45 protein-coding genes and 1 other RNA gene are annotated in these 55,727 nt (G+C 60.1%); 19 read left to right on the top strand and 27 right to left on the bottom strand.

The genetic code is table 11. From position 1 onward, the window contains the following. Positions 1–147 (top strand): sigma factor-like helix-turn-helix DNA-binding protein (locus D8U18_RS19320; protein ID WP_277752481.1); only part of this gene is annotated, 147 nt, incomplete at its 5' end. Positions 148–254: 107 nt separating this feature from the next. Continuing rightward, positions 255–1,289, top strand: coding sequence for an OmpA family protein (locus D8U18_RS19315; protein WP_056856964.1), 1,035 nt, complete (start codon positions 255–257; stop codon positions 1,287–1,289). Positions 1,290–1,374: 85 nt separating this feature from the next. On the opposite strand, the gene cobA is transcribed toward D8U18_RS19315, so the two are convergent. The 5 genes from cobA to D8U18_RS19290 all read right to left on the bottom strand — a co-directional run bounded on the left by cobA (position 1,375) and on the right by D8U18_RS19290 (position 7,157). Then, on the bottom strand, positions 1,375–2,130 hold the full coding sequence (gene cobA, locus D8U18_RS19310; RefSeq protein ID WP_130906142.1) for a uroporphyrinogen-III C-methyltransferase: 756 nt from the start codon (positions 2,128–2,130) through the stop codon (positions 1,375–1,377). A 20-nt stretch (positions 2,131–2,150) separates the two neighbouring features. Next, entirely contained in the window at positions 2,151–3,821 is a 1,671-nt protein-coding gene (locus tag D8U18_RS19305) for a bifunctional protein-serine/threonine kinase/phosphatase (protein ID WP_131108184.1), read from the bottom strand. A gap of 8 nt (positions 3,822–3,829) precedes the next feature. Continuing rightward, complete coding sequence (locus tag D8U18_RS19300; RefSeq protein WP_131108183.1) at positions 3,830–5,041, bottom strand: nitrate/nitrite transporter; 1,212 nt, start codon at positions 5,039–5,041, stop codon at positions 3,830–3,832. Between the two features lie 313 nt (positions 5,042–5,354). Beyond that, the gene (locus D8U18_RS19295; RefSeq protein WP_056856968.1) at positions 5,355–5,930 is read right to left on the bottom strand and encodes an ANTAR domain-containing response regulator; all 576 of its coding nucleotides are present in this window, start codon (positions 5,928–5,930) and stop codon (positions 5,355–5,357) included. 15 nt (positions 5,931–5,945) lie between these two features. Continuing rightward, positions 5,946–7,157, bottom strand: coding sequence for a CmpA/NrtA family ABC transporter substrate-binding protein (locus tag D8U18_RS19290; RefSeq protein WP_131108182.1), 1,212 nt, complete (start codon positions 7,155–7,157; stop codon positions 5,946–5,948). 226 nt (positions 7,158–7,383) lie between these two features. Here D8U18_RS19290 and D8U18_RS19285 point away from each other — a divergent pair, with 226 nt between their 5' ends. Beyond that, complete coding sequence (locus D8U18_RS19285) at positions 7,384–8,403, top strand: quinone-dependent dihydroorotate dehydrogenase (RefSeq protein ID WP_131108181.1); 1,020 nt, start codon at positions 7,384–7,386, stop codon at positions 8,401–8,403. Positions 8,404–8,669: 266 nt separating this feature from the next. On the opposite strand, the gene D8U18_RS19280 is transcribed toward D8U18_RS19285, so the two are convergent. Next, entirely contained in the window at positions 8,670–8,885 is a 216-nt protein-coding gene (locus D8U18_RS19280; protein ID WP_003223300.1) for a ribosome modulation factor, read from the bottom strand. Between the two features lie 529 nt (positions 8,886–9,414). Between D8U18_RS19280 and rlmKL the strand changes: the two genes are divergently transcribed. Together rlmKL and D8U18_RS19270 are read left to right on the top strand one after the other, a co-directional pair. Then, entirely contained in the window at positions 9,415–11,685 is a 2,271-nt protein-coding gene (gene rlmKL, locus D8U18_RS19275) for a bifunctional 23S rRNA (guanine(2069)-N(7))-methyltransferase RlmK/23S rRNA (guanine(2445)-N(2))-methyltransferase RlmL (protein WP_130907838.1), read from the top strand. Positions 11,686–11,828: 143 nt separating this feature from the next. After that, positions 11,829–14,222, top strand: coding sequence for a GGDEF domain-containing protein (locus D8U18_RS19270; RefSeq protein ID WP_130906147.1), 2,394 nt, complete (start codon positions 11,829–11,831; stop codon positions 14,220–14,222). A 138-nt stretch (positions 14,223–14,360) separates the two neighbouring features. Here D8U18_RS19270 and dacB read toward each other — a convergent pair whose 3' ends face one another. Continuing rightward, complete coding sequence (gene dacB, locus D8U18_RS19265) at positions 14,361–15,821, bottom strand: D-alanyl-D-alanine carboxypeptidase/D-alanyl-D-alanine-endopeptidase (RefSeq protein ID WP_056856972.1); 1,461 nt, start codon at positions 15,819–15,821, stop codon at positions 14,361–14,363. Between the two features lie 234 nt (positions 15,822–16,055). Here dacB and D8U18_RS19260 point away from each other — a divergent pair, with 234 nt between their 5' ends. Further along, on the top strand, positions 16,056–16,400 hold the full coding sequence (locus D8U18_RS19260; protein WP_007971486.1) for a YggL family protein: 345 nt from the start codon (positions 16,056–16,058) through the stop codon (positions 16,398–16,400). A 123-nt stretch (positions 16,401–16,523) separates the two neighbouring features. Here the strand turns inward: D8U18_RS19260 and D8U18_RS19255 are convergent, their stop codons facing one another. Continuing rightward, positions 16,524–17,714 carry a benzoate/H(+) symporter BenE family transporter gene (locus D8U18_RS19255; protein WP_130906148.1) on the bottom strand — a complete coding sequence of 397 codons (1,191 nt, stop codon included), beginning with the start codon at positions 17,712–17,714 and terminating at the stop codon, positions 16,524–16,526. Between the two features lie 357 nt (positions 17,715–18,071). Here D8U18_RS19255 and D8U18_RS19250 point away from each other — a divergent pair, with 357 nt between their 5' ends. Further along, positions 18,072–18,836, top strand: coding sequence for a GntR family transcriptional regulator (locus D8U18_RS19250; RefSeq protein ID WP_056856974.1), 765 nt, complete (start codon positions 18,072–18,074; stop codon positions 18,834–18,836). Between the two features lie 218 nt (positions 18,837–19,054). Here D8U18_RS19250 and guaD read toward each other — a convergent pair whose 3' ends face one another. The 4 genes from guaD to xdhA form a co-directional block, all read right to left on the bottom strand. After that, a complete protein-coding gene (guaD, locus tag D8U18_RS19245) occupies positions 19,055–20,359 on the bottom strand; it encodes a guanine deaminase (RefSeq protein ID WP_056856975.1) in 1,305 nt (434 codons plus the stop codon). An 8-nt stretch (positions 20,360–20,367) separates the two neighbouring features. Further along, entirely contained in the window at positions 20,368–21,210 is an 843-nt protein-coding gene (gene xdhC / locus D8U18_RS19240; protein ID WP_056856976.1) for a xanthine dehydrogenase accessory protein XdhC, read from the bottom strand. Positions 21,211–21,349: 139 nt separating this feature from the next. Next, positions 21,350–23,749, bottom strand: coding sequence for a xanthine dehydrogenase molybdopterin binding subunit (gene xdhB / locus D8U18_RS19235; RefSeq protein WP_131108180.1), 2,400 nt, complete (start codon positions 23,747–23,749; stop codon positions 21,350–21,352). After that, positions 23,742–25,196: a xanthine dehydrogenase small subunit gene (xdhA, locus tag D8U18_RS19230; protein WP_056856978.1), complete on the bottom strand. Its 1,455-nt coding sequence runs from the start codon at positions 25,194–25,196 to the stop codon at positions 23,742–23,744. The genes xdhB and xdhA overlap by 8 nt, the downstream gene beginning before the upstream one ends. Before the next feature lie 263 nt (positions 25,197–25,459). Between xdhA and D8U18_RS19225 the strand changes: the two genes are divergently transcribed. The 7 genes from D8U18_RS19225 (at position 25,460) to D8U18_RS19195 (ending at position 36,931) form a co-directional block, all read left to right on the top strand. Continuing rightward, positions 25,460–26,119 (top strand): GntR family transcriptional regulator, encoded by a 660-nt coding sequence (locus D8U18_RS19225; RefSeq protein WP_056856979.1) that lies wholly within the window; start codon positions 25,460–25,462, stop codon positions 26,117–26,119. Positions 26,120–26,121: 2 nt separating this feature from the next. After that, the gene (gene smc / locus D8U18_RS19220; protein WP_131108179.1) at positions 26,122–29,610 is read left to right on the top strand and encodes a chromosome segregation protein SMC; all 3,489 of its coding nucleotides are present in this window, start codon (positions 26,122–26,124) and stop codon (positions 29,608–29,610) included. A gap of 257 nt (positions 29,611–29,867) precedes the next feature. Next, on the top strand, positions 29,868–30,722 hold the full coding sequence (zipA, locus tag D8U18_RS19215) for a cell division protein ZipA (protein ID WP_056856981.1): 855 nt from the start codon (positions 29,868–29,870) through the stop codon (positions 30,720–30,722). A gap of 149 nt (positions 30,723–30,871) precedes the next feature. Next, the gene (gene ligA / locus D8U18_RS19210; protein WP_131108178.1) at positions 30,872–33,229 is read left to right on the top strand and encodes an NAD-dependent DNA ligase LigA; all 2,358 of its coding nucleotides are present in this window, start codon (positions 30,872–30,874) and stop codon (positions 33,227–33,229) included. Between the two features lie 205 nt (positions 33,230–33,434). Then, positions 33,435–34,601: a putative zinc-binding metallopeptidase gene (locus tag D8U18_RS19205; protein WP_131108177.1), complete on the top strand. Its 1,167-nt coding sequence runs from the start codon at positions 33,435–33,437 to the stop codon at positions 34,599–34,601. Between the two features lie 155 nt (positions 34,602–34,756). Beyond that, positions 34,757–34,853: signal recognition particle sRNA small type (gene ffs, locus D8U18_RS19200), an RNA gene on the top strand. A gap of 377 nt (positions 34,854–35,230) precedes the next feature. Then, a complete protein-coding gene (locus tag D8U18_RS19195) occupies positions 35,231–36,931 on the top strand; it encodes a GGDEF and EAL domain-containing protein (protein WP_130908420.1) in 1,701 nt (566 codons plus the stop codon). On the opposite strand, the gene D8U18_RS19190 is transcribed toward D8U18_RS19195, so the two are convergent. Then, on the bottom strand, positions 36,928–37,668 hold the full coding sequence (locus D8U18_RS19190) for a transporter substrate-binding domain-containing protein (protein ID WP_130931686.1): 741 nt from the start codon (positions 37,666–37,668) through the stop codon (positions 36,928–36,930). The genes D8U18_RS19195 and D8U18_RS19190 overlap by 4 nt on opposite strands. A gap of 122 nt (positions 37,669–37,790) precedes the next feature. Between D8U18_RS19190 and dnaX the strand changes: the two genes are divergently transcribed. The 5 genes from dnaX (at position 37,791) to D8U18_RS19165 (ending at position 43,523) form a co-directional block, all read left to right on the top strand. Next, on the top strand, positions 37,791–39,893 hold the full coding sequence (gene dnaX / locus D8U18_RS19185) for a DNA polymerase III subunit gamma/tau (RefSeq protein WP_131108176.1): 2,103 nt from the start codon (positions 37,791–37,793) through the stop codon (positions 39,891–39,893). A gap of 67 nt (positions 39,894–39,960) precedes the next feature. Further along, complete coding sequence (locus D8U18_RS19180) at positions 39,961–40,299, top strand: YbaB/EbfC family nucleoid-associated protein (RefSeq protein ID WP_056856987.1); 339 nt, start codon at positions 39,961–39,963, stop codon at positions 40,297–40,299. Between the two features lie 190 nt (positions 40,300–40,489). After that, the gene (locus D8U18_RS19175) at positions 40,490–41,527 is read left to right on the top strand and encodes an NADP-dependent oxidoreductase (RefSeq protein WP_130906158.1); all 1,038 of its coding nucleotides are present in this window, start codon (positions 40,490–40,492) and stop codon (positions 41,525–41,527) included. Between the two features lie 75 nt (positions 41,528–41,602). Continuing rightward, on the top strand, positions 41,603–42,205 hold the full coding sequence (recR, locus tag D8U18_RS19170; RefSeq protein ID WP_130906159.1) for a recombination mediator RecR: 603 nt from the start codon (positions 41,603–41,605) through the stop codon (positions 42,203–42,205). Between the two features lie 169 nt (positions 42,206–42,374). After that, positions 42,375–43,523 carry an acyl-CoA dehydrogenase family protein gene (locus D8U18_RS19165; RefSeq protein ID WP_131108175.1) on the top strand — a complete coding sequence of 383 codons (1,149 nt, stop codon included), beginning with the start codon at positions 42,375–42,377 and terminating at the stop codon, positions 43,521–43,523. A gap of 134 nt (positions 43,524–43,657) precedes the next feature. On the opposite strand, the gene D8U18_RS19160 is transcribed toward D8U18_RS19165, so the two are convergent. From D8U18_RS19160 to D8U18_RS19085, 14 genes are all read right to left on the bottom strand, one after another. Next, the gene (locus D8U18_RS19160) at positions 43,658–44,206 is read right to left on the bottom strand and encodes an adenine phosphoribosyltransferase (protein WP_056856991.1); all 549 of its coding nucleotides are present in this window, start codon (positions 44,204–44,206) and stop codon (positions 43,658–43,660) included. Between the two features lie 78 nt (positions 44,207–44,284). After that, positions 44,285–45,019, bottom strand: coding sequence for a fumarate/nitrate reduction transcriptional regulator Fnr (fnr, locus tag D8U18_RS19155; protein WP_056856992.1), 735 nt, complete (start codon positions 45,017–45,019; stop codon positions 44,285–44,287). A 92-nt stretch (positions 45,020–45,111) separates the two neighbouring features. Further along, positions 45,112–46,494, bottom strand: coding sequence for an oxygen-independent coproporphyrinogen III oxidase (gene hemN, locus D8U18_RS19150; protein WP_056857097.1), 1,383 nt, complete (start codon positions 46,492–46,494; stop codon positions 45,112–45,114). 198 nt (positions 46,495–46,692) lie between these two features. Then, positions 46,693–47,376 (bottom strand): sulfite exporter TauE/SafE family protein, encoded by a 684-nt coding sequence (locus D8U18_RS19140; protein ID WP_056856993.1) that lies wholly within the window; start codon positions 47,374–47,376, stop codon positions 46,693–46,695. Next, positions 47,369–47,587, bottom strand: a complete 219-nt coding sequence (gene ccoS, locus D8U18_RS19135) for a cbb3-type cytochrome oxidase assembly protein CcoS (RefSeq protein ID WP_047531427.1) — start codon at positions 47,585–47,587, stop codon at positions 47,369–47,371. Before ccoS ends, D8U18_RS19140 begins: the two co-directional genes overlap by 8 nt. Positions 47,588–47,609: 22 nt before the next feature. Continuing rightward, complete coding sequence (locus D8U18_RS19130) at positions 47,610–50,060, bottom strand: heavy metal translocating P-type ATPase (protein WP_131108173.1); 2,451 nt, start codon at positions 50,058–50,060, stop codon at positions 47,610–47,612. Positions 50,061–50,234: 174 nt separating this feature from the next. Beyond that, a complete protein-coding gene (locus D8U18_RS19120) occupies positions 50,235–50,774 on the bottom strand; it encodes a FixH family protein (RefSeq protein WP_130906163.1) in 540 nt (179 codons plus the stop codon). 11 nt (positions 50,775–50,785) lie between these two features. Continuing rightward, positions 50,786–52,201 carry a cytochrome c oxidase accessory protein CcoG gene (gene ccoG, locus D8U18_RS19115; RefSeq protein ID WP_056856996.1) on the bottom strand — a complete coding sequence of 472 codons (1,416 nt, stop codon included), beginning with the start codon at positions 52,199–52,201 and terminating at the stop codon, positions 50,786–50,788. A gap of 205 nt (positions 52,202–52,406) precedes the next feature. Then, entirely contained in the window at positions 52,407–52,817 is a 411-nt protein-coding gene (locus D8U18_RS19110) for a type II toxin-antitoxin system VapC family toxin (protein WP_130906165.1), read from the bottom strand. Further along, complete coding sequence (locus D8U18_RS19105) at positions 52,817–53,071, bottom strand: type II toxin-antitoxin system Phd/YefM family antitoxin (protein ID WP_056857098.1); 255 nt, start codon at positions 53,069–53,071, stop codon at positions 52,817–52,819. Before D8U18_RS19105 ends, D8U18_RS19110 begins: the two co-directional genes overlap by 1 nt. 146 nt (positions 53,072–53,217) lie before the next feature. Beyond that, a complete protein-coding gene (ccoP, locus tag D8U18_RS19100; RefSeq protein WP_056856998.1) occupies positions 53,218–54,201 on the bottom strand; it encodes a cytochrome-c oxidase, cbb3-type subunit III in 984 nt (327 codons plus the stop codon). Then, entirely contained in the window at positions 54,198–54,383 is a 186-nt protein-coding gene (locus tag D8U18_RS19095; RefSeq protein WP_003175465.1) for a CcoQ/FixQ family Cbb3-type cytochrome c oxidase assembly chaperone, read from the bottom strand. Before D8U18_RS19095 ends, ccoP begins: the two co-directional genes overlap by 4 nt. Before the next feature lie 5 nt (positions 54,384–54,388). Then, the gene (gene ccoO / locus D8U18_RS19090; RefSeq protein ID WP_010456412.1) at positions 54,389–54,997 is read right to left on the bottom strand and encodes a cytochrome-c oxidase, cbb3-type subunit II; all 609 of its coding nucleotides are present in this window, start codon (positions 54,995–54,997) and stop codon (positions 54,389–54,391) included. Next, positions 54,997–55,727 (bottom strand): cbb3-type cytochrome c oxidase subunit I (locus D8U18_RS19085; protein WP_177435039.1); only part of this gene is annotated, 731 nt, incomplete at its 5' end. The genes D8U18_RS19085 and ccoO, both read right to left, overlap by 1 nt.

The raw sequence follows: 55,727 nt of genomic DNA, 5'->3' as shown, positions 1-55,727 counted from the left end.
GAAATTCTGGTGCTACGATTTGTCGCAGAGCTGGAGTTTCAGGAGATCGCAGACATCATGCATATGGGCTTGAGTGCAACAAAAATGCGGTACAAACGCGCTCTAGATAAATTGCGTGAGAAATTTGCAGGCATTGCTGAAACTTAGTTCGGCGCAAATATCTCTTACGTGTAGGCAAGTTCTGATAGACTTGCCGCCGAGTTGTCCCCCGGTTTGCGGGACTGCTTCACAATCACCAGATGGGGATTTAACGGATGAAACTGAAAAACACCTTGGGCTTGGCCATTGGTTCTCTTATTGCCGCCACTTCGTTCGGCGCTCTGGCACAGGGCCAAGGCGCAGTTGAAATCGAAGGCTTCGCAAAGAAAGAGTACTTTGACAGCACTCGCAACTTCAAAAACGACGGCAACCTGTTCGGTGGTTCGGTTGGTTACTTCCTGACCGACGACGTTGAACTGCGTCTGGCCTACGACGAAGTGCATAACGTACGTGCCGACGACGGCAAGAACGTGAAGGGCGCTAACACCGCTCTGGACGCTCTGTACCACTTCAACAACCCAGGCGACATGCTGCGTCCTTACGTCTCGGCCGGTTTCTCCGACCAGAGCATCGACCAGAACGGTTCGAACGGTCGTGACCGTTCCACCTTCGCCAACGTTGGTGGCGGCGCCAAGCTGTACTTCACCGACAACTTCTACGCCCGTGCCGGCGTTGAAGCTCAGTACAACATCGACCAGGGCAACACCGAGTGGGCTCCTAGCGTCGGTATCGGTGTGAACTTCGGTGGCGGCTCCAAGCCTGCTGCTGCTCCAGTTCCAGCACCAGCTGAAGTTTGCTCCGACAGCGACAACGATGGCGTTTGCGACAACGTTGACAAGTGCCCTGACACCCCAGCCAACGTAACTGTTGACGCTGATGGCTGCCCAGCAGTTGCTGAAGTTGTACGTGTTGAGCTGGACGTGAAATTCGACTTCGACAAGTCGGTAGTCAAGCCAAACAGCTACGGCGACATCAAGAACCTGGCTGACTTCATGAAGCAGTACCCATCCACCACCACTACTGTTGAAGGTCACACTGACTCCGTCGGTCCTGACGCTTACAACCAGAAACTGTCCGAGCGTCGTGCAAACGCCGTTAAGCAAGTTCTGACCAACCAGTACGGTGTTGAATCGTCCCGCGTTCAGTCTGTTGGCTACGGCGAATCCCGCCCAGTTGCTGACAACAAGACTGAAGATGGTCGCGCTGTAAACCGTCGCGTAGAAGCGCAGGTTGAAGCTCAAGCTAAGTAATTAGCCCGCAGCTGCGAGAAAAGCCCGGCTCAGGCCGGGCTTTTCTTTGTCTGCGATTTGGTCGGAGCGGAGTAAGTCGGGGGATTCAGGCCAGTCCATCGGCTGTGATCGCGGGGAAATCGCAGTCTTGCACGGCACGGGCCGCCACGCTGCCGATCACCAGGATCGCCGGGCTCTTCAGTTCGAAACGACGGGCATCTTCCTCCATTGCTGCCAGATCACTGCGACATTCGCGCTGATGGGGCAACGAGGCGTTTTCAATCATTGCCACTGGCGTGTTTACCGCCATGCCTCCGGCCAGCAGTTGCTGGCGAATTTCACTGAGCTTGGCCACACCCATGTAAATCACCAGCGTCGTACCGCCCTGGGCCAGTGCCTGCCAGTTCAGGCTGCTGCCGTCTTGCGTGTGCGCGGTGACCAGTGTCACCCCGCGCGCTACACCGCGTAGCGTCAACGGGATATCGCATTGCGTGGCGCCAGCGAGCCCGGCCGTGATGCCGTTGACCAGTTCCACCTCAACCCCGCGCTCACGCAGCCACTGCGCTTCTTCACCGCCGCGTCCGAAAATGCACGGATCACCCCCCTTGAGTCGCACCACGCATTTACCCTGACGCGCGTAACGCAGCATCAAGCGATGAATGAACGCTTGCGGCGTGGACCGGCATCCGCCGCGTTTACCCACGGGAATGATTCGCGCCTGCTGGCAATGTTCGAGGACCGCGGCATTCACCAGGTCATCGATCAGCACCACATCCGCTTCCCTCAGTGCCCTTGCAGCCTTGAGAGTCAACAGTTCCGGATCACCCGGGCCCGCGCCCACCAGCCAGACTTTTGCGCTCATCGTGTGTTCCTCAGTTGAAATCAGCCATGAAATACCGCAAACAACAGCACCAGATTCGCCAGCAGCGACATCAGCGCCAACGACCGCCACACCTTCAGCGGTTCGCGTTCCAGCAGCGGGCGAGGGCGCACATTCAAGCTGTGCCGCTCGCCTTGTTCGATCAGCAGCAGCCATTCCTCCGCCGTTTCAAAACGTTGACCAGGATCGGCGGCAACCGCGCGTTCCAGGCTTTGTGTCATCCATTCCGGCAGATCGGGGCGATAGCGGCTGGCGCTGACTGGCCTGCCGAACCGTGGTCGTTGGAACGCTTCGATTTCGCCATAGGGAAAATGCCCGGTCAGCAGATAAAACAACGTCACGCCGACCGCATACAGGTCCTGTTGCGGTGTCGGCGGTTCGCCGCGAAATGCTTCCGGCGCAATGAAACTGGGCGTTCCGGGAAGAGCAGCGGGCTGGTCTTCAGACAGGCCGGGACAGAAGGCGAGGCCGAAGTCCAGCAAGCGCAGTTCGCCGTCGTCACTGAGCAGCAGGTTTTCCGGTTTGATATCGCGGTGGAAAATCTGCCGTCGGTGCAACATTCCGAGCGCTTTGAGCAGGCGTTCAGCCAGGTCCTGCCACTGAGCCAGCGGCAGTGGTCCGGTCTGCGAATGCAGTTGCGCCAGGGTCGTCCCGGAGTATTCGCGCATCACGTAGTACAAATGCTGACGCTGGCTGGCGGCATGCACCTCAGGAAAATGCCGACCGGCCACGCGTTTGAGAAACCATTCCTCCGACAGCAAGGCTTGCCCGGCCTGGTGATCGTCGTGCAGATGGCCGGGCAAGGTTTTCAACAGCCACGGTTGTTGCTGGCTGTCACGCACGCGATAAAGCAACGACTGCTGGCTCTGGCCCAGTATCCCTTCCACTTGCCAGCCTTCGAACGGCTGTCCAGGCTTCAGCGGTGGCGGCAGGGGCCATTGCTGCAGGTGAATCAAGGCATCACCGATACTGCTTTCACCGAGGCCATCGACCCGCACCAGCAGGGCACTGGCGTTGTCTTGGCTGCCGGCCAGATGCGCTGCATGAACCAGCGTCTGCGCGGCGCTATCGAGGTCCGGCTGATCACGCAGGATCGCAGCAATGGCGGTGTCGCCCAGGACCGCCCAGATCCCGTCGCTGAGCAGCACGAAGCTCTCATCAAGGCGCAATTCACCGTCGAGGAAATCCAGCACCAGGTGTTGATCCAGTCCAAGTGCCCGCTTGAGCACATGCTGCATGCCCGGCTGATCCCAGACGTGATCCTCGCTGATGCGCTGCAATTGATCGGCGTGCCAGCGATACACCCGGCAATCACCGACGTGAGCCAGGGTAAATCGCCTGCCACGCAGCACCAGGGCGCTCACAGTGGTCAATAGCGGTTGTCCGCCACCGTTGGCCTGCAGCCAGCGGTTTTGCGCCAGCAGCAGGCGATCAAGGGCTTGTGCGACGCCCCAGGTTTCCGGGGTGGCGTAGTAGTCCAGCGCCAGCGCCTGCAATGTCGAACGGGCGGCCAGGCCACCATCGGCGCACTGGCTGACGCCGTCGGCGATGGCGAACAGGTAGCCCTTGCTCGCCGCCAGTGCCGGGGCGGGCGTCACCAGACGCAAGGCGTCCTGATTCTCTTCGCGAGGGCCGGTGGCGCTGGCTTCAGCGAAGCTCAATTGCAGGCTCATTTAAGGCCTCAAACCCGCGCAGCGGTCACGGCTGCCGAACCCCAGGTGGTTCTCCAGCGACGTTTCACGCCGTGCAGGCCAAACCACGCGAGCACCGCCAGGCTGGCGAACAGCCACAATGCCAGCTGGTAACTGCCGGTGCTTTGTTTGATTGCGCCCATGCCTGCTGCCAAGGCAAAACCACCGATGCCGCCAGCCATGCCGATCAGACCGGTCATAACCCCGATTTCGCGGCGAAAACGCTGAGGGACCAACTGGAAAACCGCACCGTTGCCTGCACCCAGGCCAAGCATGGTGCAGACGAAAAGCGCCAGGGCGGCATAGGAGCTTGGCAAATTGAAGCCGACGGCCGCAATGCAGATCGCCGCCACGGTGTACATCCCCAGCAAGGTGCGGATGCCACCGAAGCGATCCGCCAGAGCACCGCCCAGCGGACGCATCAGACTGCCACCGAATACGCAGGCGGCGGTGTAGTAACCCGCGGTGACCGGGTTCAGGCCGTATTGGTCGTTGAAGTAGCCGGGCAGTGCGCTGGCCAGGCCGATGAAACCGCCGAAGGTCACGCTGTAGAAGAACATGAACCACCAGCTGTCGCGGTCGCCCAGGGCCTTGAAGTAATCGGCCATTGACTTGGCTTTGGGCCGTTCAGGGGCATTCTTGGCCAGCCAGGCGAAGACGATCAGTGTCAGGATCAACGGGATCAGGGCGAAGCCGAACACGTTGCTCCAGCCAAACGCCGCTGCCAGCACCGGCGCAATCAGCGCGGCAAGGACGGTGCCCGAGTTGCCCGCACCCGCGATGCCCATGGCTTTGCCCTGGTGCTGCGGCGGGTACCATTGCGACGCCAGAGGCAGGGCCACGGCGAAGGACGCGCCGGCCATGCCGAGGAACAGTCCCAGCAGCAGCGCTTGCTCGTAACTGTGGATGCCGAGTTTCCAGGCACCGAACAGGGCGCAGATGACGATCACCTGCCCGATCAGGCCAGCGGTTTTGGGTGACAGGCGATCAGCCAGCATGCCCATCGCAAATCGCAGCACGGCACCGGCCAGAATAGGCGTAGCCACGACCAGACCGCGTTGTTGGGTGGTCAGGTGCAAGTCACCGGCGATCTGCACTGCCAGGGGGCCGAGCAGGTACCAGACCATGAAACTCAGGTCGAAGTAGAGGAACGCCGCGAACAGGGTTGGGGTATGGCCGGATTTCCAGAAGCTTGAATTCATCGCGCACCTCAGCTGATAGGAGTCTCGAACGGGAGCCAAAACAAAAAAACGCCGCCACCTGATTCGCCGGGAGGCAAATACGGTGAGCGACGTCTTTGTCGTAGATTGGGCAACCGCCGTTGGTTACCTGTGGGATTTACTTAGCGAGATCTGTGCCAACAAGTCGTTTTTGTGGCGAGGGAGCTTGCTCCCGCTCGGTGTTGAAGCCGTCTTGAATCCTGTGACCGAGTTGTGCCTGATTCACTGAAATCGCAGGTTTTGGGGACCGCTACGCAGCCCAGCGGGAGCAAGCTCCCTCGCCACGGTGATCGTGTCAGCCGAGCAGTTCACTCATCGCGATAATCTGCTCCGCCACCTGAATCAGCTTCTGCTGGCGGCTCATGGCCTGGCGGCGCATCAGGGTGTAGGCCTCTTCCTCGTTGCAGTCCTTCATTTTCATCAGCAGCCCTTTGGCCAGTTCGATGCGCTTGCGCTCGGCCAGTTGCTGATCGCGGGCGTGCAGTTGGGCGCGCAGGGCCTGGTCACTTTCGAAGCGGGCCATGGCCACATCCAGAATCGGCTGCAAGCGTTGGGCATGGATGCCCTCGACGATGTAGGCGCTGACCCCGGACTTGATCGCCTGGCGCATCACGCCGGGGTCGTGCTCGTCGGTAAACATCACGATGGGGCGTGGCTGGTCCCGGCTGACGAGCACCACTTGTTCCATGACATCGCGGCTCGGTGACTCGGTATCGATCAGAATCACGTCCGGACGCACCGTTTCGACGCGTTCGGGCAGGTCGATGGTCAGGCCTGACTCGTCGATGACCTCGAAGCCGGCTTCGGTGAGGGCCGCTTTCAGGCGTCCGACTTTTTTCGCGGTATCGTTGATCAGCAGGATACGCAACATGTTCGCAGTCTCCTGTCAGCAGTTGGCGAGTCGGGGCGAGTTGTCGCTCATGGCGTGCAGTTTGAAGCTGCGCGCATAGCCGGCGGGGTCCGAACCGTTCCAGACCTTGCCATCGATCAACTGGCTGCTACGCATCTCTTTGCCCAGCGATGCGACACCGACGGCGCTGGCGGCCTCACGGTACAAGTCCAGTTGCTGAACCTGACGGGCTATCGCGAGGTAATCCGGGTCATCGCGCAACAGCCCCCAGCGACGGAACTGGGTCATGAACCACATGCCATCGGACAGATACGGCAAGTTCACTTCACCGTCACCATGAAAGCGCATGGCGTGCGGGTCGTGCCAGCGATTGCCCAGGCCGTCGTCATAGTCGCCCAGCAGACGCGGTTCGATGCATGCCAGTGGGGCGTCGAGGTACTGTGGCGCGCTGAGCAATTGCGCAGTGCTGCGGCGGTTTTCGAGACTGTCTTCGATAAAACGACTGGCTTCCAGGATGGCCATCACCAGTGCCCGGGCGGTGTTGGGGTATTGCTCGACGAAGGCGCGGGTGCAGCCTAGGACTTTTTCCGGATGATCGGGCCAGATCGTCTGGGTGGTCGCCAGGGTAAAACCGAGGTCCTGTTGCACGGCGCTGGCGGACCAGGGCTCGCCGACGCAGAAACCGTCGATGCGTCCCGCCTGCAGGTGCGCGACCATTTGCGGCGGTGGTACCACCACACTGTCGACCTCCAGCAACGGATGAATGCCCTGGCTGGCGAGCCAGTAATACAGCCACATGGCATGGGTGCCAGTGGGAAAGGTCTGGGCGAACGTCAATTTTGGGCGAGTTTGGTGCACGTGCCGGTGAAGTGCCTCAGGACCGGTCACGCCAAGGCCCTGCAAGCCATGGGAGAGGTTGATGCTCTGGCCGTTCTGGTTCAGGCCCATGAGCACGGCCATGTCGGTCGCTGCCACGCCGCCTATACCCAGGTGCACGGCGTAGATCAGACCGTACAGGCTGTGGGCGGCATCGAGTTCACCGCTCACCAGTTTGTCCCGCAGGTTGGCCCACGACGACTGGCGCTTGAGGTTCAGGGTCAAGCCGTAAGGTTGGGCGAAGCCCTGAGTCGCGGCGACAACCACCGAGGCGCAGTCGCTCAAGGCCATGAAGCCGAGGTTGATTTCGGTCTTTTCCGGGGCATCGCTGCCATTGACCCAGGCCAGAGGGCCGGCTGATGGTTCGTTCATCGATTTCGCACCTTCAAAAAAAACGTCGTCCCAGACCTGGTACCCGCAAGGCCGCGTGACGACGTCGTTGTCCTTGCACGCATTCCGCCGTTGGCCTGCGTGCTGATGCTTCGATGGGTGCAAGGCATATGCCATCCCGGGATTCACGGCAAAGAGATCGCCCGCCAACCTCAACCCCGGCTATAATCGCCGCCTCATTTCGCCGCCAATCGAGTCAAATCCGCCCATGTACACCCTGGCCCGTCAGCTGTTGTTCAAACTTTCCCCGGAAACCTCCCACGATCTGTCCCTGGACCTGATCGGCGCGGGCGGACGTTTGGGCCTTAACGGCTTGCTGTGCAAGGCACCGGCGAAGATGCCGGTCAACGTCATGGGCCTGGATTTTCCGAATCCGGTGGGGCTGGCCGCCGGCCTGGACAAAAACGGCGCGGCCATTGACGGTTTCGCCCAATTGGGTTTCGGTTTTGTCGAAATAGGCACCATAACCCCGCGTCCGCAACCGGGTAATCCGAAACCACGGATTTTCCGATTGCCGGAAGCCGAGGCCATCATCAACCGCATGGGCTTCAACAACCTTGGCGTCGATCACCTGTTGGCCCGTGTGACAGCCGCCAAGTACAAGGGCGTGCTGGGCATCAACATCGGCAAGAACTTCGATACCCCGGTCGAGCGCGCGGTTGACGATTATCTGATTTGCCTGGACAAGGTCTATGCCCACGCCAGCTACGTGACGGTCAACGTCAGCTCGCCGAACACACCGGGCCTGCGCAGCCTGCAATTCGGCGATTCGCTCAAGCAACTGTTGGCCGACCTTGCCACGCGTCGCGCTGAACTGGCGCTGCGTCACGGCAAACACGTGCCGCTGGCCATCAAGATCGCCCCGGACATGACTGACGAAGAAACTGCGCAGGTTGCGCAAGCGTTGATCGAAACCGGAATGGACGCGGTCATCGCCACCAATACCACCTTGAGCCGTGTCGGCGTCGAGGGCATGGAGCATGGTGACGAGGCGGGCGGCCTGTCCGGTGCACCGGTTCGCGACAAGAGCACCCACACCGTGAAGGTGTTGGCGGCGGAGTTGGGCGGCCGCCTGCCGATCATTGCTGCCGGTGGCATCACTGAAGGCAAACATGCGGCAGAGAAGATCACTGCCGGTGCGAGCCTGGTGCAGATCTACTCCGGCTTCATCTATAAAGGCCCGGCGCTGATTCGTGAATCCGTAGACGCAATCGCTGCCCTGCGCTGAAGGCTCAAGGGAGCTTTTGTGGCGAGGGAGCTTGCTCCCGCTGCGAAGCAGTCAAATTGATTGAGAACACCGGGTTTACGATTGCTTCGCAACCGGGCGGGAGCAAGCTCCCTCGCCAAAAAAACAGGTTTTCCTTGCTTTGGAGCAAGCATAAAAAAGGGCCCCTTCAAAGGAGCCCCTGGGCCGCAGCCCGCCGTCCGGATGGGACGTGCGTGGTTAATTCAGTACAAAATCAGATTGTCGTGTCGGAGTGTTGTGCCCTGTAATTAGCCGACGGCGTGAAGTTCGTTGAGTCTGTGGATTCCCGCAGTGCCGGTCATACCGTCCCAGTTGTCGCCGCGTCCTTCTCGCCAGCCGTTAATCCAGGCTTGACGTACCGACGGTAGAGTAAATGGGCAAAGCTCACGGGATTTGCCACCAACGCCATATTGATATCCGCGCAAAAATGCTCTTTCCAACGGATCACGCTTAAGTCTTCTCATAGGGTGTTGCCCTCACTTGTTGACTGTATTTATCGCGTCGACCTCAATTGAGGTCTGGCAGAAAAACTCTGCCGTTGGGGGCTCGTTGCCGGCGTGACGAGCCAAGGTGTTGGCGCCATTGCGGTGCCAACCTGAGTTGAGTTCTAACCAATGCGTCACATCGAGGGAATGATCGTTTTGTCATAAGGACGTAACTGTTCATGTGCTAAGGCCATAAGTAACCGCATGTTAGCTGGGTATTTTTCAGGTAAACCCCGGTATGATCGGCCCCGCACAGCATGATCAGGTTAATCCTTTGGTGAGAATGCCTCCCGTTGCCGGGAAGCACTATTCGACGAAGGGTCGACTTATGTCATTTTGTTGCATCAACTTTTTTATCTGTCCTTGCATCTAAGCTCATTTAACCCGGGCAGCAGGGGTGGAACGGCACACCTTCGTGCCACGCGGGCGCTCTTCGAGAAAAGCGCCTGATTGAAAACCGGTCCGGCAATGCGTTGTCGGGCCACTCAGCCAAAGGCTCCGAATTCTCATGTCCGATCGTTTCGAACTCTTCCTCACTTGCCCAAAAGGCCTTGAAGGCCTGCTCATCGAGGAAGCCGTCGGGCTTGGCCTTGAGGAAGCACGTGAGCACACCTCTGCCGTGCGCGGCATGGCCACCATGGAAACCGCTTATCGCCTGTGCCTGTGGTCGCGCCTGGCCAACCGGGTATTGCTGGTGCTCAAGCGTTTCCCGATGAAAGACGCCGAGGACCTCTACCACGGCGTGCTCGACATCGAGTGGCAAGACCACATGCTCAATGACGGCACCCTGGCCGTCGAATTCAGTGGTCACGGCTCGGGCATCGACAACACCCACTTCGGTGCCTTGAAGGTCAAGGATGCCATCGTCGACAAACTGCGCACCCCGCAGGGCGACCGTCCATCCATCGACAAACTCAACCCGGACCTGCGCATTCACCTGCGCCTGGATCGCGGCGAAGCGATCCTTTCCCTCGACCTCTCCGGCCACAGCCTGCACCAGCGCGGCTATCGCCTGCAGCAAGGCGCGGCGCCGCTGAAGGAAAACCTCGCGGCCGCCATCCTGATCCGTTCCGGCTGGCCACGTATCGCAGCGCAAGGTGGCGCACTGGCTGACCCGATGTGCGGTGTCGGTACCTTTCTGGTGGAAGCGGCGATGATCGCTGCTGACATCGCGCCGAACCTGCGTCGCGAGCAGTGGGGATTCACCGCCTGGCTGGGTCACGTACCGGCGCTGTGGAAAAAGCTCCATGAAGAGGCGTCCGAACGCGCCGCTGCCGGTCTGGCCAAGCCGCCGTTGTGGATTCGCGGTTACGAAGCCGACCCGCGCCTGATTCAGCCGGGCCGCAACAACGTCGAGCGTGCCGGCCTCAGCGAGTGGATCAAGATCTATCAGGGCGAAGTCGCGACTTTCGAGCCGCGTCCGGATCAAAACCAGAAAGGCCTGGTGATCTGCAACCCTCCATACGGCGAGCGACTGGGCGACGAGGCGAGCCTGCTCTACCTTTACCAGAACCTCGGCGAGCGTCTGCGTCAGGCCTGCCTGAACTGGGAAGCCGCCGTCTTTACCGGCGCGCCGGATCTGGGCAAGCGCATGGGCATCCGCAGCCACAAGCAGTATTCGTTCTGGAACGGCGCCTTGCCGTGCAAGCTGCTGTTGATCAAGGTGCTGCCCGACCAGTTCGTCACAGGCGAGCGTCGTACCCCGGAACAGCGTCAGGCCGAACGGGAGCAAGCGGCCTATGACGAGGCGCCGAGCGAGCCGCAAGAGCGCAAGTACAACAAAAACGGCAACCCGATCAAACCCGTGCCGGCGCCGGCCCCGGTGGTCGAGCAGCCGCGCCTGAGCGAAGGCGGGCAGATGTTTGCCAATCGCCTGCAAAAAAACCTCAAGGCCTTGGGCAAGTGGGTCAAGCGCGAAGGCATCGACTGCTATCGCGTGTACGATGCCGACATGCCGGAATATTCCATGGCCATCGACCTGTATCACGATTGGGTCCACGTCCAGGAATACGCCGCGCCGAAATCCATCGATCCGGAAAAAGCCTCGGCGCGGATGTTCGATGCCCTGGCCGCCATTCCGCAGGCTTTGAACATCGACAAGAGCCGCGTGGTGGTCAAACGCCGCGAGCGTCAGAGTGGCACCAAGCAATATGAACGCCAGGCGGCTCAGGGCAAGTTCGTCGAGGTCAACGAAGGTGGCGTGAAGCTGTTGGTCAACCTCACCGATTACCTGGATACCGGCCTGTTCCTCGACCACCGTCCTATGCGCATGCGCATTCAGAAAGAGGCGGCCGGCAAGCGCTTCCTCAATCTGTTCTGCTACACCGCCACGGCCAGCGTGCACGCGGCCAAGGGCGGTGCACGCAGCACCACCAGCGTCGACCTGTCGAAAACCTATCTTGACTGGGCGCGTCGCAATCTGTCGCTGAACGGTTTTTCCGACAAGAACCGCCTGGAGCAGGGCGATGTGATGGCCTGGCTGGACGCCAGTCGTGACGAATACGATCTGATCTTCATTGACCCGCCGACATTCTCCAACTCCAAGCGCATGGAAGGGATTTTCGACGTGCAACGCGATCAGGTGCAGTTGATCGATCTGGCGATGGCTCGGCTGGCGCCGGGCGGGGTGTTGTACTTCTCCAACAACTTCCGCAAGTTCGAGCTGGAGCCCAACCTCAGCGAGCGCTACGCGGTCGAAGAGATTACCGCCCAGACCATCGATCCGGATTTTTCCCGCAACGCCAAGATTCACCGCGCCTGGAAAATCACGGCCCGTTGATATCTGAAGGGGTTGGATCCACAGAGCCTTGATTTTAAAAGGCTCTGTGGATTCTTTCTGTACTGGTCAAATTAGTGGCTAATAGCTATAACTCAACTCAGGGCCAAAGGGCTTTCCCGCACCTGGCGTTTTGAGTTGCGTTTATGTCGTTGCACGCCGTGCGCCCAAAAATCCTGGGTTTTATCAGCGAAGATGTCTCGGCCTGGCTGGTCGCGCTTCTGGTTTTGCTTGTCGGCGGGATTCTCACGGGCTTGCTGGCATGGTCGACCCTCAATCTGTTTCACCAGCAATTGCGGCAACGCTTCCAACTGCTGGCCAGTGAGCGTTATAGCCGTATCGAAGAACGCTTCCAAGATCAGGAGCAGCGCCTCGACGGCCTGCGCCGGTTCTTTGCCAACTCCGATTCGGTCTCCCGAGAGGAGTTCAATGGCTATACCCAACCGTTATTGCACCGGACCCAGGCGTACTCGTTTGCGCAACGGGTGAGCCGTGACGAACGTGCAGCGTTCGAACGCCGTGTTCGTGATGAAGGCTTGAGCAGTTTTGCTTTTCGCGAGCTCAACGCCGACGGCCAGTTGCAACTGGCTGGCGAGCGGGACGAGTACGTGGTGGTGCTGTTCAGCCAGACGCAAAGCAAACTCGGTGCGCCGCTCGGTTACGATTTGCTGGCCCAGCCGTTGCGTCGTGCCACATTGCAGCGAGCGGACCAGAGTGGCCAGATGGCCGTCTCGCAACCGATGCATCTGGTGAGTATCGAGCCGGCGTATGCGCGGGGCGTGCTGCTGGTCGCTCCGGTCATGTCGGGCAACAGTCCGACGACGACCAAACCATTCGGTTATGTCATGGCCGTGATCAGCATGCGCCAATTGCTGGCGGACGGCTTGCCGGAAGCGGGGCGTGACTATCTGTCAGTGCGTATTCTCGATCTGTCCATCGATGATCAGCATGAAGTGCTGTATGAATCGCCAAACACAGCGGCCGTCAGCGAGTTGTCGGCGACCCGGCTGTTGCGAATGGCCGATCATGATTACCAGGTCGACATCCAGCCCAGCGAAGCGTTTCTCAAGGCCAACCACTCATCGGTGACCACGCTGGTGGTGCTCGGTGGTTCGCTCAGCATGCTGCTCAGTGCCTTGCTATACGTACTGGTCAGCCAGCGGCAGCGAGCGCTGAAGATGGTTGAGCAAAGGACCGAAGAGTTGCGCGCTCGGGAGCAGGAACTGCGTGGCACCCACGGCCAGTTGCGCGGCGTGCTGAACGCGGCGACCCAGGTGGCGATCATCGCCACGGATTTGCGGGGCGTGATCAGCACCTTTAACGCCGGAGCCGAACAGATGCTCGGCTACACCGCCGCCGAAGTGGTTGGGCACATGACCCTGGAAAACCTGCACTTGCCCCGGGAACTGGCGGCACGCTCGGCAGAACTTAGCGCACGTTTCGGCAAACCGGTCCCGACCTGCCATGCAATGTTGGTCGAGGGCGGCGAAGGCACCGGGCACGAGGCGCGGGAATGGACGCTGGTGCGGGGGGACGGCAGCCATTTGATCGTCAACATGCTGGCGACTCCGGTGCTTGATGAGCAAGGGCTGTGGGTCGGCCATCTGGCGGTGTGCATCGATATCACCGAACGCAAACGCGTGCATGAAGCCCTCGCAGCGCGGGACTTGTTATTGAAGAAACTCAGTGCCCATGTGCCCGGCGGCATCTATCAATTCAAGATGGAATTCGACGGACGCTTCAGCGTCATCTATGCCAGCGATGGCATTCGTGAAATCTACGAGCTCGAACCGGACGTTTTGCTACTCAATGCCGAAGCGATCTTCACGCGCATCCATCCCCAGGACACCACCCGTGTGCGCGCCTCCATTCGCGCTTCGGCGGACACCCTCAGCCCTTGGCGCGAGGAGTATCGCGTGCAGCTGCCACAGCGCGGTTTGCGTTGGGTACGCGGCGAGGCGACGCCGGAAGAGCTGCCCGGCGGCGGCGTGCTCTGGCATGGCTACATCTCGGATATTTCCGACATGAAGCGGGTGGAAGAAGAGCTGCGGGCGCTGTCGATCACCGACTCCCTCACCGGTATTCACAACCGGCGCTATTTCCAGGAGCGTCTGACCACCGAAATGGCCCGGGTCGAGCGTGGTAGCGGCGAACTGTCGGTGATCATGCTCGACATTGACCACTTCAAGCGCATCAATGACCAGCATGGGCATGCCGTGGGTGATCGGGTGTTGCAGATCGTCTGCGAGCGCATTGGCAATCGGCTGCGCCGCACGGATGTATTTTGTCGATTGGGTGGCGAAGAGTTCATGGTGCTGTGCCCGGGCATTAACGGTGAGCACGCGCATGTACTGGCCCTGGAGCTGTGGCAAGGCTTGCGCAGTTCGCCGATCGACGAGGTCGGGATCGTCACTGCGAGTTTCGGGATTGCCAGTTGGCGAGTCGGCGAGGGCGCGGACGCGCTGCTGTTAAGGGCGGACTCGGGGGTGTATGCGGCGAAGCAGGCGGGCAGGGACCGGGTGCAGGGCGAGACGAATTGATATGCGCTGTACGCATACCCTGTAGGAGCCAAGCTTGCTCGCGATGGCGGTCTGTCAGTCACATTTATGTTGAATGTGCTGCCGCTATCGCGAGCAGGTTTTGCTCCTACAGGGAATCTCTGCAGCCTCTGCAGCCGATTAGAGCGCCGAAGCGGTCTGCGCCAGTTTCGGCTGGCGATACAAGTCCAGCAGCACTTGGTCGAGCACCGATGATGCACCGAATGGCGCCTTGTCGTTGAGGATCGCCACGACGGCCCAGGTGTTGCCGTTGACGTCTCGGCTGAAACCGGCGATGGCGCGCACGGTGTTCAGGGTGCCGGTTTTGACGTGGGCTTCGCCGCGCATCGCGGTGGTCTTCAGGCGCTTGCGCATGGTGCCGTCGGTGCCGGCAATCGGCATCGAGCTGATGTACTCGGCGGCGTAAGGGCTGCGCCAGGCGGCCTGCAGCATCGAAGCCATTTCCCGGGCGCTGACGCGTTCGAAACGGGACAGGCCGGAGCCGTTCTCCATCACCAGGTGCGGCGCGGTAATGCCTTTCTTCGCCAGCCACTGGCGTACGACCCGCTGTGCCGCCTTGGCATCGTCACCGTCGGCATCGGTACGGTATTTCTGCCCCAGGCTCAGGAACAGCTGCTGGGCCATGGTGTTGTTACTGTATTTGTTGATATCGCGGATGATTTCCGCCAGATCCGGCGAAAATGCCCGCGCCAGCACTTTGGCGTCTTTCGGCGTTGGCGCCAGCACATCCTTGCCCTGGATGCTGCCGCCCAGTTCTTTCCAGATCGCTCGCACGGCACCGGCCGTGTACGTCGCGTGATCAAGCAGCGACAAGTAAGTCTGTGAACTGCAACCTTCACCCAACTGGCCGCCGACGGTCACCGTCACACTGCCATCGGCCTGGGGCACCGGGTTGTAGCGCACACCGCCGGTACATTGCTTGGAGTTGAGAGCCTTGACCTGATTGTCGATGCGAATGCTGGCAATGGGTGGTTCCACCGAAACCAGCACCTTGCCCGAGTCATTGCGCGCGACAAAGCGCAAGGCCTTCAGGTTGACCAGCAACGCATCGGGTTTGACCAGGAACGGTTTGTTCTCGTCATTGCCGTCGTCATTGAATTCGGGCAATTGCGGTTGCACGAAGAAATTCTTGTCCAGCACCAGATCGCCGGTGACCTGAGTCACGCCGTTGGCGCGCAGGTCACGCATCAACAGCCAGAGTTTTTCCATGTTCAGCTTCGGATCACCACCACCCTTGAGGTAGAGATTGCCATTGAGGATACCGCCGCTGAGGGTGCCGTCGGTGTAGAACTCGGTTTTCCACTGATGGTTCGGGCCGAGCATTTCCAGGGCCGCGTAAGTGGTCACCAGCTTCATGGTCGACGCCGGGTTGACCGATACGTCGGCGTTGAAAATAGTCGGAGTGCCCGGGCCGTTGAGCGGAATCATCACCAGCGACAGGGCGTTGTCCTGCAGCTTGCTGGCCTTGAGGGCTTTTTGGACGTTGGGAGACAAAGAGGTGTTGATCGGGTCAGCGCAAACAGGAAGGGCCAGGGGAAGCAACAGGCCGGCCAGCAATAAAGGACGTAACGATTTGATCATGTGAAATAGAACCCTGCAGCCGAGGGGAAAAAAAACGAGGGCATGAAGATAAATTCCCCCAGTGGTCATGAAAGTGTCGGCATTATGCCCCAAGGCGTCACGGCTTGTGCCGTGCCTTGACCATCCAATCGGCTATTTTTTTACCGGCGGTAGCCCTTGCGGCCCACTGAGTCGGGCAATCGGCGGCTTAAACTGCTAAAGTGCCGGCCGTTATTACTTAAGAGGATTGTTCCAATGGCGACTAACCGTTCCCAGCGTCTGCGCAAAAAACTGTGCGTCGATGAATTTCAAGAGCTGGGTTTCGAACTGAACCTGGATTTCAAAGAAGATTTGGCTGATGAAGCCATTGATGCTTTCCTCGACGCGTTCCTCAAAGAAGCCATGGAAGCCAACGGTCTGGGCTATGTTGGCGGCGACGACTACGGTCTGGTTTGCCTGCAGAAGCGTGGCTCGGTCAGCGCTGAACAGCGCGCCGCCGTTGAAGCCTGGCTCAAAGGTCGCACCGAGCTGACCAGCGTTGAAGTCAGCCCGCTGCTGGACGTCTGGTATCCGGAAAAGCCGATCAATCCGGTAGCTTGATGTTCTGAAAACGGCGACCCGAGGGTCGCCGTTTTTTTATACCTGTTTTTTGTGCGCACATGGCTTGATGAACCGTTCGCGGGCAAGCCTCGCTCCTACAAGAATATGCCCGCGAAAGCGCCCTCAAACCTTGCGCCAGTTCAGAATCAGCAGCGTCACGACCCCCGCCACAATCCCCCAGAATGCCGAACCAATGGAAAACAGCGTCAACCCCGACGCCGTCACCATGAAGGTGATCAGCGCCGCCTCACGTTCCTTCACTTCGCTCATGGCAATGCTCAAGCCATTGATGATCGAGCCGAACAACGCCAGCGCGGCTATCGACAACACCAGTTCCTTTGGCAGCGCCGCAAACAGCGCTGCCAGTGTCGCGCCGAATACCCCGGCAATCCCGTAGAAAATCCCGCACCAGACAGCGGCGGTGTAGCGCTTGTTGCGATCCTCGTGGGCATGCGGCCCGGTGCAGATGGCCGCGCTGATCGCCGCCAGGTTAATGCCGTGGGAGCCGAACGGCGCCAGCAGCAGCGAAGCGATACCGGTGGTGGTAATCAGCGGCGAGGCCGGTACGTTGTAGCCGTCGGCGCGTAGTACGGCGATACCGGGCATGTTTTGCGAGGTCATCGCCACCACGAACAGCGGAATGCCGATGCTGATCGTTGCGGCCAGGGAGAAGTGCGGGGTGGTCCAGACCGGCGTGGCCACTTCCAGGTGGAAACCGCTGAAATCCAGCAGCCCCATGAACCCGGACAACGCTGTACCGATCAACAGCGCGGCCAGCACCGCGTAACGCGGTGACAGGCGCTTGACCAGCAGATAAGTGACAAACATGCCCAGGACCAGCGCCGTGCGATGCTGGGCGGCGACGAAGATCTCGCTGCCGATCTTGAACAGGATGCCCGCCAGCAGCGCGGCCGCCAAAGAAGCCGGAATCTTTTTGACCAGGCGTTCGAAGCTGCCGGTGAGACCGCAAATCGTCACCAGCACGGCACAGGTTATATAGGCGCCGATGGCTTCGCCGTAGGACACGCCGCCCAGGCTGGTGATCAGCAGGGCGGCGCCCGGGGTCGACCAGGCAATCGTGATGGGCGTGCGATAGCGCAAGGACAGGCCGATCGAGCACACTGCCATGCCAATCGAGATCGCCCAGATCCACGATGAAATCTGCCCGCTGGTCAGGCCGGCCGCTTGCCCGGCCTGGAACATCAGCACCAGTGAACTGGTGTAGCCAGTCATCATCGCGATGAACCCGGCGACGATGGCCGATGGTGACGTATCGGCCAAGGGGCGTAGCTGAGTGTGCGTGGCGTCGGTCATGACGATGGTGTTCCTTGGTTCAGAGAACTATGTCCGAGGCCACCCGGTCCCTGTAGGAGCCGAGCTTGCTCGCGATGACGGCGTGTCAGTCGACAGTGTTTTCGAAAATGAAATCGCTATCGCGAGCAAGCTTTGCTCCTACGGGGGCGTGTGCGGGCTGCGGATTCTGTGATCAAGCCTAAACTCAAACGTAATGGATCGTTGCGATACAGCGGATGTGACAAACAGCCGTACAGTCGTGTTGCCACCATCCATTGTGTACAATCGCAGTGTTTTTTACGCGATACTTGCCAGCGACCCACTGTGCCGTATTACAGTCACGGTCTATTCGCCGCAGTTTTCCCGACTCGAGTGCCCATGAACGAACAGTTGCAACCCCTCAAGAAACAACCGCGAGCAGGCAAAGCCGGCCGCAGCGGAACCCAGGACGATATTGTCTACGCGCATATCTTCGAGGCCATCCTCGAACAGCGTCTGGCGCCCGGCACCAAGTTGAGCGAAGAAGCGCTGGGGGAAATTTTCGGGGTCAGCCGCACCATCATTCGCCGCGCCTTGTCGCGCCTGGCCCATGAAAGCGTGGTGCTGTTGCGTCCGAACCGCGGTGCCGTGGTCGCCAGCCCGAGTGTCGAAGAGGCTCGGCAGGTGTTCATGGCCCGCCGTCTGGTGGAGCGAGCGATTACGGAATTGGCGGTCCAGCACGCCACCGCCGAGCAGATCGCCGAGTTGCGCCAAATGGTCAACGACGAACGCGACAGTTTTTCCCGTGGCGATCGTGGTGCCGGTATCCGTCTGTCGGGTGAGTTCCACCTGAAACTGGCCGAAGCGGCGAAAAACGCGCCGTTGATCAGTTTCCAGCGCAGCCTCGTGTCGCAGACCTCGCTGATCATTGCCCAGTATGAAAGCGGCAACCGTTCCCACTGCTCTTATGACGAGCACACCCAGTTGATCGACGCCATCGAAGCGCGCAATGGTGAACTGGCGGTAGACCTGATGATGCATCACATGGATCACATCGACAGCAAGCTCAACCTTGATGAGGAAAGTGCTTCGGATGACCTGCATGCGGTGTTCTCGCACTTGTTGCAGACCAAGAAGCCAGGGCGATCGACTGCCAAGCTCTGACTTCCTGATACTGATCGTTCCCACGCTCTGCGTGGGAATGCCTCAATGGACGCTTCGCGTCCGCTTCGGCAGGAACGCGGAGCGTCCCGGGCTGCATTCCCACGCGGAGCGTGGGAACGATCAAATCGCTGGCAAGCCAGCTCCCACAGGGACCGAGCTGAATTGGATCGTTGGATCGTTCCCACGCAGAGCGTGGGAACGATCATGCACGCAATGCCTTAGCGCTGATGCACCAGATTCCCCGCCGCATAGGTCTGCAACACCGTCCGGTCATCCCCCAGCGTCATCAACACAAACAACGTTTCGGCGATGTTATTGGCCTGCTTCAGGCGATAGCCCAGCAGCGGCGTGGCGTTGTAGTCGAGCACCAGGAAGTCGGCGTCGGTACCCGGTTGCAGATTGCCGATCTTGTCTTCCAGGCGCAATGCGCGGGCACCGCCGAGGGTGGCCAGGTACAGCGACTTGAACGGGCTCAGGCGCGCACCTTGCAGTTGCATGACCTTGTAGGCCTCGTTGAGGGTTTGCAGCAGCGAGAAACTGGTGCCGCCGCCGACATCGGTGCCGATGCCGACATTGAGTTTGTGCTTCTCGGCCATCGGCAGATTGAACAGGCCGCTACCGAGGAAGAAGTTCGAAGTCGGGCAGAACGAGATGGCCGAACCGGTTTCCGCCAGGCGCGCGCACTCTTCATCGCACAGGTGCACGCCGTGGGCGAACACCGAGCGTTCACCGAGCAATTGGTAGTGATCGTAGACGTCCAGGTAGCCCTTGCGCTCCGGGAACAGCGCCTTGACCCACTCGATTTCCTTGAGGTTTTCGCTGATGTGGGTCTGCATGTACAGATCCGGGTATTCGCTCAGCAACTGGCCGGCCAGGGTCAGTTGTTCCGGGGTGCTGGTCGGGGCGAAGCGTGGAGTCACGGCGTAGTGCAGGCGACCCTTGCCGTGCCAGCGCTCGATCAACGCTTTGCTTTCGAGGTAGCTCGATTCAGCGGTATCGGTCAGGTAGTCCGGGGCGTTGCGGTCCATCATCACCTTGCCGGCGATCATCCGCAGGTCGAGCTGCTCGGCCGCTTCAAAGAACGAGTTCACCGATTGCGGATGTACGCTGCCGAAAACCAGTGCCGTCGTGGTGCCGTTGCGCAGCAATTCCTTGATGAAAATGTCCGCGACTTCGTCGGCATGGGCCTTGTCGGCGAACTGGCTTTCGCACGGGAAGGTGTAAGTGTTGAGCCAGTCCAGCAATTGTTCACCGTAGGCACCGACCATGCCGGTTTGTGGCAGGTGGATGTGGGTGTCGATAAAGCCGGGGGTAATCAACGCGTCCTGATAATGGGTGATTTCGATGTCTGCCGGCAGCGTCGGCAGCAAATCACTGGCGTGGCCAAGTGCGCTGATTTTGCCGTTATCAACCACCAGCAAGCCGTCCTCGAAATATTCATACGAGGCTTCGATGCCAACGATGGCAGGGTCGGCGATGCTGTGCAGGATGGCGGCGCGGTAGGCTTTGCGAGTCAGTGGCATGAGCGTTCTCAATGGGAGGCTTGGCTGCGGCGTGACGCAGGCAGCAGTTTGGCAATCGATCCGGCGCTGGCGGTGTGCTGGCCGAAGTTCGCGTTGTAAGTGGCGATGATCTCGCCGGCGATGGAGATGGCGATTTCCACAGGCAACTTGCCTTTGACTTCGCCGATGCCCATCGGGCAGCGCATGCGTTGCACGACGCTGCTGTCGAAGCCGCGATCACGCAGACGATGTTCGAACTTGACCCGTTTGGTCTTCGAACCGATCAGGCCGAAGTAGGCGAAATCGTTGCGCTTGAGAATCGCGGCGGTGAGTTCGAGGTCGAGCTGGTGATTGTGGGTCATGACGATGCAGTAGCTGCCGGCGGGCAGGTCGTCGATTTCATCCACCGGTTCTTCGGCAACGATCTTGCGAACGCCGTGGGGGATCTGCTCGGGAAACTCATCGTCGCGTGAGTCGATCCAGCGCACGCGGCAGGGCAGGCTGGAGAGCAATGGCACCAGCGCCCGGCCGACGTGGCCGGCGCCGAACACAGCGATTTGCGCTTGCACCTGGCCCATCGGTTCGAACAGCAAAACGGTGGCACCGCCGCAGCACTGACCAAGGCTGGCACCGAGGCTGAAACGCTCCAGATGCGTGTCCTGCTTGCCGCTGGCGAGCATCTCGCGAGCGATCTGCATGGCCTTGTATTCCAGGTGCCCGCCACCGATGGTGTCGAAGGCCTGACGGGCGCTGATGACCATCTTCGAGCCGGCATTGCGCGGAGTCGAGCCGAGCTCTTCGATGATCGTCACCAACACGCAGGGCTCACCCTGGTTTTGCAGGTCGGCGAGGGCGTCGATCCAGTTGTACATGTTTCACCTCGACATCTGTCTGTCAGATCGTTCCCACGCTCCGCGTGGGAATGCATCACTGGACGCTCCGCGTCCGCTGTTCAGGATGCGACGCGGAGCGTCGCCGGCTGCATTCCCACGCAGAGCGTGGGAACGATCATCAGAGCGAAGCCAGTTCGGTTTCAGCCTCAACAGCCTTCGCCGCCTTCAACTGGCACATCTGCTCGCAACCCCACAACACCCGTTCCGGCGTCGCCGGAGCGTCGATCTTCGGTTGATGCTTGTAGTCACCCAGGCTCGCCACGGCGTCTTTGATCGCACACCACGCGGCGATGCCGAGCATGAACGGCGGCTCACCCACGGCCTTGGAATGGAACACCGTGTCTTCCGGGTTCTTGCGGTTTTCCACCAGCTTCACCCGCAGGTCCAGCGGCATGTCCGCCACGGCCGGGATCTTGTAACTGGCCGGGCCGTTGGTCATCAGCTTGCCCTTGTTGTTCCACACCAGCTCTTCCATGGTCAGCCAACCCATGCCCTGGATGAAACCACCCTCGACCTGACCAATGTCGATGGCCGGGTTCAACGACGCGCCGACGTCGTGGAGGATGTCGGTGCGCAGCATCTTGTATTCGCCGGTGAGGGTGTCCACCAGCACTTCGCAGCACGCCGCACCGAAGGCGAAGTAGTAGAACGGACGGCCACGGGCCTGGCTGCGGTCATAGTAGATTTTCGGCGTCTTGTAGAAGCCGGTGCTCGATAGAGATACCTGGGCGAAATAGGCCTGCTGTATCAACGCTTCGAAAGTCAGGATGTGGTCGCGAACCCGCACGTGGCCGTTGTGGAATTCGACGTCCTCTTCGCTGACCTTGTATTGGCGGGCGGCGAATTCCACCAGGCGCTGCTTGATGGTTTCGGCGGCGTTCTGCGCGGCTTTGCCGTTCAGGTCGGCGCCACTGGACGCTGCGGTCGGCGAGGTGTTCGGTACCTTGTCAGTGTTGGTCGCAGTGATTTGCACGCGGTCCATTTCCACCTGGAACACTTCGGCCACGACCTGCGCGACCTTGGTGTTCAAGCCCTGGCCCATTTCGGTGCCACCGTGGTTCAAATGGATGCTTCCGTCGGTGTAGACGTGCACCAGGGCGCCGGCCTGGTTGAGGAAGCTGGCGGTGAAGGAAATGCCGAATTTCACCGGGGTCAGCGCCAGGCCTTTTTTCAGGATCGGGCTGTTGGCGTTGTAGCGACGGATCGCTTCGCGGCGCTCGGCGTACTGGCTGCTTTCTTCCAGTTCGGCGGTCATTTCCTCGAGCATGTTGTGCTCGACGGTCTGGTAGTAATGGGTGACGTTGCGCTCGGTCTTGCCGTAGTAGTTGGCTTTGCGCACGGCCAGCGGATCGAGGGCCAGATGCCGGGCGATGGCGTCCATCACTTCTTCGATGGCGACCATGCCTTGCGGGCCGCCGAAACCACGGTAAGCAGTGTTCGACGCGGTATTGGTCTTGCAGCGGTGACCGTTGATGGTCGCATCACCCAGGTAATACGAGTTGTCGGAGTGGAACATCGCTCGGTCGACGATCGAGGCCGACAGATCTGGCGAGCAACCGCAGTTGCCGGCCAGTTCCAGGGCGATGCCGTGCAGGCGGCCGGTGCTGTCGAAGCCGACGTCGTACTCGACATAGAACGGGTGACGCTTGCCGGTCATCAGCATGTCTTCGACGCGCGGCAGGCGCATCTTGGTCGGCTGGCCGGTCAGGTGCGCGATCACCGCGCACAGGCACGCCGGGCTCGCCGCCTGGGTTTCCTTGCCGCCGAAACCACCGCCCATGCGGCGCATGTCGACGACGATCTTGTTCATCGACACGTCCAGCACTTCAGCCACCAGCTTCTGCACTTCCGTGGGGTTTTGCGTGGAGCAGTAGACGATCATGCCGCCGTCTTCGGTCGGCATCACCGAAGAGATCTGGGTTTCCAGATAGAAATGCTCCTGGCCGCCGATGTGCAGCGTGCCCTGGATGCGATGTTCGGCGGTGGCCAGCGCCGTGGCTGAATCGCCGCGCTGATGGGTGTGGCTGTCGAGCACGAAGTGGCGTTTGCGCAGGGCTTCGACCACGTCAAGCACGGGTTCCAGGTCTTCGTATTCGATGATTGCGGCCATCGCTGCCTTGCGGGCGGTTTCCAGATCCTTGGCGGCCACGGCCAGCACCGGCTGCCCGACGAACTGCACGTCATCAATGGCCAGGAGCGGATCACCGGGCAACAGTGGGCCGATGTCTTTCAGGCCTGGTACGTCTTCGTGGGTGATGGCGATGCGCACGCCCTCGAAGGCGTAGCAAGGCTGGGTGTCGATGCTGATGATCTTCGCGTGGGCGCGGTCCGACAGGCGCGCGTAAACGTGCAACTGGTTGGGAAACTCCAAGCGATCATCGATGTACTGCGCTTCACCGGACACATGCTTGGCCGCGCTGTCGTGCTTGACGCTGCGACCGACACCGGTGGTCAGGTCCTTGGCGAACAGTTCAGCCAGTTCGGCCTGGGTCTTCTCTACGGCGTGATGATTAGACATAAGCGGTCACCCGAGTCTCGATGTGCGGTGTTTGCAGTTCGATGAAGTATTTGCGCAGCAGGTTTTGCGCGCTGAGCAGGCGATATTCCTTGCTGGCGCGAAAATCCGAGAGCGGTGTGAAGTCTTCGGCCAGTGCGGTGCAGGCGCGTTCGATGGTGGCATGGTTGAACGGCGAGCCGAGCAGCGCCGCTTCACAGGCTGCGGCACGTTTCGGAATGGCCGCCATGCCGCCGAACGCGACGCGTGCTTGCGCGACGATGCCGTTTTCCAGGCGAATGTTGAAGGCGGCGCACACGGCAGAGATGTCGTCGTCCAGGCGCTTGGAGACTTTGTAGGCGCGGAACAGATTCTCGACGCTGGCGCGGGGCACGATGATCTTCTCGATGAACTCGCTTTCCTGACGCGCGGTCACGCGGTAATCGATGAAGTAGTCCTCCAGCGCCAGGGTACGGCGGGTTTCGCCTTTGCACAGAACGATTTGCGCGCCGAGGGCGATCAACAGCGGAGGCGAATCGCCGATGGGCGAGGCATTGCCGATGTTGCCGCCCAGCGTGCCCTGGTTGCGGATCTGCAAGGACGCGAAACGCTGCAGCAGTTCGCCGAAATCCGGGTATTCAGCCTTCAAGGCTTCATAGCAATCGGAGAGGGCGGTGGCGGCACCGATTTCCAGGCGGTCGTCGAAACGCTCGATGCGCTTCATTTCGGCGACGTTGCCGACATAGATCATCACCGGCAGGGTGCGGTGGAACTGCGTGACTTCCAGCGCCAGGTCCGTACCGCCGGCCAGCAGGCGGGCCTGCGGGTAAGCGTCGTAGAGATCGGCCAGGTCGGCCACGGTCAGCGGCACCAGGCAGCGTTTGTCGCCGCTGTTGAGTTCGCCGATGTCGGTCGGTGCAATGGCTTTCAAGCGGGCAATGGTGTCCGCTTCACGCGCATCGAACTGATCCGGTTGTTTACCGCAGCAGGATTGTTCGGCGGCTTCGAGAATCGGCCGATAGCCGGTGCAACGGCAGAGGTTGCCGGCCAGGGCTTCGTGGGCTTTGTGGGAATCGGGCGCTTCGCTGTTCTTTTGCAGGGCGAACAACGACATCACGAAGCCCGGTGTGCAGAAGCCGCACTGTGAGCCGTGGCACTCGACCATGGCTTTCTGCACGCTGTGCAGTTCACCTTTGTGCTTGAGGTCTTCAACGCTGATGAGTTGTTTGCCATGCAGTGACGAAACGAACGTCAGGCAGGAGTTGAGGCTGCGATAACGGATGTGTTCGCGACCGGTGTCATCCGTCTGCAATTCGCCGACCACCACGGTGCACGCGCCGCAGTCACCGCTGGCGCAGCCTTCTTTGGTGCCGGGCTTGCCCACATGGTCGCGCAAATAGTTGAGCACGGTCAGGTTCGGGTCCAGGGCGTGCTCGCTACGGAGTTCCTGGTTTAGTAAAAACTGGATCACGGAAGGCCTCGCAGACTCATTATTGTTGTTAACCGATGTGACCGAATTTAGCAGGTCTGACTTTTCGGTCAATGATTTTCTGACTTAAAGGTCAGGAAAATGCATTTTGTCGACTCACAACTGTTTCTTCATTATTGACCCTCGCAGGCCAGCCTGCTTTTTGCTTGAATCGTGCCAAAACCCCCGCCAGGGCTGTGCGCCATGACGTATCAATTGCGCTACACTGCGCCGCTTGTGCAGATCGAACAGTTTGAAGGACAACCATGACGTTCAAGGCGCCGGACAGCCTCGCCGAGCAAATCGCTCACCACCTCGCCGAACGCATCATTCGCGGCGAAATGAAGCCCGGAGAGCGCATCCAGGAACAGAAGGTCACGCTGGCACTCAATGTCAGCCGCGGCTCGGTCCGTGAGGCCTTGCTGATCCTTGAGCGTCGCCACCTGATTGCGATCCTGCCGCGACGTGGCGCCCACGTGACCGAGCTCACCGCGCACAAGGTACGGAGCCTGTGCACGCTGATGGGCGAGATGTACATCCTGCTCGCCAATGCCGTGGCCACCGGCTGGAAAGTCCAGGCCGACCTGGCGCCGTTCGTGCAGATTCAGCAGCGGCTTACCGCCAGCTACGAACGCCAGGACATCCATACCTTCGTCGATGAAAGCTTCAATGTGATGCGCGCCACGTATTCGTTCGCCAACAATCCGTATTTGCAGGAAACCGTCGAGAATCTGCAGCCGGCCATGAGCCGTGCCTATTTCCTTGCCCTGGATCAGCGCAAGGCCTCGATGAGCGAATATCTGGAGCTGTTCGAGCGTCTGCTCGCGGCGGTGATTGCCCGGGACTACGCTCAGATCCGCGAAGTGCTGATCGCCTACGGCCAGCGCAGCTGCGATCTGGTGATCTCCGCCCTGACGGACGCCTGATCTTGCGGCTCAAATGCATCAAGCTGGCGGGGTTCAAATCCTTCGTCGATCCGACCACGGTGAACTTCCCCAGCAACATGGCGGCGGTGGTCGGACCCAATGGTTGCGGCAAGTCGAACATCATCGACGCCGTGCGTTGGGTGATGGGCGAGAGTTCGGCCAAGAACCTGCGTGGCGAGTCGATGACCGACGTCATCTTCAACGGCTCCACCAGCCGCAAGCCGGTGAGCCAGGCGAGCATCGAGCTGGTGTTCGATAACTCCGACGGTACATTGCTCGGCGAATACGCCGCTTATGCGGAAATTTCCATTCGTCGCAAAGTGACCCGCGACAGCCAGACCACCTATTACCTCAACGGCACCAAATGCCGTCGCCGCGACATCACTGACATCTTCCTCGGCACCGGCCTCGGCCCGCGCAGCTACTCGATCATCGAGCAGGGGATGATCTCCAAGCTGATCGAGTCCAAGCCCGAAGACCTGCGAAACTTCATCGAAGAAGCCGCGGGCATTTCCAAGTACAAGGAGCGCCGGCGCGAGACCGAAAACCGCATCCGCCGCACCCACGAAAACCTCGAACGCCTGACTGACCTGCGTGAAGAGCTGACGCGTCAGCTGGAACGCTTGCACCGCCAGGCCGAGGCGGCCAAGAAATATCAGGAATGCAAAAGCGAGGAGCGTCAGCTCAAGGCGCAGTTGTCGGCACTGCGCTGGCAGGACTTGAACGATCAGGTCGGTCAGCGCGAAGCGATCATCGGTACCCAGGAAATCAGTTTCGAAGCCTTGGTGGCCGAGCAGCGCAACGCCGATGCCAGCATCGAGCGCTTGCGCGATGGTCATCACGAGCTCTCTGAACGCTTCAATCTGGTGCAGGGACGCTTCTATTCGGTCGGCGGCGACATCGCTCGGGTCGAGCAGAGCATTCAGCACGGCCAGCAGCGTTTGCGTCAGTTGCAGGACGACTTGAAAGAAGCCGAGCGCGCGCGGCTGGAAACCGAATCTCACCTGGGGCACGACCGCACGTTGCTGTTGACCCTCGGCGAAGAGCTCGACATGCTCACGCCGGAACAGGAAGTTACCAGCGCCGCCGCCGAAGAGGCCGCCGCGGCACTGGAAGAATCCGAAACGACCATGCACGGCTGGCAGGAGCAGTGGGACACGTTCAATCTCAGCGCCGCCGAACCGCGCCGTCAGGCTGAAGTGCAGCAGTCGCGGATCCAGCAACTGGAAACCAGTCTGGAGCGCTTGGCAGATCGTCAGAAACGTCTTGGCGAAGAACGCGCGTTGCTCTCGGCAGACCCGGAAGACGCAGCGATCATGGCGCTCAGCGAACAGCTCGCTGAATCCGAGGCGACCCTCGAGGATTTGCAGACCAGTGAAGAAGCCCAGGTCGAAAAACTCGAGCAACTGCGTCAGCAATTGCAACAAACGCTGACGGCGCAGCAACAGGCCCAGGGCGACCTGCAGCGGCTCAATGGGCGTCTGGCGTCGCTGGAAGCCTTGCAACAAGCCGCGCTCGATCCCGGCACCGGCACCGCCGAATGGCTGCGCGAGCAGCACCTCGCGGATCGCCCGCGTCTGGCCGAAGGCCTGAAGGTCGAAGCAGGTTGGGAGCTTGCGGTGGAAACCGTCCTGGGCGCCGACTTGCAGGCCGTGCTGGTGGATGACTTCAATGATTTTGATCTGGCCGGGTTTGCCCAGGGCGATTTGCGCTTGCTCAGCCCCGCTGGCGACGGCGTGCGGGTGCCGGGCAGCCTGCTCGACAAGGTCGAGGCACAGATTGATCTGTCGCCTTGGTTGGGGCAGGTCAAACCGGTTGAAAATCTTGAGCAGGCGCTGACCTTGCGCGGGCAGTTGGGCGTTGGCCAAAGCCTGATCAGTCGCGACGGCTTCTGGGTTGGCCGGCATTTCCTGCGGGTGCGCCGGGCCAGCGAAGCAGAAAGCGGTGTGTTGGCCCGTGGCCAGGAAATCCAGGCGCTTGGCCTTGAGCGTGAAGAGCGCGAAGCCGCCGTCGAAAACCTCGAAAGCCAGTTGCAGAACCTGCGCGCGCAACAGCGCCAGCAGGAGAACGGCCGTGAACATTTGCGCCGTTTGCTGCAAGACGAAGCCCGTCAGCAGGGTGAATTGAAAGCCCAATTGTCGGCCGGTAAGGCCAAGGCCGAACAGTTGAGCCTGCGCCGCACTCGCCTCGACGAAGAGCTCATTGAGCTGGACGAACAGCGTGCGTTGGAACACGAAAACATCGGCGAAGCGCGTCTGCAGTTGCAGGAAGCTCTGGACAGCATGGCGCTGGACACCGAGCAGCGCGAATTACTGCTGGCCCAGCGCGACAGTCTGCGCGAACGCCTTGACCGGGTGCGCCAGGAAGCGCGGCAGCACAAGGATCACGCCCATCAACTGGCGGTGCGGTTGGGCTCGCTGAAGGCTCAGCACGATTCGACGCGACAGGCGCTCGAGCGCCTGGAAATGCAGTCTGAACGCCTGACCGAAAAGCGCGAGCAATTGAGCCTCAATCTGGAGGAGGGCGAGGCACCGCTGGAAGAGCTGCGTTTGAAACTTGAGGAATTGCTCGACAAACGCATGACCGTCGACGAAGAGCTCAAGACCGCACAGATCGCCTTGGAAGATGCCGATCGTGAACTGCGTGATGCGGAAAAACGCCGCAACCAGGCTGAGCAGCAATCACAGCTGATCCGCGGTCAACTCGAACAGCAACGCATGGAATGGCAGGCGTTGACCGTGCGCCGTAAGGCTTTGCAGGATCAGTTGCTGGAGGACGGCTACGATCTGCACGGCGTACTCGCCACGCTGACAGCCGAAGCCAGCGAGAAAGCTGCCGAGGAAGAGCTCGAACGCATTGCGGCGCGGATTGCGCGCCTCGGTGCGATCAACCTGGCGGCCATCGACGAATACCAGCAACAATCGGAGCGTAAACGTTATCTGGATGCCCAGGACGCCGATCTGGTGGAAGCACTGGAGACCCTGGAAAACGTGATTCGCAAGATCGACAAGGAAACCCGAAACCGTTTCAAGGATACCTTTGATCAGATCAATGGCGGTTTACAGGCGCTTTTCCCAAAAGTTTTCGGTGGCGGTCGCGCGTATTTGGAACTGACGGGCGAAGATCTACTCGATACAGGGGTAACGATCATGGCGCAGCCGCCAGGAAAGAAGAACAGCACCATCCATTTGCTCTCCGGTGGCGAAAAGGCCCTGACTGCATTGGCCCTGGTTTTTGCCATCTTCAAGTTGAACCCGGCGCCGTTCTGCATGCTCGATGAAGTTGACGCGCCATTGGATGACGCTAACGTTGGACGCTATGCAAGGCTGGTCAAAGAGATGTCGCAAACGGTGCAATTCATTTATATCACCCACAACAAGATCGCCATGGAAATGGCCGAACAACTGATGGGGGTGACGATGCATGAGCCCGGTTGTTCGCGTCTGGTGGCCGTGGATGTCGAGGAGGCGATGGCAATGGTGGATGCCTGAGTTGTATCTGTAAGACAGGTACTACAGGGTTATCGGACTTTTTTGCTTGCGTTGACTTGCTGGCTAATCGACATATTCGCGCTAGCCACAGTGACAGACGGTGTAAAGTTGCCTTTGGTCGTGCTAGTTTAATGTCAATTTTTCGTATACGTGGGCAAAACGCCTGTCAGAACATAGAGTTGGCGCCACGTTTTAAAGCGGTTTGCAGCTTGTAAACCCCTTATTTTTCAGCATTTTTTATAGAGGCACGGGATTACATGGAAATCGGTCTGCGCGAGTGGCTGATCGTCATCGGCATTATTGTCATTGCCGGTATTCTTTTTGATGGCTGGCGCCGGATGCGCGGCGGCAAGGGAAAATTGAAATTCCGTCTTGATCGAAGTCTGTCCAATCTTCCGGACGAAGACACCAGCGCCGAGTTGTTGGGTCCGCCCCGTGTGCTGGATTCCCACAAGGAACCGCAACTGGACGAACACGACTTGCCTTCGGTGAGCATGCCGGCACGTGAACCGCGTGAGTCGGGCTCCAAACGCGGCAAGCGTAGTCATGGCGAGCCGGCTCAGGGCGACATGAACCTCAGCCTGGATCTGGACGGCGGACCGAGCTTCAGCAGTCGTGACGACGATTTTCCGGATGACACCAAACCCTCTCCATCGGTCAGCGAGAAAGAGCAGCCCCAGGCTGAAGAAGTGCTGGTGATCAGTGTCATTTGCCGCGACGCAGCAGGTTTCAAAGGACCGGCGTTGTTGCAGAACATCCTCGAAAGCGGCCTGCGTTTTGGCGAGATGGACATCTTCCATCGTCACGAAAGCATGGCGGGCAACGGCGAGGTGCTGTTCTCCATGGCCAACGCGGTCAAGCCAGGTGTGTTCGATCTGGACGACATCGACCACTTCAGCACTCCGGCGGTAAGTTTCTTCCTCGGATTGCCAGGCCCGCGTCATCCCAAGCAAGCCTTTGACGTGATGGTGGCTGCAGCGCGCAAACTGTCGCAAGAGCTGAACGGCGAATTGAAAGACGATCAGCGCAGCGTGCTGACCGCCCAGACGATCGAGCATTATCGTCAGCGTATCGTCGAGTTCGAGCGCCGCGCCCTGACCCAGAAGCGCTGATATTGAATGGACGGGGCAGGCTTCTGTGACACAGGAGCTTGTTGTGGAGAGGGAGCAAGCTCCCTCGCCACAATGTCCATAGCCTTGAGCTACTGTACTTAGAAAATTGAGCAGCCTCGGCTGCTCTTTTGCTTTATGAGAGAACACCCATGACTGCCGCCAAAAACCGCATTCTAGAGCTGCGTACCGAGCTGGATCAGCACAACTATCGCTATCACGTGCTGGACGAGCCGAGCATTCCGGACGCCGAGTACGATCGGTTGTTTCACGAGCTCAAGGACCTGGAAGCCGCTCATCCAGAGCTGGTGACCAGTGACTCGCCAACCCAGCGAGTGGGCAGCGCGGCGTTGTCGGCATTCACTCAGGTGCGCCATGAAGTGCCGATGCTCAGCCTTGGCAACGCGTTCGAAGAAACCGACATGCGCGAGTTCGATCGACGGGTCACCGAGGGTCTGGATCTGCCGGTTGGCGATCTGTTCGGTGGCGGCGCGGCGGTGGAGTACAGCTGCGAACCCAAACTCGATGGCCTGGCGGTGAGCCTTCTGTATCAGGACGGCGTACTGGTGCGTGGTGCCACGCGCGGCGACGGCACCACTGGCGAAGACATCAGTGTCAACGTGCGCACTGTGCGCAACATTCCGCTGAAGTTGCACGGCACTGGGTGGCCGGCGACGCTGGAAGTGCGCGGTGAAGTGTTCATGTCCAAGGCCGGGTTCGAGCGGCTTAACGCCACGCAACTGGAGGTGGGCGGCAAGACTTTCGCCAACCCGCGCAACGCGGCGGCGGGCAGTCTGCGACAGCTGGATTCGAAAATCACCGCCAACCGGCCACTGGAGTTCTGCTGCTACGGCATTGGCCAGGTGTCGGCGGACATTGCCGATACACACATCGGCAATCTGCAACAGCTCAAGGTCTGGGGCTTGCCGATCAGCCATGAGCTGAAGCGGGCGAACGGGATCGATGAGTGCCTGGCGTATTACCGCGATATCGGTGAGCGTCGCAATGCGTTGCCTTATGAAATCGACGGTGTGGTGTTCAAGGTCAATAGCATCGCTTCACAGCGGGAACTGGGTTTCCGCGCCCGCGAACCGCGCTGGGCCATCGCCCATAAATTCCCGGCCATGGAAGAACTCACCGAGTTGCTCGACGTGGAATTCCAGGTCGGTCGTACCGGCGCCGTGACGCCGGTGGCGCGACTGAAACCGGTCAAGGTTGCCGGCGTCACCGTCGCCAACGCGACGCTGCACAACATGGATGAAGTGGCACGCCTGGGGTTGATGATCGGTGATACGGTGATCATCCGCCGAGCGGGTGATGTGATTCCGCAAGTGGTGCAGGTAGTGCTCGAACGCCGTCCGGATAACGCCCGGCCGGTGCAGATTCCCGAGCAATGCCCGGTCTGTGGTTCCCACGTCGAGCGTACGCAACTGGTCAAGCGCAGCAAGGGCCGCGAGACAGTCAGCGAAGGCGCGGTGTACCGCTGCGTCGGTCGACTGGCCTGTGGCGCGCAACTCAAGCAGGCGATCATCCACTTCGTCTCGCGACGGGCGATGGACATCGAGGGTTTGGGCGACAAGAGTGTCGAGCAACTGGTGGACGAAGGGTTGGTCAGTTCACCGGCCGATCTGTATGCCCTGAAGTTCGACGACATCGTCGATCTGGAAGGCTTTGCCGAGGTGTCGAGCAACAAACTGCTCAGTGCCATCACCGACAGCAAGACGCCGGGGCTGGCGCGGTTCATCTATGCCCTCGGGATTCCCGATGTCGGCGAAGAGACGGCCAAGGTCCTGGCGCGTTCCCTCGGTTCGTTGGAGCGGGTGCAGCAGGCATTGCCACAAGTGCTCACGTATTTGCCGGATGTCGGGCTGGAAGTGGCCCACGAGATCCACAGCTTCTTCGAGGATGCCCATAACCGGCAAGTGATCACAGCTTTGCTCAAGCACGGGCTGCAGATCCAGGATCAGGGCGAACTCGGCGCCGAGTTCGCCGCCAGCACCACCCTGGGCGGTTTCCTCGACAAGCTGCACATTCCTTCGGTGGGGCCGGGCGGGGCGCAGAAACTGGCCGAGAAATTCGGCTCGCTGCAAGCGGTCATCGGTGCCGATTGGCTGGATATGCGTCAGGCGTTGCCGGAGAAGCAGGCCAATTCGGTTCGGGAGTTTTTTACCATCGAGGCAAATCGTCGACTCGCCGAAGCGGCTGAAAAACAGCTGGCCGATTTCGGCATGCACTGGCGCAGCGAAAAGAAAATCGTCGAAGGCCTGCCATTGGCTGGGCAAACCTGGGTGCTCACCGGCTCGCTGGAGCTGATGAGTCGCGATGTGGCCAAGGACAAACTCGAAAGCCTTGGTGCCAAGGTGGCGGGTTCCGTGTCCGCCAAGACCCATTGCGTAGTGGCGGGGCCGGGCGCCGGTTCGAAGTTGACCAAGGCCAATGAGCTGGGCTTGAAGGTGCTGGATGAAGAGGCGTTTGTTGAAACATTGCGCGGGTTCGGCAAGGTGGACTGAGCAGCAATATAAACTGTAGGGGCCGTCCCGCCGCCGCGCTGTGATCGTTCCCACGCTCCGCGTGGGAATGCCCCAGCGGACGCTCCGCGTTCGGGCGCTGAAGGGTGGGGCGCGGAGTGTCCTGGCCTGAGTTCCCACGCAGAGCGTGGGAACGATCCAGTGTCCGCAATGATCTAGTCTTGGCAAGCCCCAGGGAGAGATCGCCATGTACCGCTTCTTCGAACAGCTCAGCTCACGCATCGCGGCGCCCTTCATGGGGGAGAGTTCGCGCAACAGCAAGATCTGGCCGTGTCGATGCGGGCAGTCGCTGTTCTTTCGCAATAGCCAGTGCCTGGCCTGTTCGGCGGCGCTGGGCTATCAGCCGCAGGAGAGCCGTCTGTCATCGTTGCAGCCCGCCGATCAGCCGGATAGCTGGTGGCTTGATGCCGATCCCGCAGCCGGTTTGTTTCGTCGTTGCGCCAACCTTGATTCCCCGGCAGCGTGCAATTGGCTGCTGCCTGCCAATGACCACGATGTGTTGTGCATCGCGTGTAGCCTGAATCGCACCATTCCCGATTTATCGATAGCCGAAAACCATGAGCGCTGGCGCAAGATGGAAACCGCCAAGCGGCGGCTGGTCGCGCAATTGGTCAGCCTGGGGTTGCAGGTGATACCCAAGACGGTCGATGAAGAAACCGGTCTGGCCTTCGATTTCATTGGCGTCGACCTCGAAGGCAAGTCGCCCACCACCGGTCACGCCAATGGCCTGATCACCCTCGACATCGAAGAAGCTGACGATGCTCATCGCGAGCAGATGCGGGTACAGCTACACGAACCCTATCGCACATTGCTCGGGCATTTTCGTCACGAAGTCGGGCATTACTACTGGGACCGTCTGATCGCCAATAGTGATTGGCTGCAAGCGTTCCGCGGCTTGTTCGGTGATGAGCGTGCCAGCTACACCGACGCCCTTGAACGACATTATCAGCAGGGCGCACCGCTTGATTGGCAGCAATCCTGTGTCAGTGCCTATGCCACCATGCATCCTTGGGAGGACTGGGCTGAAACCTGGGCGCATTACCTGCACATGATGGATGCAGTCGATACGGCACTGGGGTTCGGCATGAGTGCGCGGGAAATGGACCTCGATTATCAGCCGTTTCCGATCGATACCCTTTACGATCCGCAGCATCCCGGTGGGGCGGCGTTTCTCTCTTTCGTCAATGCCTGGATCGAACTGGCCGGCATGCTCAATGAACTGTCGCGCAGCATGGGCCAGCCGGATTTTTACCCTTTCGTGCTGCCGCCGACGGTGATCGCCAAGCTGCACTTCATTCATCTGGTCATCCAGGGCGAGGGCGGCAGGGCGGACGAAGTGGTGCAGGACCTGTAGAGCGAGCAGGCTCGCGCCTGCATAAGCCGATTTTCACCATTCGCGCATGTCTTTGACCGGCCTCATATTTTTAATCCGCCGCAACGGTTGTAACTTCGTCTGAGATAGGTACAATGGCGCGGCTCGCCGTCAGGTGAGCGTCGTTATGGTGACCCCATCGGTCCCCCCGCAACGATTACCCGTGAACCTGGTCAGATCCGGAAGGAAGCAGCCACAGCGGGAACATTGTGTGCCGGGGTGTGGCTGGTGGGGTTGCCTCCATAACGCAGCGCGAATCCTCTGTCGCGTTATCCTGTTCAAATACATTCACTGTGCTGCCATGGATTTTGTCCATAGCGGTTTTTTGTCGTTTTCGATTTGGCTGACGCTGTAAAAACATCAGATGATTTGCATCATACTGCGCCATGATCGATCACCTTGCCTTGCAATATGCGATGCATCTCGTAGAATCGCCGCCGGAAACCGGCACTTGGTGACCGGTTCCCGGAAGATCGATCAAGACAACAAAGCCGACATGGCGTCTACTCACAGGGTTGCGTGAGTCCTTTAGCAGCGCTGATATTGCGCGAATGATCCGCGCTAATTTGCTGCTCCACCGCCGCCAATGTAAGCAACAGCGAGTCTGACTCATGGATGAGAAGTACCGCAGGGCCGTGGATGCCGCCGCGATTTTTTCCGAGACCGATCTGACCGGCCGGATAACCCACGTCAACGACCAATTTTGCGCCATTTCCGGGTATAGCCGGGAAGAACTGCTGGGGCAAAATCATCGGCTGCTCAATTCCGGCACCCATTCGACCGAGTTTTTCGCCGGCATGTGGCGCACCATCGCCATGGGCAATGTGTGGAAAGGCGAAATCTGCAATCGCGCCAAAAATGGCAGCCTGTATTGGGTAGAAAGCACGATGGTGCCGGTCCTCGATGAAGACACCGGTCGGGTCGAGCGTTATTTGTCGATCCGCTTCGATATCAGCGAGAAGCGCCAACTGCTGCATACCCTGCAATGGCGGGTTGGGCACGATGTGTTGACGGGACTGCCCAATCGCGCGTTTCTGTCGGACCTGCTTGATCAGGCGCTGGAGTTTTCGCGACAGGAAAACACTCCGCTGGCGGTGTGCATGCTCGACCTCGACGGTTTCAAGGCTGTCAACGATGGTTACGGGCATGCCAGCGGCGATCTTTTGCTGGTTGAAGTGGCCAAACGATTGCGCGGTATCGTCCGTGCCGAAGATGTCGTGGCGCGGCTGGCGGGTGACGAGTTTGTCCTGGTGTTGCGTTACGTGCGCGATCTGCCGGAATTGAATGCGGCATTGAATCGGGTGCTGGGCACGATCTCGGCGCCATACACATTGCGCGGTAAGGAAATCAATGTGTATGCCAGTATCGGCGTCACGCTGTATCCCCATGACAATGCCGATGCCGAAACCCTGTTGCGTCATGCCGATCAAGCCATGTACGTGGCCAAGCAAAGCGGGCGCAAGCGTTTTCATTTGTTCGATGTGTCCCGGGATCGGGAGGTCAAGGCTACTCACCAGACCGTCGAGCGGGTGCGCCAGGCACTGATCAATCATGAATTACGTCTGCACTTCCAGCCCAAGGTCAACATGCGACGCGGCGAGGTTGTCGGCTTCGAGGCATTGCTGCGCTGGAAGCACCCGCAAAACGGCATGATGACTGCCCGGGAGTTTTTGCCTTTGGTCGAGGAAACGGATCTGATCGTCGACATTGGTGAGTGGGTGATGGATCAGGTGCTGTTGCAGCTGGAGGTCTGGCAGCTGCAGGGGTATGACTGGCCGGTCAGCGTGAACATCGCGGCGCGGCATTTCCAGCGCGCGGATTTTGTCGGCCGGCTTGAAAGCGCGTTGGCCCGGCATGGGCGAGTGCCTGCGCAAAGACTGGATCTGGAAATCGTCGAGTCGGTGGCCATCGAGAATATTCAGCACGTCAGCGCCTGCTTGCAGGCCTGTCAGGCGCTGGGCGTGCAGTTTTCGTTGGGTGATTTCGGCACCGGTTTCTCATCCTTCAGCTACCTCAAACGGTTGCACACACAAACGATCAAGATCGATAAATCGTTTGTCAGGGATATCCTGCATGACGGTGACGATCTGGCCCTGACCACTGCAGTAATCAGCCTGGCGAAGGCATTTGGTCGACAGGTGATTGCCGAGGGGCTGGAAAGTGTCGAACACGGTGAGTTACTGCTGCGGCTGGGGTGCGAGGTGGCGCAGGGGTATTTCATTGCGCGCCCCATGCCGGCCACCGACGTGCCGGGCTGGGTGGCAGGCTACGTCGCACCGTCGCAATGGCGGGCGCTGGCGCCTGCCGGCTAAGGCTTGCCTCCGATATAAAGCCGAATGATGTCATCGATTTCCCCGGACATTTTCATCCGCACCAACGTGCGCAGAATTCGCTGCACCGGCACGTCCGGGTCGTTGCGTACGTAGCAGCCGACACGCTGCTCCTGCAATACCGCCACACTCAGTAATTGTTGCTGTGGCAGCAGGCGCTGGTTGAACCAGTCCAGCGTCCATTGGTTGCTGACCGCGTAGCGGTTGCGTCCGGCCTGGAGTTTCTCCAGCACCTGTTCCTGATTGCGCGCGTCATCGCGGTGCAGGCGCTTTGCGTCGAACAGCGGTTGCAAAGTCGGGTAGCTATAGCCCAGAACCGTACCGATCGATTGTGGCGACAGACTCGCCGCGATGACCGGATCGGGTTGGGCGGGGCGGCTGATCAGCAGGTCAGGTTGCGTCCAGAGTGGAATGCTCCAGATGTAGTCGCCGGATTGATTGGGTAACCACGATTGTGCGGCATAGCAGCGGACATCGACCTCGCCGTGTTCCATCGCGTTTTGCACCCGGCCCCGGGGCAATACAACAAACCTGGCCGGTACGCCGACCTGGGTCGCAAGGCTGAGCATCACGTCATAAAGAATGCCTTGTGTGGGCCGGCCGTGCTCAAGCTGCACCATCGGCATCGCCCAGCTGTCGGGCACCACAAAGCGCAACGGCGCGTCCGCAGCCGCACTGTCCAGGCTGATCAACAGCAGTGCCCCCAAGGCCAACCGCATAAACGCTCCAACAATCACCGCAAATTGCAGCTTAACCAGATTAGACGAGCGCACCGGATGCATTTTTGCCCTTGCTCCGCTAGCATTAGCCGCTTCTGCTTCCTTCGCTGCGACGGTTTTCGATGAGTTATCAGGTTCTTGCACGTAAATGGCGTCCGCGCTCGTTCCGCGAAATGGTCGGCCAGACCCATGTGCTCAAGGCTCTGATCAATGCCTTGGACAGCCAGCGGCTGCACCACGCCTACTTGTTCACCGGTACGCGCGGGGTCGGCAAGACCACCATCGCGCGGATTATCGCCAAATGCCTGAACTGTGAAACAGGTATTACTTCATCGCCGTGTGGCGAGTGTTCGGTGTGCCGGGAGATCGATGAGGGCCGGTTTGTCGACCTGATCGAGATCGACGCCGCGAGCCGGACCAAGGTCGAGGATACACGCGAACTGCTCGACAACGTGCAGTACGCCCCGAGCCGCGGGCGCTTCAAGGTCTACCTGATCGACGAAGTGCACATGCTCTCCAGCCATTCCTTCAATGCGCTGCTCAAAACCCTTGAAGAGCCGCCACCCTACGTCAAGTTCATCCTGGCCACCACCGACCCGCAGAAACTTCCTGCAACGATTCTTTCGCGGTGCCTGCAGTTCTCCCTGAAGAACATGACCCCGGAACGGGTGGTCGAGCATTTGACCCACGTGCTCAGTGTCGAAAACGTGCCGTTCGAAGACGACGCGTTGTGGTTGCTGGGGCGTGCCGCCGATGGTTCGATGCGCGACGCCATGAGCCTGACCGACCAGGCGATTGCCTTCGGCGAGGGCAAGGTCATGGCCGCCGATGTGCGGGCGATGCTTGGAACTCTCGATCATGGTCAGGTCTACGACGTCCTGCATGCGTTGATCGAAGGTGACGCCAAGGCCTTGCTCGAAGCGGTCCGCCACTTGGCCGAACAAGGCCCGGACTGGAATGGCGTGCTGTCGGAAATTCTCAATGTGCTGCACCGTGTCGCCATCGCCCAGGCCCTGCCCGAAGGCGTCGACAATGGTCACGGCGACCGTGACCGGGTACTGGCTTTGGCGCAGGCGCTGCCGGCTGAGGATGTGCAGTTCTACTACCAGATGGGCCTGATCGGCCGCCGCGATTTGCCGCTGGCGCCGGATCCCCGCGGCGGGTTTGAAATGGTGCTGCTGCGGATGCTCGCGTTCCGACCGGCAGACACTGTGGATGCCCCGAGGCAACCGCTAAAGCCAGTGGGGATCAGCCAGGCCACAGTTGATTCCGCACATTCAGTGGCTGCCGCGCCGGTTGTTGCGCCGGTAGTCGCTGCGGCAGTGACACCGACACCCGTTGCGCCCATCGCGCCAGATGCAGATGCGGCTGCGGTTGTGGCTCCGGCACCAGAGCCCGAACCTGAGCCGGTTGCATCGGTTGTCGAGCCTGAGCCTGCGGTCGATGCGGCCGTGGTCGAAGATGTGGTCGATCTGCCGTGGAACGATCCGGTCGAGCCTGCTCCGGCTCAGCAGCCAGCGGTCGAGCCTGTACTGGAAACCACCAGCGAACAGCCCGAGTTGCCACCGATGCCGTTGCCGACGCCTGACAGTGTGGTGCCGGATGCGCCTGAATGGGCCGCTACGCCAATTCCGGAACCATCTGTGGCAGAGGTCGATGCCGCGACGCCAGGCATGGACATCGACGACGAGCCGCCGCTCGATGAGGACTACATCGAGCCGGACATGGATTCGGCTTACAGTTATCTCGACGAACTGGCCAGCGAGCATGCCGCCGAGCCCGCACCGGAACCCGAACCTGAGCCCGCAGCGGCACCGGCCACAGGCCTTGCCCTGCAGTGGCTGGAGCTGTTCCCTAAGCTGGCGATCTCCGGCATGACTGGCAGCATCGCTGCTAACTGCACGCTGATCGCCGTGGATGGCGACAACTGGCTGTTGCACCTGGACCCGGCTCACAGTGCCTTGTTCAATGCCACGCAACAGCGCCGGCTCAACGATGCCCTGAACCAGTATCACGGGCGCACCCTTACCCTGACCATGGAACTGATCAAGCCCGAGCAGGAAACCCCGGCCCAGGCGGCGTCCCGTCGTCGTGCCGACCGTCAGCGCGAGGCCGAGGAGTCGATCCACGGTGATCCGTTCATCCAGCAAATGATGCAGCAGTTCGGTGCAGTGATCCGTAACGATACTATTGAACCTGTCGAAGCTCTGGTCAGTCAGGGCTAATAACTGAGGGCGTTCGGCCGTCAGGGCCGGGCGCTGTTTTTATCCAAGTACTTTTGAGGTGATTCCCATGATGAAAGGTGGCATGGCCGGCCTGATGAAGCAGGCGCAGCAGATGCAGGAAAAAATGGCCAAGATGCAGGAAGAGCTGGCCAACGCCGAAGTCACCGGTAAAGCCGGTGGCGATATGGTCACCGTGGTGATGACCGGTCGTCATGACGTCAAGCGCGTGACCATTGACCCAAGCATGGTCGAAGGCCTGAGCGAAGACGATCGCGAGATGCTGGAGGCAGTGTTCGCCGCAGCCGTCAACGATGCGGTGCGCAAGATCGAAGCCAACAGCCAGGACAAGATGTCCGGCATGACCGCAGGCATGCAACTGCCGCCGGGCATGAAGCTGCCGTTCTGATTCGCCTTTGGGCGATAGATGAGCTACAAAAAATGCCAGGCATCGCGCCTGGCATTTTTGTTTTCGGCTTGTTTTCATGAGGTGTCTGGCAGGACTTCATCGCGGCAGAACTGAGATACATCGAACGCCATACCCGCACAAAGGTCTGCTCCCTATATCCCCCAACTCATTGATCAAAGGAGACGCTGACATGTCCGATCCCATGACGCTCAACCAACGTATCGTCCTGGCCTCACGCCCGGTAGGCGCACCGACGCCGGAAAACTTCCGTCTGGAGCGTGTCGCGCTGCCCGAGCTTGCCGACGGTCAGGTACTGCTCAAGACCCTTTACCTTTCGCTGGACCCTTACATGCGCGGACGCATGAGCGACGCTCCGTCCTACGCCGCCCCCGTGGAAATCGGCGACGTGATGACCGGTGGCGCTGTCAGCCGGGTCGAGCGCTCGCTCAATCCCAAGTTTCAGGAAGGCGATCTGGTGGTTGGCGCCACGGGTTGGCAAAGTCACAGCATCAATGACGGTCGCGGCATCATTCCAGTCCCGAACGGCTTGCCGAGCCCATCCATGGCCCTGGGGGTGTTGGGTATGCCCGGCATGACTGCTTACATGGGCTTGATGGATATCGGGCAGCCCAAGGCCGGTGAAACCCTGGTGGTTGCGGCGGCTTCCGGCGCGGTGGGGTCGGTGGTTGGCCAGGTGGCGAAGATCAAAGGCCTGCGCGTGGTCGGCGTGGCCGGCGGTGCGGACAAATGCCGCTATGTGGTCGAGGAGTTGGGCTTCGATGCCTGCATCGACCACAAGAGCGCGAGTTTCGCCGATGAACTGGCCCAGGCGTGTCCCGATGGCATCGATATCTACTACGAAAATGTCGGTGGCAAGGTGTTCGATGCTGTGGTGCCGTTGCTCAATCCCAAGGCGCGGATTCCGCTGTGTGGCCTGATTGCCTCGTACAATGCCAGCGAAGCGCCGAGCGGGCCGGATCGTCTGCCGCTGTTGCAGCGTACGCTGCTGACCAAGCGCGTACGCATTCAGGGTTTTATCGTGTTCGACGACTATGGCGATCGGCAGCCGGAATTCATCAGTGCGATGGCGCCGTGGGTGCGTGATGGCAAGGTGAAATTCCGTGAAGACGTAGTCGACGGCCTGGAGAACGCACCGCAAGCGTTCATCGGTCTGCTGGAAGGACGCAACTTCGGCAAACTGGTGGTGCGCGTTGCACAGGGCGCGTAATTGACAACGTGATTTGACGCTAATCAGAGGCGCGGGTATAAACCGCGTCTCGTTGTTTTGTCGGACTTTTTCCTCATGAGCTTCAGCCCCTTGATTCGCCAACTGATCGATGCCCTGCGAATTTTGCCAGGCGTAGGTCAGAAAACCGCCCAGCGCATGGCGTTGCAGTTGCTCGAACGTGATCGCAGTGGCGGATCGCGATTGGCGCTGGCCCTGAGTCAGGCCATGGAAGGGGTCGGTCATTGCCGTTTGTGCCGCACACTGACCGAGGATGACCTCTGTCCGCAATGCGCCGATACCCGCCGCGACGATACGCTGTTGTGCGTCGTGGAAGGGCCGATGGATGTCTACGCCGTGGAACAGACCGGTTTCCGCGGCCGCTACTTTGTACTTAAGGGGCATCTGTCGCCCCTTGATGGCCTGGGGCCGGAAGCCATCGGCATTCCGCAGTTGATGGCGCGGATCGAAGAGGCTGGCAGCTTTACCGAAGTCATTCTCGCGACCAATCCGACGGTAGAAGGCGAAGCCACGGCCCACTACATCGCACAGTTGCTCAGCAGCAAAGGCCTGATCGCCTCGCGTATCGCCCATGGCGTACCGCTGGGTGGCGAGCTGGAATTGGTGGATGGCGGGACGCTGGCGCATTCGTTTGCGGGGCGTAAGCCCATTGTCTTTTAGCGGCTCAAGCGACGTCTTCGCGGGCTAGCCGTGATCCTCCAGGACAAAACCGGTAGGAGCGAGGCTTGCCCGCGAAAGCCGCGCCCAGATCTCCCTGATATACACAATCCTGTTGAAAACCAAGCAAGCGCTCGGTTAACTTCGCTGAACCCTTCAGTGGAGTTCGCCGATGTCTGCCTTTCAGGAATACTTCGACCCCAGCCACCAATTGGTCCGCGACAGCGTCAGACGTTTCGTCGAGCGCGAGATTCTTCCGGACATCGACCAGTGGGAAGAAGCCGAAAGCTTTCCCCGTGAGCTTTATCTGAAGGCTGGTACGGCCGGGATTCTCGGCATTGGATACCCTGAGCGTTACGGTGGCAGTCACGAGGGCGACCTGTTCGCCAAGGTCGCCGCCAGCGAGGAACTGATGCGTTGCGGCTCCGGTGGCCTGGTGGCGGGGCTCGGTTCTCTGGACATCGGCCTGCCGCCCATACTCAAGTGGGCCACACCTGAAATCCGTGACCGAGTGGTGCCGCAGGTACTGGCCGGGGAAAAGATCAGCGCCTTGGCTGTCACCGAACCCGGCGGCGGCTCCGACGTCGCCAATCTGCAAACCCGCGCCGTGCGTGAGGGTGATGTTTACCGGGTCAGCGGCAGCAAAACCTTCATCACCAGCGGTGTCCGTGCCGATTACTACACCGTGGCCGTGCGTACCGGAGCGCCGGGTTTCGCCGGTATCAGCCTGTTGCTGATCGAGAAGGGCACTCCCGGTTTCACTGTGGGGCGGCAGTTGAAGAAAATGGGTTGGTGGGCGTCAGACACGGCCGAACTGTTCTTCGACGATTGCCGTGTACCTGTAGGCAATCTGATCGGCGCCGAGAACATGGGCTTCGCCTGCATCATGGGCAACTTTCAGAGCGAACGCCTGGCACTGGCCCTGATGGCCAACATGACCGCGCAACTGGCGCTCGAGGAAAGTCTGAAGTGGGCGCGGGCGCGTGAGGCTTTCGGCAAACCGATCGGCAAGTTCCAGGTGATCAAGCACCGCCTCGCCGAGATGGCCACGCAGCTTGAGGTTTCACGGGAGTTCACTTACCGGCAAGCAGCGAAAATGGCCGCGGGGCAGAGTGTGATCAAGGAGATTTCCATGGCCAAGAATTTTGCCACCGACACGGCGGATCGAATCACCACCGATGCGGTGCAGATTCTGGGCGGATTGGGTTACATGCGCGAAAGTCTGGTGGAGCGGCTGTATCGGGATAACCGGATTCTGTCGATTGGCGGCGGGACGCGCGAAGTGATGAACGAGATCATCAGCAAGCAGATGGGGTTATAGGCGGTCGTGTGGCCGATGACGCCATCGCTGGCAAGCCAGCTCCCACAGTGGTTTATGCCGTACAGACATCCTGTGCATGACGGTGAAACCTGTGGGAGCTGGCTTGCCAGTGATAGCGGTCTGACAGCCGCCGGTTATTTATCCGTCAGCGCAAACTGCGTCAGGCAGAAGGTCGGGATGCCCATGTCCTGCAATCGCTGCGAGCCACCCAGCTCTGGCAGATCAATGATCGCCGCCGCTTCATGCACCCGCGCACCCATGCGTCGAATCAGGTTCGCAGCGGCGATCAGGGTGCCGCCAGTGGCGATCAGGTCATCGAACATCACCACCGAATCGCCCTCGCACAGGCTGTCGGCATGTACTTCGAGAAACGCTTCGCCGTATTCGGTCGCGTAGCCCTCGGCCAATACGTCGGCAGGTAGCTTGCCTTGCTTGCGGAACAGCACCAGCGGCTTGTTCAGCTGGTAGGCCAGCACCGAACCGATCAGGAAACCCCGGGCATCCATCGCGCCGATGTGGGTGAAATCGGCCTCGACGTAACGATGGGCGAAGCTGTCCATCACCAGGCGCAGCGCCGTGGGCGACTGGAACAGCGGGGTGATGTCACGAAAGATCACGCCCGGCTTGGGAAAGTCGATCACGGGGCGGATGAGGGATTTGATGTCGAAGGAGTCGAAGACCATCGTCGGGTGTCCTGGCAGGCTGCAAACGACGCAGTATAACGGCGGCTGAACCGTTTCGCTCAGCCGCAACCGCTTGTTTCAGCTTTCCAGTGAACCGCCGGCCAGGGCGCACAGCTGGATCGGGTCGAGGATGCGGATTTCCTTGCCCTCGGCGGCAATCAGTTCGTTCTGCTGGAAACGCGTGAACACCCGCGACACGGTTTCCACCGCCAGACCCAGATAGTTGCCGATTTCGTTGCGCGACATGCTCAGGCGGAACTGGTTGGCCGAGAAACCCCTGGCACGGAAGCGTGCTGACAGGTTGACCAGGAACGTGGCAATGCGTTCGTCGGCGGTTTTTTTCGACAACAGCAACATCATCTGTTGATCGTCACGAATCTCGCGGCTCATCACACGCATCAATTGACGACGCAATTGCGGCAGTTGCAGGGCCAGTTCGTCGAGGCGCTCGAAGGGGATTTCACACACCGATGTGGTTTCCAGCGCCTGCGCCGATACCGGGTGTTTTTCGGTGTCCATGCCCGACAGGCCGACCAGTTCGCTCGGCAGGTGGAAACCGGTGAGCTGTTCTTCGCCGGCATCACTGAGGTTGAAGGTCTTGAGGGCTCCGGAGCGGACCGCGTAAACGGAGTCGAAAGTGTCGCCCTGACGGAACAGAAACTCGCCTTTTTTCAGTGGGCGGCCACGTTTGACGATTTCGTCCAACGCGTCCATATCTTCCAGATTCAGCGATAGCGGCAAACACAGCGGGGCCAGGCTGCAATCCTTGCAGTGGGCCTGGGTATGAGCGCGCAACTTAACTGGCTCGGACATTTCTTCAATCCTTGTGGGAAAACACACATAAGACGTAAGGGTAACTCACCCAAGGACATTGAGGCCAGTACGTGGCGGTTATGTCGCAGCGATTAGATCACTCTGGAAAACCGTTGGCGGCTGTGTTGTTCCAGGTAGGCATCGAACACCATGCACACCGAACGAACCAGCAAGCGCCCGGCCGGCAACACGGTAATTGCGTCGCTGTCGAACGCGATCAGGCCGTCTTGGGCCATGCGCTGCAACTGCGGCCAAAGTTCGCCGAAATAGCCCTGAAAATCGATGTTGAAGGCCTGTTCGATCTGGGCAAACTCCAGGCTGAAGTTACAGATCAATTGTTGTATCACTGCACGGCGCAAGCGGTCGTCGGCGTTGCACAACAGGCCGCGGCTGGTGGCCAGTTGCGAAGAGGCCAGGGCGTTCTGGTATTGATTCAGGTCGCTGCTGTTCTGGCAGTACAAGTCGCCGATCTGGCTGATCGCTGAGACGCCGAGACCGATCAAATCGCAATGGCCGTGGGTGGTGTAGCCCTGGAAATTGCGTTGCAGGGTCGATTCTTCCTGGGCGATCGCCAGTTCATCGTCGGGCAGTGCAAAGTGGTCCATGCCGATGTAACGGTAACCGGCGGCGGTCAATTGCTCGATGGTGCGCTGGAGCATTTCCAGTTTCTTGGCTGGCGTCGGCAGTTCATTACCGTTGATTCGCCGTTGCGGCATGAACCGTTCCGGCAGGTGCGCGTAGTTGAATACCGAGAGCCGGTCCGGTTGCAGGCTGATGACTTCCTCGACGGTGCGGGCGAAGTTTTCCGGTGTCTGCTTCGGCAAACCATAGATCAGGTCGATGTTGATCGAGCGAAACTGCAGGGTCCGGGCGGCGTCGATCACCGCGCGGGTTTCCTCCAGGCTTTGCAGGCGATTGACGGCGCGCTGCACGGCGGGGTCGAGATCTTGCAGGCCGATGCTGACCCGATTGAAGCCCAGTTCGCGCAACAACCCCATGGTCGACCAATCAGCCTCGCGGGGGTCGATTTCGATGCCGTAGTCGCCGGTATCATCGTCGAGCAGATTGAAGTGTTTGCGCAGGTGCGCCATCAATTGACGCAGCTCGTCATGGCTGAGAAAGGTTGGCGTGCCGCCACCGAAGTGCAGTTGCTCGACTTTTTGCGCCGGGTCGAGGTGGCAGGCGATCAGTTGGATTTCCTGCTCCAGGCGCTGCAAGTAGGGCAGTGCCCGGCCACGATCCTTGGTGATGACCTTGTTGCAGGCGCAGTAGTAGCAAATGTTCGCGCAGAACGGTACGTGCACATACAGCGACAACGGGCGCAGCGCCTTGCGGCTGTCGCGCAGGGCGTGGAACAGGTCGAAAGTGCCGATCTTGCTGTGGAATTGCACGGCAGTCGGATAGGAGGTATAGCGCGGTCCCGCCAGGTCATAACGGCGGATCAGATCGGTGTCCCAACGAATGGCGTCGAGCATCATGCGGGCATTCCCCCGGATAGTCTGGCAGTGCCGGCCAGTCTAGGGGCGGTGGTGTTGATGCATCTTGATTTGCATCAAGGATATCCGGGCTCCGATCGTTTTTGTGGCGAGGGAGCTTGCTCCCGCTGGACTGCGCAGCGGTCCCATTTTTTGGGCCGCTTCGCAGTCCAGCGGGAGCAAGCTCCCTCGCCACAATCAGTGCCCCATGAGCCAATGCTGGTGCGGTCCCGGCAAGGTCCAGATACCAAACAGCATGACCAGCAGCCCACCGGCCATGCGTATGCTGCGCTTGCGCAACAACGCGGTCACCCGTTCAGCCGCCAGCCCGGTGGCCAGCAGCACCGGCCACGTTCCCAGCCCGAATGCCAGCATCAATAAGGCACTGTCCAGGGCATTGCCCTGACTGGCCGACCACAGCAAGGTGCTGTAAACCAGGCCGCACGGCAGCCAGCCCCAGAGCGCGCCCAGCAGCAGCGCACGGGGAAGGCTCGACACCGGCAGCAGTGTGTTGGCAATCGGCTGGATATGCCGCCAGAGGCCACGACCGAGACTTTCAATGCGCGTCAGGCCGCTCCACCAGCCCGCCAGGTACAAACCCATCGCAATCAGCAACAACCCGGCAAGGAGTCGCAGGAACATTGCCGCCGGGCTGTTGGCCACGGCCCAGCCGGCCAGGCCGATCAACAGTCCTGCGGTGGCGTAGCTGAGGATTCGTCCAAGGTTGTAGGCCAGCAGCAGGCGAAAGCGACGACTGCGTTGTTCCTTGGGAATCGCCAGGGTCAGCGCGCCCATCAGGCCGCCGCACATGCCCAGGCAATGGCCACCACCGAGCAGACCGAGAATCAGAGCAGACACCAACAGTGGCGCCAATTCAAGCATGGGGCGGAGCCTTGTCGTCGGGTTTGGCCGGATGGCCGCTGGCCTCGTCGACCGCAGCGGTGTGATTCGGGTCCTGGTCATCGAACAGGATGCTGTGGGCCGGGCCGTCGAGGTCGTCGTACTGACCGCTGTCGACCGCCCAGAAGAAAATGTACACAGCGATGGCCACGATCAGCAGTGCGGCCGGGATCATCACGTAGAGAGCTGGCATCTGGACTCCATGCCCGCGCGGCTCAGGCCGGCAGCGGGCGGGTTTCTGGCGTGGCGTCGGCACCTTGTACACCCGGCAGGCGAGTGAGGCGCAGCGCATTGAGCACCACGGTCAACGAACTGATCGACATGCCGACGGCAGCCCACACTGGCGTAATCCAGCCGAGGGCGGCGAACGGCAACATGAGGCCATTGTACAACCCGGCCCACAACAGGTTCTCGATGATTACCCGTCGGGTGCGCCGTGCCAGGCTGAAGGCTTGCACCAAGGCATCGAGGCGATTGGACAGCAGCACCGCATCGGCGCTGGTTTTTGCCAGGTCAGTGGCCGAACCCATGGCGACGCTGATGTCCGCCGCCGCCAGCACGGGTACATCGTTGACGCCATCGCCGAGCATCAGCACTTTGCGGCCGTCCCTGTGCAATTGTTGCAGGACTTGCAGTTTGTCGTCCGGACGCAAGCCGCCTCGGGCTTCATCGATGCCGAGTTCGGCAGCCACGCTGGCAACCATCGGCGAGCTGTCGCCGGACAACAGCAAGGTGCGCCAGCCACGGGCCTTGCATGCCGTCAGCAGGGCAGCGGCATCGGCGCGCAGCCGGTCGTCGAGGACAAACCAGGCCAACGGCCCATGACGGTTACCGAGCAACAACCATTGGCCGGCTTCGTCGGGCATCACTGGCACGCCAGCGCCGCTGAGTTCGCAGACAAAACCGGGGTGGCCGATCCGCAATCGTTGATCGCCGACCACGCCTTCCAGGCCAAGCCCCGGCGTGCTGTGGACTTCTTCAGCGGCCAACGGTGCGCGGCCAAACGCACGGGCGATCGGGTGTTCAGAGCGGTTTTCCAGTGCGGCGGCGAGCGCCAGGCACTGGTCGCTGTCGAGGTCGCCGAGCGGGCGAATCGAACGCAGAGTCAGACGTCCTTCGGTGAGGGTGCCGGTCTTGTCGAATATCACCGTATCGATCTGGTTCAAGCCTTCCAGAACGTGACCACGGGTCAGCAGCAAGCCGAGTTTGTGCAAGGTGCCGGTCGCTGCGGTAAGGGCGGTCGGCGTGGCCAGGGACAACGCGCAAGGGCAGGTCGCGACCAGCATCGCCAGCACGATCCAGAACGCCCGCGACGAATCCAGTTCCCACCACAGCAGGCCGATGGCCGCTGCCGCGATCAGCGACAGCAACAGGAACCATTGCGCGGCGCGGTCGGCAATTTCCGCCAGGCGCGGTTTTTCCGCTTGCGCCCGATCAAGCAAACGCACGATGGCAGAGAGCCGGGTGTCCTGGCCGAGCGCCTGGACTTCGACGGTCAGTGCGCCTTCAACGTTAAGGGTGCCAGCGGTGACTGCATCGCCCGGGGTGCGGGCCTGCGGCAGGTATTCTCCGGTCAACAGCGACTCATCGACACTCGACTGGCCGTCGAGGATCCTGCCATCGGCGGGCAGCACAGCGCCTGGATGCACCAGCACCTGATCGCCCACTTGCAGTTCACTCAACAGGATCCGTTCGCTCTGGCCGTCAGCGCTTAGCCGCAAACACGAAGCGGGCAGCAAATTGACCAGTTGTGCAGTGGCGGCGGCCGTGCGTTCGCGGGCGCGTCGTTCAAGATAGCGCCCGGCCAGCAGGAACAGCGCGAACATGCCGACCGCATCGAAATACAGCTCTCCGACGCCGGTGATCGAGGTCCAGATCCCGGCGATGTAGGCGCTGCCAATTGCCAGCGACACTGAAACGTCCATGGTCAGGTGACGGGTGCGCAGGTCACGCATGGCGCCCTTGAAGAATGGCGCGCAGCTGTAGAACACGATGGGGGTGGTGAGGAACAGCGCGACCCAGCGCAGGATGGTGTGCAGTTCGGGGCTGAGGTCGATGTTGAATTCAGGCCAGGTGGCCATGGTTGCCATCATCGCCTGGAACCACAGCAGCCCGGCGACGCCAAGTTGGCGCAAAGCCAGGCGATTTTCACTGGCCAGTTGTTCGCTGGCGCGGTCGGCCTGATAAGGGTGGGCGACGTAACCGATGTAGCGCAGTTGGCTGAGTATTTTGCTCAGCGGCAGTTGAGCGTCGGCCCAGCGCACGTGCAGCCGATGGTTCGACAGATTCAAACGGGCTTCATCCACGCCGGGCAATGTGCGCAGGTGTTTCTCGATCAGCCAGCCGCAGGCCGCGCAGCTGATGCCTTCCATCAGCAGTGTGGTTTCGGCAAGTTCGCCTTGGTGGCGCACGAACGGTTGCTGCACATCGGCGCGGTCATACAACGCCAGTTCGTCCACCAACTGCACCGGCAAGGCTTCGGGGTTGGCCGAGGCTTCGCTGCGATGCTGGTAGTAGCTTTCCAATCCGCCGGCGACGATGGCTTCGGCCACCGCCTGGCAACCCGGGCAGCAGAACTCGCGTGGCTCCCCGAGCACGATGGCGGTGAAGCGGCTGCCGGACGGGACGGGCAGGGCGCAGTGGTAGCAGGGAAGTGGAGTGGTCATGTGTGTTGCCATGAAAACCATTGTGGCGAGCGAGCTTGCTCCCGCTCGGCTGCGTAGCAGTCGCAAATCGGCGAACTCGCTGAGACTGAAAGGACCGGTCTGCAGGTTTTGGGCGCGCTTCGCGCCCCAGCGGGAGCAAGCTCCCTCGCCACATTTGATCGCATTCGCAGGTTATTACTTCTTCAGGTCTTCCGCGCCCTGCAGGGGCTCGTCCCCGAGCAGCAGGTCCTTGTCATGGCTGACCAGTTCTTCTTCGAACATGCGCCAGATATGGTCGTCTTGGCTGCCCAGCAATTCGACAAAGCGGCGACCCTCGATCTTGTCGCTCAACTGGCCGATGTAACGGCCCTGTTCGGTTTCGCTGCGGGTGAGGGTGATTTTGCGGTCTTTTTCCGGCTGGGTCGGCGAGATCAGGTTCAGCTCCAGGGTCTTGGGCTGGCTGTTGCCGCTCAGGCGCAGGTCGACTTCGCCGGTCACGTCATCCAGATGCACGCTGGCGCGCATCAACAGGGTTTGCGCCAATAATTCGCGATCCAGAGAGCGGTTGATGCCTTTGCCGGCTTCGTAATAGTTGTCGTTGACCAGGTTGTCCGGGTTGTTCACCGCAATGGTCACCATGGACAAGGTCAAGGCCACCGAGCAGGCCAGGATCCCGATGATGATCCATGGCCAGAGGTGCTTGTACCAGGGACTTGCGGCGTTTGCTGCGGACATGATCACTTCTCTCAACGAATTTGTGGGCCGATGAATCGGCTCTTGGCTTCAACGTGGATGCTGGCGTCATCGGCATCCTTGAGGATGAATTTCACCTCATTGGTGCTCGATGGCAGGTGTTCCGGCGCCACGGACAACTCGGCCGGCTGGCTGATGATGTCACCGGCCGCAACTTTGATCTCGCGTCGGCCTTGCAGCTTGAGATCCGGCAGGCCGGTGGCTTCAAGCACATACGTGTGGTCGCGCTGATCCTTGTTCATGATTTTCAGGCTGTAGACGTTTTCGATCCGGCCCTCGGCGTTCTCGCGGTACAGAACCCGGTCCTTGCTGACGTCGAAGCCCACCAGCGAGCGCATGAAGAACGCGGTCACCAGCAAGCTGATCATCGCCAGCAACACCACGGCATAGCCGATCAGGCGCGGACGCAGTTTATGGGTTTTCTGCCCGGACAGGTTGTGTTCGGTGGTGTAGCTGATCAAGCCGCGCGGGTATTCCATTTTGTCCATGATGGCGTCGCAGGCATCGATGCAGGCGGCACAACCGATGCATTCGATTTGCAGGCCGTCGCGGATGTCGATGCCGGTCGGGCAGACCTGAACGCACATGGTGCAGTCGATGCAATCACCCAGGCCCTGAGCCTTGTAATCGATTCCTTTCTTGCGCGGGCCACGGCTTTCGCCACGGCGCGGGTCGTAGGAAACGATCAGCGTGTCCTTGTCGAACATCACGCTCTGGAAACGCGCGTACGGACACATGTAAATGCACACTTGCTCACGCAGCCAACCGGCGTTGCCGTAGGTGGCAAGGGTGAAGAAGGCTACCCAGAAATACGACCAGCCATCGGCCTCGCCGGTGAAGAAGTCGATCACCAGTTCGCGGATCGGCGAGAAGTAGCCGACGAAGGTCATGCCAGTGACAAAGCCGATGAGCAGCCACAGGGTGTGCTTGCTGAATTTGCGCAGGAATTTGTTGGCGCCCATCGGCGCCTTGTCGAGCTTGATGCGCTGGTTACGGTCACCCTCGGTGACCTTTTCACACCACATGAAGATCCACGTCCACACACTTTGCGGACAGGTATAACCACACCAGACCCGGCCGGCATACACCGTGATAAAGAACAGGCCGAACGCGGCAATGATCAACATGCCAGACAGCAGGATGAAATCCTGAGGCCAGAAGGTCGCGCCGAAAATGAAGAATTTGCGTTCGGGCAGGTTCCACCAGACAGCCTGATGGCCACCCCAATTGAGCCAGACCGTACCGAAATACAACAGGAACAAAACGGCACCGCCGGCCATGCGCAGATTGCGGAACAGTCCGGTGAAGGCGCGGGTGTAGATCTTTTCTCGAGAGGCGTAGAGATCGACGCTGTTGTTCGCGTTCTTCGCGGGTGGAGTGACGTCGTGTACCGGAATCTGGTTGCTCATCATTGCATCCCACGGCAGTGGACAAATGCCTCGGTCAGTACGTGCCGACCGCGGTCAAAAAGAGGTGTTGCAGTGGCGCAATGATACGCCTGTCGCTCTAGCCCAAGGGTGCGACCTTTGGTCACGTTGGGAGAAATTAATCGATGGTGTAATGACTTGAATCAATTGACTTGTGAATTATGGACGGATTTGCGGCCGTTGGCGCTCAATCGGCCCATGGGTTTATCAACTGCACGCCACTGAACTGAAAATCACCGACATTGCGGGTAACCACGGTCAAACCATGAATCAGCGCAGTCGCTGCAATCAACGAGTCTGCTTCGTTTGCGCGATCCGGAACGTGCAAACTGGCACATCGAAGGGCCACGGCAGCATCGATCGGCAGAATGCGGGCATCGAATGCCGGTAAGACATGACGCTTGAGCCAGGTGCGCAATATCTTTCCCTGAACGGCATCGCGACGCTCCATGCGGAGCACTCCGGTCTCCAGCTCCTTGAGGGTAATGGCTGAAATGAACATGCGTGAAGCGATAATGCCTTTGGCCCAGGCGACGACATTTGCGTCAGCCTGGGGTTTGCGAAGTTCGGAAATCACGTTGGTGTCGAGCAGGTACATCAAGACAAATCCACAGGGCGATGAGTGATCACGGCACGCTCGGTTTCGAACTCGATATCTGCCGCTTCAGGCATGACCAGGAGTTCGACGATGTCGGCGTTGATGCCAGTGAGTTTTTGGTAGTCCTCAATGCTTAGCAGCACATGCGCCGGTTTGCCTCTGTCAGTGATGAAAACCGGCCCCTGGCGGGTGGCTTTTTTGGCACCACTTGTGTCCTGGTTGAATTCGCGGCTGGAAATGGTGGTGATGGCCATCATGTATGACCCTCCTGAATAAACTAATGTAGAAACGTTACTACTATGCTGAGTGCCACGCAACCTTGATGTGGGAAACACGTTGGCGACTCAAAAAAAAGGCCCTGTCAGATGACAGGGCCTTTTCGTTGCATCAAGCGTTTCCCTTATTGGGCGTCCGCCGCTGGAGCCTTCTCTCCATGAGAGAGGCTATACACGTAAGCGGCCAGCAGATGAACCTTGTCGTTGCCTTGCATCGCGTCTTGCGCAGGCATCTGGCCCTGGCGGCCGTAACGGATGGTCTGCTGCAATTGAGCGAAGCTCGAGCCGTAGATGAACGCGCCCGGGTGAGTCAGGTCAGGCGCGCCCATGGCCGGAGTGCCTTTGCCTTGCGGGCCGTGGCACGCCACGCAGTTGGCGGCGAACAGCTTCTGGCCGGCAACCGGGTCAGCCTTGGCGCCTTCCGGCAGCTTGCGGCCATCGAGGTTGGTCAGGACAAACGCCGCCACATCGGCAACGCCTTGCTCGCCAATCACTTCAGCCCACGCCGGCATGACTGCGTGACGGCCACCCATGATGGTGGTCTTGATCGTTTCCGGCTCGCCGCCCCAGCGCCAGTCGGCGTCGGTCAGGTTCGGGAAGCCGTAGGCGCCCTTGGCGTCGGAACCGTGGCAAACCGAGCAGTTGGAGGCAAACAGGCGGCCACCCATCTTCAGGGCTTGTGGGTCCTTGGCCACTTCTTCGATTGGCATGGAAGCGAACTTGGCGAAGATCGGGCCAAACTTGGCATCCGACTTGGCCATTTCCTTTTCCCACTCGTGAACGCCGGTCCAGCCGGTCTGGCCGTTGGCGAAAGCGGTCTGCTTCTCGTTGTCCAGGTAGTTGTAACCCGGCAGCAGGCCTTTCCAGTTGCCCAGGCCCGGGTACAGTACCAGGTAGCCGAGGGCGAAAATGATGGTGGCCACGAACAGCATGAACCACCATTTCGGCAACGGGTTGTCGTACTCCTCGATACCGTCGAAGGAGTGCCCAACCGTCTCTTCGGTGGACTCGGTGCGCTGGCCCTTGCGGGTCGACAGCAGCAGCCAGGTCAGGGAAAAGATCGTACCGAGACTGAGGACTGTGACGTACAGACTCCAGAATGTAGTCATTCTTTGTTACTCCTAGAAGCTTGCTCGACGTGCTTGATGGCTTCGGGATCATCCGCAAAAGGCAGCAAGGTCGCGTCTTCAAACTCTGACTTGCGCTTGGGGCTGAATACCCACAACGCCAGACCGATGAAGGCCACCATCACAACGACGGTGCCCAGGCCACGAATCATCCCGATATCCATTTAGATCACCGTTTGCTTTTGATGATGGTGCCCAGGCCTTGCAGATAGGCCACCAGCGCGTCCATTTCGGTTTTGCCCTTCACAGCATCCTTGGCGCCGGCGATGTCTTCGTCGGTGTAAGGGACGCCGAGCGTGCGCAAGACTTCCATTTTCTTGGCGGTGTCTTTGCCGTCGAGCTTGTTTTCCACGAGGAACGGGTAGGCCGGCATTTTCGATTCCGGCACCACGTTGCGCGGGTTGTACAGGTGCGCACGCTGCCAGTCATCGGAGTAACGGCCGCCGACGCGGGCCAGGTCCGGACCGGTACGCTTGGAACCCCACAGGAACGGGTGGTCCCAAACGCTTTCACCGGCGACCGAGTAGTGGCCGTAGCGTTCGGTTTCAGCACGGAACGGGCGGATCATCTGCGAGTGGCAGCCGACACAACCGTTGGCGATGTAGATGTCGCGGCCTTCCAGTTCAAGGGCGGTGCGCGGCTTCATGCCCTCGACCGGCTTGTTGGTGACGTCCTGGAAAAACAGCGGAACGATTTGAGTCAGGCCGCCGACGCTGACGGCGATAACCATGAAGAAGGCCAGCAGGCCAATATTCTTCTCGACTGCTTCATGCTTCATCAGTGAGCTCCAACTACAGCAATCTGTTCGGCGGCTTCAGCTTCAGCCGGATTCGAGGCGCGTACGGTACGGAATACGTTGTAGGCCATGAACAGCATGCCGGTGGCGAAGAACGCACCGCCCAATGCGCGAACGATGAAGCCAGGGTGGCTGGCTTGCAGCGCTTCGACGAACGAATAGGTGAGGGTGCCGTCATCGTTGATTGCACGCCACATCAGGCCCTGGGTGATGCCGTTGACCCACATCGAAGCGATGTACAGAACGGTACCGATGGTGGCGAGCCAGAAGTGCGTGTTGATCAGGCCGGTGCTGTGCATCTGCGCACGACCGAACAGTTTCGGGATCATGTGGTAGATCGCGCCGATCGAGATCATCGCAACCCAACCCAAAGCGCCGGCATGTACGTGGCCGATGGTCCAGTCGGTGTAGTGCGACAGCGAGTTCACGGTCTTGATCGCCATCATCGGACCTTCGAAGGTCGACATGCCGTAGAACGCCAGGGAAACGACCAGGAAACGCAGGATCGGATCGGTGCGCAGCTTATGCCAGGCGCCCGACAGGGTCATCATGCCGTTGATCATGCCGCCCCAGCTCGGTGCCAGCAGGATCAGCGACATCACCATGCCCAGCGACTGCGCCCAGTCCGGCAGGGCGGTGTAGTGCAGGTGGTGCGGACCGGCCCAGATGTACAGGGTGATCAGCGCCCAGAAGTGCACGATCGACAGACGAT

This window comes from Pseudomonas sp. Sample_10 (genome assembly GCF_004321495.1).
GTDB lineage: Bacteria > Pseudomonadota > Gammaproteobacteria > Pseudomonadales > Pseudomonadaceae > Aquipseudomonas.
Note: the sequence above shows the minus strand (reverse complement) of the source record. Positions and strands in the feature narration are given on the sequence as shown.

What these genes read in the sequence shown, in the direction of transcription:
- D8U18_RS19165 (WP_131108175.1), top strand. Translation starts at nt 42,375, where the DNA reads ATGTCTGCCTTTCAGGAATACTTCGACCCCAGCCACCAATTGGTCCGC.
- D8U18_RS19130 (WP_131108173.1), bottom strand. Translation starts at nt 50,060, where the DNA reads ATGACCACTCCACTTCCCTGCTACCACTGCGCCCTGCCCGTCCCGTCC.
- D8U18_RS19160 (WP_056856991.1), bottom strand. Translation starts at nt 44,206, where the DNA reads ATGGTCTTCGACTCCTTCGACATCAAATCCCTCATCCGCCCCGTGATC.
- D8U18_RS19190 (WP_130931686.1), bottom strand. Translation starts at nt 37,668, where the DNA reads ATGCGGTTGGCCTTGGGGGCACTGCTGTTGATCAGCCTGGACAGTGCG.
- zipA (WP_056856981.1), top strand. Translation starts at nt 29,868, where the DNA reads ATGGAAATCGGTCTGCGCGAGTGGCTGATCGTCATCGGCATTATTGTC.
- dnaX (WP_131108176.1), top strand. Translation starts at nt 37,791, where the DNA reads ATGAGTTATCAGGTTCTTGCACGTAAATGGCGTCCGCGCTCGTTCCGC.
- D8U18_RS19175 (WP_130906158.1), top strand. Translation starts at nt 40,490, where the DNA reads ATGTCCGATCCCATGACGCTCAACCAACGTATCGTCCTGGCCTCACGC.
- D8U18_RS19195 (WP_130908420.1), top strand. Translation starts at nt 35,231, where the DNA reads ATGGATGAGAAGTACCGCAGGGCCGTGGATGCCGCCGCGATTTTTTCC.
- ccoP (WP_056856998.1), bottom strand. Translation starts at nt 54,201, where the DNA reads ATGACTACATTCTGGAGTCTGTACGTCACAGTCCTCAGTCTCGGTACG.
- ccoO (WP_010456412.1), bottom strand. Translation starts at nt 54,997, where the DNA reads ATGAAGCATGAAGCAGTCGAGAAGAATATTGGCCTGCTGGCCTTCTTC.
- D8U18_RS19105 (WP_056857098.1), bottom strand. Translation starts at nt 53,071, where the DNA reads ATGGCCATCACCACCATTTCCAGCCGCGAATTCAACCAGGACACAAGT.
- D8U18_RS19260 (WP_007971486.1), top strand. Translation starts at nt 16,056, where the DNA reads ATGGCGACTAACCGTTCCCAGCGTCTGCGCAAAAAACTGTGCGTCGAT.
- D8U18_RS19295 (WP_056856968.1), bottom strand. Translation starts at nt 5,930, where the DNA reads ATGTTGCGTATCCTGCTGATCAACGATACCGCGAAAAAAGTCGGACGC.
- D8U18_RS19315 (WP_056856964.1), top strand. Translation starts at nt 255, where the DNA reads ATGAAACTGAAAAACACCTTGGGCTTGGCCATTGGTTCTCTTATTGCC.
- rlmKL (WP_130907838.1), top strand. Translation starts at nt 9,415, where the DNA reads ATGTCCGATCGTTTCGAACTCTTCCTCACTTGCCCAAAAGGCCTTGAA.
- fnr (WP_056856992.1), bottom strand. Translation starts at nt 45,019, where the DNA reads ATGTCCGAGCCAGTTAAGTTGCGCGCTCATACCCAGGCCCACTGCAAG.
- D8U18_RS19270 (WP_130906147.1), top strand. Translation starts at nt 11,829, where the DNA reads ATGTCGTTGCACGCCGTGCGCCCAAAAATCCTGGGTTTTATCAGCGAA.
- D8U18_RS19225 (WP_056856979.1), top strand. Translation starts at nt 25,460, where the DNA reads ATGACGTTCAAGGCGCCGGACAGCCTCGCCGAGCAAATCGCTCACCAC.
- D8U18_RS19120 (WP_130906163.1), bottom strand. Translation starts at nt 50,774, where the DNA reads ATGTCCGCAGCAAACGCCGCAAGTCCCTGGTACAAGCACCTCTGGCCA.
- D8U18_RS19255 (WP_130906148.1), bottom strand. Translation starts at nt 17,714, where the DNA reads ATGACCGACGCCACGCACACTCAGCTACGCCCCTTGGCCGATACGTCA.
- ccoG (WP_056856996.1), bottom strand. Translation starts at nt 52,201, where the DNA reads ATGAGCAACCAGATTCCGGTACACGACGTCACTCCACCCGCGAAGAAC.
- D8U18_RS19280 (WP_003223300.1), bottom strand. Translation starts at nt 8,885, where the DNA reads ATGAGAAGACTTAAGCGTGATCCGTTGGAAAGAGCATTTTTGCGCGGA.
- xdhC (WP_056856976.1), bottom strand. Translation starts at nt 21,210, where the DNA reads ATGTACAACTGGATCGACGCCCTCGCCGACCTGCAAAACCAGGGTGAG.
- recR (WP_130906159.1), top strand. Translation starts at nt 41,603, where the DNA reads ATGAGCTTCAGCCCCTTGATTCGCCAACTGATCGATGCCCTGCGAATT.
- ligA (WP_131108178.1), top strand. Translation starts at nt 30,872, where the DNA reads ATGACTGCCGCCAAAAACCGCATTCTAGAGCTGCGTACCGAGCTGGAT.
- ccoS (WP_047531427.1), bottom strand. Translation starts at nt 47,587, where the DNA reads ATGCCAGCTCTCTACGTGATGATCCCGGCCGCACTGCTGATCGTGGCC.
- cobA (WP_130906142.1), bottom strand. Translation starts at nt 2,130, where the DNA reads ATGAGCGCAAAAGTCTGGCTGGTGGGCGCGGGCCCGGGTGATCCGGAA.
- D8U18_RS19300 (WP_131108183.1), bottom strand. Translation starts at nt 5,041, where the DNA reads ATGAATTCAAGCTTCTGGAAATCCGGCCATACCCCAACCCTGTTCGCG.
- xdhB (WP_131108180.1), bottom strand. Translation starts at nt 23,749, where the DNA reads ATGTCTAATCATCACGCCGTAGAGAAGACCCAGGCCGAACTGGCTGAA.
- D8U18_RS19290 (WP_131108182.1), bottom strand. Translation starts at nt 7,157, where the DNA reads ATGAACGAACCATCAGCCGGCCCTCTGGCCTGGGTCAATGGCAGCGAT.
- D8U18_RS19140 (WP_056856993.1), bottom strand. Translation starts at nt 47,376, where the DNA reads ATGCTTGAATTGGCGCCACTGTTGGTGTCTGCTCTGATTCTCGGTCTG.
- D8U18_RS19305 (WP_131108184.1), bottom strand. Translation starts at nt 3,821, where the DNA reads ATGAGCCTGCAATTGAGCTTCGCTGAAGCCAGCGCCACCGGCCCTCGC.
- guaD (WP_056856975.1), bottom strand. Translation starts at nt 20,359, where the DNA reads ATGCCACTGACTCGCAAAGCCTACCGCGCCGCCATCCTGCACAGCATC.
- D8U18_RS19205 (WP_131108177.1), top strand. Translation starts at nt 33,435, where the DNA reads ATGTACCGCTTCTTCGAACAGCTCAGCTCACGCATCGCGGCGCCCTTC.
- D8U18_RS19095 (WP_003175465.1), bottom strand. Translation starts at nt 54,383, where the DNA reads ATGGATATCGGGATGATTCGTGGCCTGGGCACCGTCGTTGTGATGGTG.
- D8U18_RS19250 (WP_056856974.1), top strand. Translation starts at nt 18,072, where the DNA reads ATGAACGAACAGTTGCAACCCCTCAAGAAACAACCGCGAGCAGGCAAA.
- D8U18_RS19285 (WP_131108181.1), top strand. Translation starts at nt 7,384, where the DNA reads ATGTACACCCTGGCCCGTCAGCTGTTGTTCAAACTTTCCCCGGAAACC.
- dacB (WP_056856972.1), bottom strand. Translation starts at nt 15,821, where the DNA reads ATGATCAAATCGTTACGTCCTTTATTGCTGGCCGGCCTGTTGCTTCCC.
- D8U18_RS19180 (WP_056856987.1), top strand. Translation starts at nt 39,961, where the DNA reads ATGATGAAAGGTGGCATGGCCGGCCTGATGAAGCAGGCGCAGCAGATG.
- hemN (WP_056857097.1), bottom strand. Translation starts at nt 46,494, where the DNA reads ATGCTCGACGCCATTCGTTGGGACACCGATCTGATCCGCCGTTATGAC.
- D8U18_RS19110 (WP_130906165.1), bottom strand. Translation starts at nt 52,817, where the DNA reads ATGTACCTGCTCGACACCAACGTGATTTCCGAACTTCGCAAACCCCAG.